Annotated in this window: 54 protein-coding genes and 1 tRNA gene (2 of these 55 cut by a window edge); 7 read left to right on the top strand and 48 right to left on the bottom strand. The window is 30.5% G+C overall.

Going from position 1 to position 57,671, the window contains the following annotated elements; all coding sequences use genetic code 4:
- From SCHRY_RS00500 to SCHRY_RS00395, 22 genes are all read right to left on the bottom strand, one after another.
- Positions 1–77, bottom strand: the start of a protein-coding gene (locus tag SCHRY_RS00500; RefSeq protein ID WP_016338512.1) for a hypothetical protein. 679 nt of this gene lie to the left of the window's left edge; only the first 77 of its 756 coding nucleotides appear in the window; the start codon lies at positions 75–77; the stop codon falls past the left edge of the window.
- An 84-nt stretch (positions 78–161) separates the two neighbouring features.
- Positions 162–611 (bottom strand): SsrA-binding protein SmpB, encoded by a 450-nt coding sequence (smpB, locus tag SCHRY_RS00495; RefSeq protein ID WP_016338511.1) that lies wholly within the window; start codon positions 609–611, stop codon positions 162–164.
- Positions 612–626: 15 nt separating this feature from the next.
- Positions 627–2,744, bottom strand: a complete 2,118-nt coding sequence (gene rnr, locus SCHRY_RS00490) for a ribonuclease R (protein WP_016338510.1) — start codon at positions 2,742–2,744, stop codon at positions 627–629.
- 68 nt (positions 2,745–2,812) lie between these two features.
- Positions 2,813–3,115 (bottom strand): preprotein translocase subunit SecG, encoded by a 303-nt coding sequence (secG, locus tag SCHRY_RS00485; protein WP_016338509.1) that lies wholly within the window; start codon positions 3,113–3,115, stop codon positions 2,813–2,815.
- 101 nt (positions 3,116–3,216) lie between these two features.
- Positions 3,217–4,284, bottom strand: coding sequence for an alanine racemase (locus SCHRY_RS00480; RefSeq protein WP_016338508.1), 1,068 nt, complete (start codon positions 4,282–4,284; stop codon positions 3,217–3,219).
- Between the two features lie 79 nt (positions 4,285–4,363).
- Entirely contained in the window at positions 4,364–5,212 is an 849-nt protein-coding gene (locus SCHRY_RS00475) for a Cof-type HAD-IIB family hydrolase (RefSeq protein WP_016338507.1), read from the bottom strand.
- A complete protein-coding gene (locus SCHRY_RS00470) occupies positions 5,212–6,051 on the bottom strand; it encodes a Cof-type HAD-IIB family hydrolase (RefSeq protein ID WP_016338506.1) in 840 nt (279 codons plus the stop codon). The genes SCHRY_RS00475 and SCHRY_RS00470 overlap by 1 nt, the downstream gene beginning before the upstream one ends.
- 97 nt (positions 6,052–6,148) lie before the next feature.
- Positions 6,149–6,412, bottom strand: coding sequence for a F0F1 ATP synthase subunit epsilon (locus tag SCHRY_RS00465; RefSeq protein ID WP_016338505.1), 264 nt, complete (start codon positions 6,410–6,412; stop codon positions 6,149–6,151).
- A gap of 6 nt (positions 6,413–6,418) precedes the next feature.
- Positions 6,419–7,816: a F0F1 ATP synthase subunit beta gene (gene atpD / locus SCHRY_RS00460; RefSeq protein WP_016338504.1), complete on the bottom strand. Its 1,398-nt coding sequence runs from the start codon at positions 7,814–7,816 to the stop codon at positions 6,419–6,421.
- 15 nt (positions 7,817–7,831) lie between these two features.
- Positions 7,832–8,686, bottom strand: a complete 855-nt coding sequence (gene atpG, locus SCHRY_RS00455) for an ATP synthase F1 subunit gamma (RefSeq protein ID WP_016338503.1) — start codon at positions 8,684–8,686, stop codon at positions 7,832–7,834.
- Positions 8,687–8,709: 23 nt separating this feature from the next.
- Positions 8,710–10,284, bottom strand: a complete 1,575-nt coding sequence (gene atpA / locus SCHRY_RS00450; RefSeq protein ID WP_016338502.1) for a F0F1 ATP synthase subunit alpha — start codon at positions 10,282–10,284, stop codon at positions 8,710–8,712.
- A gap of 16 nt (positions 10,285–10,300) precedes the next feature.
- Positions 10,301–10,846: a F0F1 ATP synthase subunit delta gene (locus tag SCHRY_RS00445; RefSeq protein WP_016338501.1), complete on the bottom strand. Its 546-nt coding sequence runs from the start codon at positions 10,844–10,846 to the stop codon at positions 10,301–10,303.
- Positions 10,847–10,850: 4 nt separating this feature from the next.
- Entirely contained in the window at positions 10,851–11,372 is a 522-nt protein-coding gene (atpF, locus tag SCHRY_RS00440; RefSeq protein ID WP_236607992.1) for a F0F1 ATP synthase subunit B, read from the bottom strand.
- 64 nt (positions 11,373–11,436) lie between these two features.
- Positions 11,437–11,724 (bottom strand): ATP synthase F0 subunit C, encoded by a 288-nt coding sequence (gene atpE / locus SCHRY_RS00435; RefSeq protein ID WP_016338499.1) that lies wholly within the window; start codon positions 11,722–11,724, stop codon positions 11,437–11,439.
- 49 nt (positions 11,725–11,773) lie between these two features.
- Entirely contained in the window at positions 11,774–12,592 is an 819-nt protein-coding gene (locus tag SCHRY_RS00430) for a F0F1 ATP synthase subunit A (RefSeq protein WP_016338498.1), read from the bottom strand.
- Positions 12,585–12,944 (bottom strand): MG406 family protein, encoded by a 360-nt coding sequence (locus SCHRY_RS00425; RefSeq protein WP_144060278.1) that lies wholly within the window; start codon positions 12,942–12,944, stop codon positions 12,585–12,587. The genes SCHRY_RS00430 and SCHRY_RS00425 overlap by 8 nt, the downstream gene beginning before the upstream one ends.
- A gap of 64 nt (positions 12,945–13,008) precedes the next feature.
- Positions 13,009–13,632 (bottom strand): uracil phosphoribosyltransferase, encoded by a 624-nt coding sequence (upp, locus tag SCHRY_RS00420; protein ID WP_016338497.1) that lies wholly within the window; start codon positions 13,630–13,632, stop codon positions 13,009–13,011.
- Positions 13,633–13,708: 76 nt separating this feature from the next.
- Positions 13,709–14,827 carry a DUF871 domain-containing protein gene (locus SCHRY_RS00415; protein WP_016338496.1) on the bottom strand — a complete coding sequence of 373 codons (1,119 nt, stop codon included), beginning with the start codon at positions 14,825–14,827 and terminating at the stop codon, positions 13,709–13,711.
- A 12-nt stretch (positions 14,828–14,839) separates the two neighbouring features.
- Positions 14,840–15,172, bottom strand: coding sequence for a PTS lactose/cellobiose transporter subunit IIA (locus SCHRY_RS00410; RefSeq protein ID WP_016338495.1), 333 nt, complete (start codon positions 15,170–15,172; stop codon positions 14,840–14,842).
- A gap of 22 nt (positions 15,173–15,194) precedes the next feature.
- A complete protein-coding gene (locus SCHRY_RS00405; RefSeq protein WP_016338494.1) occupies positions 15,195–16,148 on the bottom strand; it encodes an ROK family protein in 954 nt (317 codons plus the stop codon).
- The gene (locus SCHRY_RS00400) at positions 16,141–17,193 is read right to left on the bottom strand and encodes a Gfo/Idh/MocA family protein (RefSeq protein ID WP_016338493.1); all 1,053 of its coding nucleotides are present in this window, start codon (positions 17,191–17,193) and stop codon (positions 16,141–16,143) included. Before SCHRY_RS00400 ends, SCHRY_RS00405 begins: the two co-directional genes overlap by 8 nt.
- A gap of 13 nt (positions 17,194–17,206) precedes the next feature.
- Positions 17,207–18,697 (bottom strand): glycoside hydrolase family 1 protein, encoded by a 1,491-nt coding sequence (locus SCHRY_RS00395; protein ID WP_016338492.1) that lies wholly within the window; start codon positions 18,695–18,697, stop codon positions 17,207–17,209.
- Positions 18,698–18,755: 58 nt separating this feature from the next.
- Between SCHRY_RS00395 and SCHRY_RS00390 the strand changes: the two genes are divergently transcribed.
- Positions 18,756–18,953 (top strand): hypothetical protein, encoded by a 198-nt coding sequence (locus tag SCHRY_RS00390; protein WP_016338491.1) that lies wholly within the window; start codon positions 18,756–18,758, stop codon positions 18,951–18,953.
- Positions 18,954–19,027: 74 nt separating this feature from the next.
- Here the strand turns inward: SCHRY_RS00390 and SCHRY_RS00385 are convergent, their stop codons facing one another.
- Positions 19,028–21,079 carry a PTS sugar transporter subunit IIC gene (locus SCHRY_RS00385; protein ID WP_016338490.1) on the bottom strand — a complete coding sequence of 684 codons (2,052 nt, stop codon included), beginning with the start codon at positions 21,077–21,079 and terminating at the stop codon, positions 19,028–19,030.
- Positions 21,080–21,105: 26 nt separating this feature from the next.
- Positions 21,106–21,405: a PTS sugar transporter subunit IIB gene (locus tag SCHRY_RS00380; RefSeq protein WP_016338489.1), complete on the bottom strand. Its 300-nt coding sequence runs from the start codon at positions 21,403–21,405 to the stop codon at positions 21,106–21,108.
- 209 nt (positions 21,406–21,614) lie between these two features.
- On the opposite strand from SCHRY_RS00380, the gene SCHRY_RS00375 reads away from it, so the two are divergent.
- Positions 21,615–21,812: a hypothetical protein gene (locus tag SCHRY_RS00375; protein ID WP_016338488.1), complete on the top strand. Its 198-nt coding sequence runs from the start codon at positions 21,615–21,617 to the stop codon at positions 21,810–21,812.
- Positions 21,813–21,822: 10 nt separating this feature from the next.
- On the opposite strand, the gene SCHRY_RS00370 is transcribed toward SCHRY_RS00375, so the two are convergent.
- The 3 genes from SCHRY_RS00370 to SCHRY_RS00360 all read right to left on the bottom strand — a co-directional run bounded on the left by SCHRY_RS00370 (position 21,823) and on the right by SCHRY_RS00360 (position 24,460).
- Complete coding sequence (locus SCHRY_RS00370) at positions 21,823–22,437, bottom strand: hypothetical protein (protein WP_016338487.1); 615 nt, start codon at positions 22,435–22,437, stop codon at positions 21,823–21,825.
- Between the two features lie 7 nt (positions 22,438–22,444).
- The gene (locus SCHRY_RS00365) at positions 22,445–23,851 is read right to left on the bottom strand and encodes a glycoside hydrolase family 1 protein (protein ID WP_016338486.1); all 1,407 of its coding nucleotides are present in this window, start codon (positions 23,849–23,851) and stop codon (positions 22,445–22,447) included.
- A gap of 63 nt (positions 23,852–23,914) precedes the next feature.
- Positions 23,915–24,460: a DUF402 domain-containing protein gene (locus tag SCHRY_RS00360; protein ID WP_236607991.1), complete on the bottom strand. Its 546-nt coding sequence runs from the start codon at positions 24,458–24,460 to the stop codon at positions 23,915–23,917.
- A gap of 252 nt (positions 24,461–24,712) precedes the next feature.
- On the opposite strand from SCHRY_RS00360, the gene SCHRY_RS00355 reads away from it, so the two are divergent.
- On the top strand, positions 24,713–25,780 hold the full coding sequence (locus SCHRY_RS00355) for an IS481 family transposase (RefSeq protein ID WP_016338484.1): 1,068 nt from the start codon (positions 24,713–24,715) through the stop codon (positions 25,778–25,780).
- A 94-nt stretch (positions 25,781–25,874) separates the two neighbouring features.
- Here the strand turns inward: SCHRY_RS00355 and SCHRY_RS00350 are convergent.
- A tRNA-His gene (locus SCHRY_RS00350) sits at positions 25,875–25,950 on the bottom strand.
- A 189-nt stretch (positions 25,951–26,139) separates the two neighbouring features.
- On the opposite strand from SCHRY_RS00350, the gene SCHRY_RS00345 reads away from it, so the two are divergent.
- Positions 26,140–26,739 carry an IMPACT family protein gene (locus SCHRY_RS00345; RefSeq protein WP_016338483.1) on the top strand — a complete coding sequence of 200 codons (600 nt, stop codon included), beginning with the start codon at positions 26,140–26,142 and terminating at the stop codon, positions 26,737–26,739.
- Positions 26,740–26,761: 22 nt separating this feature from the next.
- On the opposite strand, the gene SCHRY_RS00340 is transcribed toward SCHRY_RS00345, so the two are convergent.
- Positions 26,762–29,500 carry a 2-oxo acid dehydrogenase subunit E2 gene (locus SCHRY_RS00340; RefSeq protein WP_016338482.1) on the bottom strand — a complete coding sequence of 913 codons (2,739 nt, stop codon included), beginning with the start codon at positions 29,498–29,500 and terminating at the stop codon, positions 26,762–26,764.
- A 265-nt stretch (positions 29,501–29,765) separates the two neighbouring features.
- On the opposite strand from SCHRY_RS00340, the gene SCHRY_RS00335 reads away from it, so the two are divergent.
- The gene (locus tag SCHRY_RS00335; RefSeq protein WP_016338481.1) at positions 29,766–30,419 is read left to right on the top strand and encodes a nitroreductase family protein; all 654 of its coding nucleotides are present in this window, start codon (positions 29,766–29,768) and stop codon (positions 30,417–30,419) included.
- Positions 30,420–30,491: 72 nt separating this feature from the next.
- Here the strand turns inward: SCHRY_RS00335 and SCHRY_RS00330 are convergent, their stop codons facing one another.
- The 4 genes from SCHRY_RS00330 to SCHRY_RS00315 form a co-directional block, all read right to left on the bottom strand.
- Positions 30,492–31,316, bottom strand: a complete 825-nt coding sequence (locus tag SCHRY_RS00330; protein ID WP_016338480.1) for a hypothetical protein — start codon at positions 31,314–31,316, stop codon at positions 30,492–30,494.
- A gap of 126 nt (positions 31,317–31,442) precedes the next feature.
- Positions 31,443–33,116 (bottom strand): MATE family efflux transporter, encoded by a 1,674-nt coding sequence (locus SCHRY_RS00325; RefSeq protein WP_016338479.1) that lies wholly within the window; start codon positions 33,114–33,116, stop codon positions 31,443–31,445.
- A 216-nt stretch (positions 33,117–33,332) separates the two neighbouring features.
- On the bottom strand, positions 33,333–34,970 hold the full coding sequence (locus SCHRY_RS00320) for a PTS fructose transporter subunit IIC (RefSeq protein WP_016338478.1): 1,638 nt from the start codon (positions 34,968–34,970) through the stop codon (positions 33,333–33,335).
- A gap of 99 nt (positions 34,971–35,069) precedes the next feature.
- Positions 35,070–35,978 (bottom strand): type I phosphomannose isomerase catalytic subunit, encoded by a 909-nt coding sequence (locus tag SCHRY_RS00315; RefSeq protein WP_016338477.1) that lies wholly within the window; start codon positions 35,976–35,978, stop codon positions 35,070–35,072.
- A gap of 112 nt (positions 35,979–36,090) precedes the next feature.
- Here SCHRY_RS00315 and SCHRY_RS00310 point away from each other — a divergent pair, with 112 nt between their 5' ends.
- Positions 36,091–36,573 (top strand): hypothetical protein, encoded by a 483-nt coding sequence (locus SCHRY_RS00310; protein ID WP_016338476.1) that lies wholly within the window; start codon positions 36,091–36,093, stop codon positions 36,571–36,573.
- Between the two features lies 1 nt (position 36,574).
- Here SCHRY_RS00310 and SCHRY_RS00305 read toward each other — a convergent pair whose 3' ends face one another.
- The 11 genes from SCHRY_RS00305 to SCHRY_RS00250 all read right to left on the bottom strand — a co-directional run bounded on the left by SCHRY_RS00305 (position 36,575) and on the right by SCHRY_RS00250 (position 48,096).
- Entirely contained in the window at positions 36,575–37,579 is a 1,005-nt protein-coding gene (locus tag SCHRY_RS00305; RefSeq protein WP_016338475.1) for a DUF3137 domain-containing protein, read from the bottom strand.
- A 26-nt stretch (positions 37,580–37,605) separates the two neighbouring features.
- Entirely contained in the window at positions 37,606–38,628 is a 1,023-nt protein-coding gene (locus SCHRY_RS00300) for a DUF3137 domain-containing protein (RefSeq protein WP_016338474.1), read from the bottom strand.
- Positions 38,629–38,679: 51 nt separating this feature from the next.
- Positions 38,680–39,288, bottom strand: coding sequence for a LemA family protein (locus tag SCHRY_RS00295; RefSeq protein WP_016338473.1), 609 nt, complete (start codon positions 39,286–39,288; stop codon positions 38,680–38,682).
- Between the two features lie 124 nt (positions 39,289–39,412).
- Complete coding sequence (gene tuf / locus SCHRY_RS00290; RefSeq protein ID WP_016338472.1) at positions 39,413–40,600, bottom strand: elongation factor Tu; 1,188 nt, start codon at positions 40,598–40,600, stop codon at positions 39,413–39,415.
- 121 nt (positions 40,601–40,721) lie between these two features.
- Positions 40,722–42,797, bottom strand: coding sequence for an elongation factor G (gene fusA, locus SCHRY_RS00285; RefSeq protein WP_016338471.1), 2,076 nt, complete (start codon positions 42,795–42,797; stop codon positions 40,722–40,724).
- 27 nt (positions 42,798–42,824) lie between these two features.
- Positions 42,825–43,292, bottom strand: a complete 468-nt coding sequence (rpsG, locus tag SCHRY_RS00280) for a 30S ribosomal protein S7 (RefSeq protein WP_016338470.1) — start codon at positions 43,290–43,292, stop codon at positions 42,825–42,827.
- Between the two features lie 50 nt (positions 43,293–43,342).
- On the bottom strand, positions 43,343–43,765 hold the full coding sequence (gene rpsL, locus SCHRY_RS00275) for a 30S ribosomal protein S12 (RefSeq protein WP_016338469.1): 423 nt from the start codon (positions 43,763–43,765) through the stop codon (positions 43,343–43,345).
- Between the two features lie 576 nt (positions 43,766–44,341).
- A complete protein-coding gene (locus tag SCHRY_RS00270) occupies positions 44,342–45,130 on the bottom strand; it encodes an Eco47II family restriction endonuclease (RefSeq protein WP_016338468.1) in 789 nt (262 codons plus the stop codon).
- Positions 45,130–46,146 (bottom strand): DNA cytosine methyltransferase, encoded by a 1,017-nt coding sequence (locus SCHRY_RS00265; protein WP_016338467.1) that lies wholly within the window; start codon positions 46,144–46,146, stop codon positions 45,130–45,132. Before SCHRY_RS00265 ends, SCHRY_RS00270 begins: the two co-directional genes overlap by 1 nt.
- 185 nt (positions 46,147–46,331) lie before the next feature.
- Positions 46,332–46,751, bottom strand: a complete 420-nt coding sequence (locus SCHRY_RS00260; protein WP_016338466.1) for a hypothetical protein — start codon at positions 46,749–46,751, stop codon at positions 46,332–46,334.
- A gap of 1,027 nt (positions 46,752–47,778) precedes the next feature.
- Positions 47,779–48,096 (bottom strand): hypothetical protein, encoded by a 318-nt coding sequence (locus SCHRY_RS00250; protein WP_016338464.1) that lies wholly within the window; start codon positions 48,094–48,096, stop codon positions 47,779–47,781.
- A 239-nt stretch (positions 48,097–48,335) separates the two neighbouring features.
- Here SCHRY_RS00250 and SCHRY_RS00245 point away from each other — a divergent pair, with 239 nt between their 5' ends.
- Entirely contained in the window at positions 48,336–49,106 is a 771-nt protein-coding gene (locus tag SCHRY_RS00245; protein ID WP_016338463.1) for a hypothetical protein, read from the top strand.
- A gap of 60 nt (positions 49,107–49,166) precedes the next feature.
- On the opposite strand, the gene rpoC is transcribed toward SCHRY_RS00245, so the two are convergent.
- The 4 genes from rpoC to SCHRY_RS00230 all read right to left on the bottom strand — a co-directional run.
- Positions 49,167–52,919 (bottom strand): DNA-directed RNA polymerase subunit beta', encoded by a 3,753-nt coding sequence (gene rpoC, locus SCHRY_RS00240; protein ID WP_016338462.1) that lies wholly within the window; start codon positions 52,917–52,919, stop codon positions 49,167–49,169.
- A 13-nt stretch (positions 52,920–52,932) separates the two neighbouring features.
- Positions 52,933–56,811 (bottom strand): DNA-directed RNA polymerase subunit beta, encoded by a 3,879-nt coding sequence (rpoB, locus tag SCHRY_RS00235; RefSeq protein WP_016338461.1) that lies wholly within the window; start codon positions 56,809–56,811, stop codon positions 52,933–52,935.
- Between the two features lie 138 nt (positions 56,812–56,949).
- The gene (locus SCHRY_RS05405) at positions 56,950–57,105 is read right to left on the bottom strand and encodes a hypothetical protein (RefSeq protein ID WP_016338460.1); all 156 of its coding nucleotides are present in this window, start codon (positions 57,103–57,105) and stop codon (positions 56,950–56,952) included.
- 78 nt (positions 57,106–57,183) lie between these two features.
- Positions 57,184–57,671, bottom strand: the 3' portion of a protein-coding gene (locus SCHRY_RS00230; RefSeq protein WP_016338459.1) for an ABC transporter permease. The gene runs 427 nt beyond the window's last position; the window shows 488 of its 915 coding nt (coding positions 428–915); its start codon lies off the right edge, out of view — the gene reads right to left on this strand; it ends in the stop codon at positions 57,184–57,186.

The following is a 57,671-nucleotide window of genomic DNA, read 5'->3' as shown; positions in this document are numbered from 1 at the left end:
CGATACTCATCTAATTTATCTTTACTATAAACATATTCTTTTAAAATTTCTATTGTTTGATCTGGATTCCAATGCATTAAGACTATCTCCTAAAACTTCTCTTATATATTATACTATATTACGAAGGTTAAATAAATCCTTTATTTATAATTATTAAAGAATTATCGTGCCCGCGTTTTATTTTGTTGTAAACGATAGCGTTCATTATCACGTTCTTTAATTGCTTCGCGTTTATCATATAATTTTTTCCCACGAGCTAAACCAATTTCAACTTTGACATAATTATGTTTAAAATATAATTTCAATGGGATAATAGTTAGTTTTTCTAATTTTACTTTTTGCATAATCTTTTTAATTTCACGACGATGCAATAATAATTTACGGGTGCGATCAGTATCAGGGACATAAGCAGTAGTGAATTTATATTTTGCAATAATCATATTAATGATATATGCTTCATTTTTTTTAAGAATAACAAAGGCTTCATTAATTGATACTTCATTATTACGAATTGATTTAATTTCACTACCTGTTAAAACAATACCAGCTTCAAATGTTTCAAAGATTTCATAATTAAAACGAGCTTTTTTATTGATAGTAATAATATGCATCTTAATTCCCTCCTTTTATTTTCCACGTACTAGTTCAAAATCAATTTGGCGTAATTTTTTATTAGCATTTTTAACTTTAATCTTTAATTTTTGCCCCAAAAAATATTCTTTCCGAGTATGTTCACCAATTAACTTTAAAGTTCTTTCATCAAAATGATAATAATCTCCTTTTAAATCACGAATATGAACTAACCCTTCAATTGTATTTTCCAATTCAACAAAGATTCCAAACCCGGTAACCCCCGAAATAATCCCCCAATAATGATTACCAATTTTATCCTCCATATATTCAGCTTCTTTCATCTTATTCACTTCGCGTTCACAATCCATCGCTTTTTGCTCACAAATTGTTGATTGTTCACTTGCAAAACTAACAGTTTTACGTGTATCTTCAAGAATCTTTACCCCAACTTGATTGTGTAATAAATATTGTTTTAATAAGCGGTGAACTAGTAAATCGGGATAACGGCGAATTGGAGAGGTAAAATGAGTATAACAAGTTGAGGCTAGTCCAAAGTGGCCATCGTTAACTGGACTATAACGTGCCTTCTCCATACTTCTTAAAAATAGGGCAGATAAAACTTTAAAATTATCATAGTTCTTTAATTTTTCGAGAATTGTCTGAATATCCTTTGCATGAATATTTTCCAATTTTCCTTTAATATTTAAACCTAATAATGATAATTGTTCATATAAGTCCCGTAGTTTTTTTTCTTTTGGCTGTTGATGGACACGATAAATAAATGGTAAATCCATTCAAAAAATTGTTTCCGCTACTGTTTCATTTGCCCGAATCATAAAACTTTCAATTAACTTTTCAGCCTCACCACGTTCACGGGGAACAATCGCCTCAATTTTACCACTTTGATTTGTAATAAATTTTGGTTCATCTAAATCAAAATCAAGCGCTCCATCGCTATGTTTTCGACGGGCTAAAACTTGGTATAATTCGCGTGCCATTTTTAGCATCTCTTGCACTTCCGAACTAATTTCTCCTGGTTGATCATTAAAAAACTTATTAACATTATTATAAGTTAAACGAGCTTTTGTTTTAATATACCCTTCATAAATTTCCGAATTTAAAACTTTCCCTTCTCGTGAAATTTCCATTTCGCAACACATTACTAATCTAATTTCATTAGGATTTAATGAACAAACCCCGTTACTTAATTTTTCTGGCAGCATTGGGACAACTCGATCAATTAAATAAACTGAGCAACCACGGCTTAAAGCCTCTTGGTCCAGCATTTTATTTTCTTTAACATAATGGGCAACATCAGCAATTGCTACTTTTAAGACATAAGTATTATTTGCGGTTTTAATAACGCTAATAGCATCATCTAGGTCTTTCGCATCATCACCATCAATTGTAACAATAATATCTTTGGTTAAATCACGACGACGAGTTAATTCTTCTGGAGCAGCTAGAAAACTTGCAACATGATTAGCTTCTTCTAATACTTGTGGTTCAAAATGCGTTTTAATATTAAATTCATAAAGAACAGCTAAAATATCAACTCCTGGCTGATTTAAATTTCCAATAATTTCTGTTACTTTAACCTCAATAATATTTTTTTTTGGATTAAAATTAGTAATAAACCCTTTGACAATTTCATTTTCCGAATATTGTTCAGGATTAGTAATTAGACCACAATATTGTTGTAATTTAACATTTAAAATTTCTAAGGTCTGATGGTTTTCTTTATTTTTACGAATCACCCCAACAACATATTCTGTTTTTCGCTTAATTACTTTAACAATTTCTGCCTCAATTTTTTTACTTTTATCAAGGTTATTATTCTTTTTTAAACGAAAAATAACTTCATCATTATCTAAAGCATCTTTTAAATCTTTTTGGCCAACATAATATTCTTCTTGTTGATTATTAATCCGTACAAAACCAAAACCTTTTTTATTAATTAAAACAACACCTGTCAAATATATTTGCGGGTCTAAATAAGAAAAACTGTTATTATTATTAACTAAAATAAGATGTTCATTCTCCATCTCAACTAATGTTTTTAATAACATTTTTGTATCATCAATATTATTTAATTGTAAAATCTGTGCAATCTCAATTGAACTTAAAGCTTTCTTTTGTTCTTTTAAAACGGTAATAATTTTTTCTTTCATTTTTAGCCAGCGCCCTCCCGCAAAGTAAAAAAGAGACTAGGTAATCTCTTTGCAAATATTCTTTCAACTTATTTTAATAAAATATGCGTTAGTAGCGCAATAATTAAGGTAACTACAAATAAAGAAATTCCAAAGCTTAACATAAAAATTGACAGTGTTCGATCTAGCCCTCTTTCTTTTGTGTTAGCAAATAATTCATCATTACCCCCATTTAAGGCGCTAAGACCTGTTTGGGCTTTTTTATTTTGCAATAATCCAATTACAATCATTATAATTGAAATAATTAAAGCAATAATTTCAAAGACATAGATTGTAATATTGGCAACTTCACGATCAGCAACGGCTAGGAACATTTGAGTACTAAAATTCATTGTAATTATCCTTTCTTTATCAAATACTATAATAATATTACTATAAATTTTAAATAAAAAATACTAAATCACGAAACTTTTCCGAAACTATTAAGAATCCTTTAATCTTGATTAATAATTTCTTTTGTGACATAATCACTTGTAAAGCAACTCAAAATTGCTAAATAATCTAAATCAAATTCAACAATATCACCAACTTTTAAGTCACTATTACAATTTGTTAAATCAAGAATAGTATGATCACTTGATTGACCAATAACTTGAATGCTTTTATCAATCGGCACTAAGTGTTCAAAACCAACATCCTGACGCCCTAAAGCAATAATAGCCTTTTTACGAATCCCTATATCTTCAAACTGAATTTCTTCCCCAAAAGCATTCAAACCTTTTTTCCCTCAGCTAGCACTTGGTTTTTGTTGTAATTCAATAATTTCAGCTTGTAATTTAAAATTATTTTGTTGTAAAAATGGCAATGGTTCATCATTTAATCCTATACCACATAATAATGCTGAGCCAATACGAATTTGGTTAATCCCTTTTGGCATTTTTAAATCATCTCAAATTGAAATATGCGAAGAATTCCCACAACTAATAATTGGCAATTTAATTTTAAATTGTTCTTCTAATGTTTTTCGTAGTTCATCTAATTTTTGCAGTTTACTTAATTCTGGGACTGTTGCTCCAAAGCAAGCAAAATTAGTTCCTAATCCAACTAATTTAACTTTTTCAAATTGGCTTACTCTTGCTACTGTTTGATTAATAACCGCTAAATCTCAAATTCCTTCGCGAATATCACCCAATTCAATCATTAAAATTACCTCATAATTTTTATTCTGCTGTTTTGCTGCTTGTTCTAATAATTCTAATGTTGATAATTCAGAAATTAAACAAATATTTGAATATTGAATAACATCATCAACTTCACTATGCATTGGAATCCTTAGCAACATTTTTTTGGCATTAATATTTACCATTTTCTTTAAATTAACAATTCGCGAATCGCCTAAATAATTCAAATCATTATTAACTAAAAAATTAATAACATCTAAATTACCTGCCACTAACTTTACAACCCCAACTAAATCAAGATTACGACTTTGACACTCATACTGTAATTTTTTTAAATTACTAACAATATTTTTTTGATTAACAGTTATTTTTGGATACATTCTTTTTTCCCTCTCTCAACATTACTATTTTAATCTAAAGTGATATTTTTCTAATTATACAATAAATTAAATTTAAAAATTATTTTATCATTTTCGTTAAATAGTCACTAATGCCCCCATCATTATTACTACTTGTTACAGCATATGCTAATTTTATGACTTCTGGAGGAGAATTTTCCATCGCAATCGCATAAGGGAAGGTTTTAAAAACTGATAAATCATTATAATTATCACCAAAATAAAGAACATTATTTTTTGTTAATTTTAAACGATATTTTTTATTTAAAACTGTTAATAAATTAACAATTCCTTCACTTTTACTAACATGACAACTTACAATATCACAACTAGTTGCTGATAATTTTTCAACTTTAATTGCCTCAATTTGACCAAGTAATACTAGCACTTTATCAAAAACCTTTTGACTTGGTGCATACATTACAATCTTATAACCAACACGATAGCGCCGCGGTTTAAATAATACCGCACGTTTGGCGCCATCTAAAAAAGCCCCCGGAGTTAATTTACTATTAAAGTAATCTTTGTCACTAAAATAAATTGCTTTTGATCGATGATAAAGCAAATTGAAATTACAATTATTAGCTAATAAAATATTGGTAACAACTTTGATGGCTTTTTTTGGGATTAAAATACTTTTAATAGTTTTGTCTTTTTTTAAATTATAAATAATTGCCCCATTAGCACCAATCACATAGCCCCCATATTTTTTAATTTCAATTAATTCACTATATTCATTAAATCCCATTGGCATTCTTCCTGAGGCAATTGAGACAAAATAACCTTTGGCTTGAAGGTCTTTCAGGATTGTGCTTGTTGCTGGTAGAACTGTTCGCTGATCTGTTAACAGCGTTCCATCAATATCTGTCACAATAACCTTAATTGAATGTTCGTTAATCTTTAATTGCATTATTCCCCTAAGTGTGGAAAAATTTCTTTTTCTAAGAAATCCGCAATTCCAGCATTATTATTATCTAAAGCTGTCACTTTTCAAGCCACTTCTTTTAATTCAGGAGTCGCATTGCTTAATGCCACACCATATTTTGCATTTTTAATCATTTCATAATCATTCATTTGATCGCCAAAACAAAGAATTTCATCTGTTTCAATATCAATCCCTTCTTCTTCCCGCAAAATTTCTAGTAGGCGCACAATCCCTTCTCACTTATTAACATTTTTTGGAATTATTTCAATATAACCATATCCTGTTTTTTCAGTTCGTAATGTTTCACTAACTCCCACTTGCTGGCGTAATCAATTTTGCTTTGCTTGATCACTTGTTGCCACAACAACTTTGCGCATTTGGGGAATATTATTTCAATCAAGAATTTTTGCTGTTAAAAATTTATAATCAAAATAAAATAAATTATTGTCTAAAACATATTGGCTAGAAACAAAGGCTAAATTTTCAGCAATTGGAGCTAAGTAAAAATCAGTTCCTAATTTTTTCACCAGTTCCATTGCTCATTTGGTATCTTCCATGCTTGCTTTTTCATCATAGGCAAAAGTATTATTAGCAATATTATAAACTGCACCCCCGTTAGCACCAATCACATAATTAATATTTTTTGTAATACTTAATTCTTGTGCATATTTTCGTAATGCTCCTGGAACTCTTCCGGTTGCTAAAGTTACTAAAATTCCTTTTTCTTGTAGTTTTTTTAACGCCGTAATATTAGCCCCCGGAATTTCTTTATCTGTGTTGCGAATTAAGGTTCCATCAATATCACAAATTACCATTTTTATCATTTTATAATCCTCATTTCTATTTCTTTTCTTTTATTTTAACTTGTTTTAACCAAACTTAACATCTTTTTTCCAATAAAAAAAGTCTTTTTGCAAGACTCTATTTAATCAAACTAACTTCATCGGCAAGGATTTTTACTTGTTCTTTTTCAACTTGTAAAATTCCTCCCGAAATATTTAAGCGAAATTCTTTATTATCAATTTTATAATGCATTTCTGATGGGACAATTGTTGAAACCAAAGGAATATGACCATATAAAATCCCAATATAACCTGTTAAGATACGAACTGTAACAATATCAACTGGTTCATCGACAATAATTCCTTGTGGGGTTGTAATTTTCAAAGTTATTTTTTTATTCATTACAAATTATTTTTTCATACTTTCTGCTTGTTTAATAACTTCTTCAATTGTTCCAACATATAAAAAGGCTTGCTCAGGAAGATCATCGTATTTTCCCTCTAAAATTTCTTTAAACCCACGAATTGTTTCAGCAACAGGAACATACTTCCCTGGTTTCCCTGAAAACTTCTCAGCAACATGGAAAGGTTGTGATAAGAAGTTCCGAATTTTCCGTGCGCGAGCAACTGCTAATTTATCTTCATCACTTAATTCATCCATCCCTAGAATGGCAATAATTGATTGTAATTCTTTGAATTTTTGTAAAATTGTTTGTACACCACGGGCAATATCATAATGTTCATCCCCAATTACTAATGGATCAAGTAATCGTGACGAACTTCCTAATGGATCAACAGCAGGATAAATTCCTAACGCTGCAATTTCCCGGTCTAGAACAACCTTAGCATCTAAGTGCGTAAACGTTGTTGCTGGCGCTGGATCTGTTAAGTCATCAGCAGGAACATAAACGGCTTGAACTGAAGTAATACTTCCTTTTTTTGTTGACGTAATTCGTTCTTGTAATGCTCCCATTTCCGTTGCTAATGTTGGTTGATACCCAACCGCTGAAGGCATTCGCCCTAATAAGGCTGATACTTCTGATCCCGCTTGGGTAAAACGGAAAATGTTGTCAATAAATAATAGAACATCTTGATTTTTATCATCACGGAAATACTCCGCAATTGTTAAACCAGTCAAGGCAACTCGCATACGAGCCCCTGGAGTTTCATTCATTTGCCCAAAGACTAAAGCTGTTTTATCAATAACACCTGCTTCAATCATTTCGTAGTATAAATCATTTCCTTCTCTTGTTCGTTCTCCAACTCCCGCAAAAACAGAAATTCCTCCGTGCGCTTTTGCCACGTTATTAATTAACTCTTGAACTAAAACTGTCTTTCCAACTCCAGCTCCTCCAAATAATCCGATTTTACCCCCTTTTGCAAATGGAACTAATAAGTCAACAACTTTAATTCCAGTTTCTAGAATACCTGCTAGAGGTTCTTGTTCTTCATATGTTGGGGCCAAACGGTGAATTGGGCGAGTTAATTTCGTTTTTGGTGCTGGTTTTTCATCAATTGGATCACCAAGAACATTAAACATTCTTCCCAATACTTCTTCTCCAACTGGGACAGTAATTGGCGCTTTTGTATCTTTTACTTCTAACCCCCGTACTAATCCTTCTGTTGGTCCTAACGCAATTGTACGGACAATATCATCACCAATATGTTGAACAACTTCTAAGACTAATTTTTCGCCATGATTATCTAATTCAATGGCATTATATAATTTTGGTAAATATTCTTCACTAAAGTGAACATCGACAACTGGTCCTAAGACTTGTACTACTTTCCCGTTTTTATTATCCATTTTTCTTCCCTCTTCTTAACTTTCTTGTGCATTAGCTCCGGCAATAATTTCCGAAATTTCTTGAGTAATTGCTGCTTGGCGTTTTCGATTATATTCTAATGATAAATTATCTAACATATCATGAGCATTATTGGTTGCATTTTCCATTGCCATGCGCCGTGAGGCTTGTTCTGAAACTTGTGATTCAACAATTGTTGAAAAAAAGATTGCATTTAAATACATCGGCACAGCATTATCTAAAATTGTTTCGGGATCTGGTTCAAATTCGGTTAATACCCGTTCTTTTGTATTTTCCCCAAGCGGTTTTTTGACAATTGGTAATAATTGCAGAATTGTTGGTTCAAAAGTAACATTATTAATAAATTTTGTATAAGCTATTTTAATACAATTAAAGGTTCCTTGATTAAATTGTGATAAGATTTCCATTGCAAAATTACGCGCTTCATCATAGGTGAAATTAATATCAATATCATCATAAATTTTTTCAACTTTGAAATTATGATTCTCATAAAACGAAACCGCTTTCGTTCCAATTGCAATAATATAATCTCCTTGCTTAAGTTCCTTTAACACCAATTTATTAATATTAACATTATAACCCCCACATAATCCTAAGTTTGAATTAACAATAACTCAACAAATTCGTTGGCCTTTTAATTCCCCACTCTTTTCTTGGTAAATTGAACTATCTGTTTGACTAATAATGTCATGAAAAATTGTATACAATTCAGCAAAATAGGGTTTTGATGTCGAAATTCTTTTTCCGGCTTTTTTTAATTTTGCTGTTGCCACTAATTTCATTGCTTTAGTAATCTTGGCAATTTGCTTAATTGAAACAATTTCTTTTTTTAAACTACTTCCGACAGCCATCCTGTTGCCTCCTTGCTAACGATTTATTTACTAATTAATTTTTTTCATTCACCCAAACTACCATAATGTTCTGGATTATAATCTGGGATTTTACTTGTAATTTTTTTAACAACTTTAATAATTTCATGGTCAACTTCATCCATTAATTTATCATCAAAAGTTTTTACTGTTGCTAATTGCTCATAATATTTTTTTGCTGGTCCTTGAAAATGTTCAATTAAGCTATCCTTAAACTCGGCAATACTATTAACTGGGATTCAGTCAATTCGCTTTTTATTAACAGCTAATAAAATAATAATTTGATCAATTTGTGATAATGGACTATATTGTTTTTGTTTTAAAATCTCAATTACCCGTTTTCCATGTTCCAAAATTGCTTTTGTTCCTTCATCTAAATCAGAAGAAAATTGCGCAAAAGCTTGTAGCTCACGATATTGTGCTAATTCCAATTTTAATGACCCCGAAACTTGCTTCATTGCTTTAATTTGTGCTGATGAACCAACCCGTGACACTGATAACCCCGCATCAACAGCTGGACGATTCCCCATATTAAATTGATCAGAATTTAAGAAGATTTGACCATCGGTAATTGAAATAACATTTGTCGGAATATATGCTGAAATATCACCCGCTTGTGTTTCAACAATTGGTAAGGCTGTAATACTTCCCCCACCATGGTCTTTATTTAACCGCGCTGCACGTTCCAATAAACGACTATGTAAATAGAAAACATCCCCAGGATAAGCTTCACGTCCTGGTGGACGGTGCAATAATAAGGCCATTGTTCGGTAAGCTACGGCATGTTTTGATAAATCATCATAAATAATCAAAACATCTTCCCCAGCTTCCATTCATTCTTCTCCAATTGTAACTCCCGTATAAGGAGCTAAATATTGTAATGGTGATAGTTCACTTGCTGTCGCGGAAACAATTGTTGTATAATCCATTGCGCCGGCAGCTCGTAATTTTTCAACTAACTGAACAATTGTTGAAGCTTTTTGTCCAATTGCAACATAAATACATTTAACATTTTTCCCTTTTTGGTTCAAAATTGTATCAATTGCAATGGCTGTTTTTCCGGTTTGGCGGTCTCCAATAATTAATTCCCGTTGTCCTTTTCCAATTGGAATCATCGCATCAATCACAATAATTCCTGTTTCCATTGGTTCTGTAACTGATTGACGAGTCATAACCCCTGGGGCAATTCGTTCAACTGGACGAGTTTTTGTTGCTTTTAATGGTCCTTTCCCATCAATTGGTTGTCCTAAGGCATTAACAACTCGCCCTAATAAAGCATCCCCAACTGGTGTTTCAACAACTTTTTGTGAACGACGAACACGATCCCCTTCTTTTACTTTTCAATCATCTCCCATTAAAACAGCACCAACAGCGCCGTCTTCTAAATTTAAGACCATTCCATAGACATTATGCGGAAAAATTAGTAATTCTCCCATCATTGCGTTATCTAAACCTTCTAGTAAGGCAATTCCGTCCCCAATTGAAACAACAGATCCTTCTTCATGAATTTCAATTTTTTTACCATATTCCTCAATTTGTTTTTTAATAATTTCGGAAATTTCATTTATTTTTAAACTCATCATGTTCCCCCAATTTCTATTTATTATTCAAAGTTTTAGCGCGCATTGCTTCTAATTGCCCAGCAATTGAACCATCAATAATTTCATCTTTAACCTTAATTTTAATTCCCGCAATAATTTTTTTATCAATCTTATTAACTAATTCAATATGATAACCAAACTTTTGACTAATTTTTGCCTCAATTATTTCAATTTGTTCATCCGATAATGGTAATGCTGAGAAAACCTTTCCATAGCGAACATCATTTTTTAAATTAATTAATTTTCTTAATTGTTTAAAAATTGGTCGAACCACGCTAAAAGCTTCGCGATCAATTAGTAAATAAAGGGCATGCAAAATCTTAACGTCAATTACTTTCCCAAATGCTTCTTTCAAAACATCTTTGCGTTCTTGCTTTGGAATATCAACGTTACTGATAATTTTGATATAAATTGGATATTTTTTTAATATTTCAACTATTAAATTTGATACTGCTAAATAGTGTTTTACTTTATCATCTTCACTAGCAATATTCATCAAGGCGGCGGCATAATTATAAATAAATCGTTCACTAATTTTCATAATCTTAGTTTAAATTATCAATAAAATCTTCAATAATTTTTTGATGTTTTTCCTTGTTAATTTCTTTTTCTAACAGATGCTGCGCCGCATCAAACGCTGTATTAATAATTGCTTTACGAATATCATCTTGATATTGCTCTTTTTCTTTTGCTAATTCTTTTCGTGCTTGTTCATTCAAATGCACAATTTCTTTTTTTGTTTCATCTAAGAGATTATGTTTTTTGGCTTCCGCTTCAGCACGAGCTTCTGAAATAATTGAAGAAGCGTCAACTTTTGCTGTTGTTAACATTTCAAGGGCTGTTTTTTCTTTAATTGTTGCCTTTGTTTGTTTATCAGCAGCATCCGTAATCATTTCTTGAATTTTTTGACGACGAGCACGCATTGCTTTACGAAATGGGTTGTAAACTCATTTTGACAATAAAATTAATAAAATTATTGTCGCAATAATATGGGCAATAAAAACCCATAAATTAGGAAATAACTGATTAATAATTTCCGCTGGATTAACTGTACTTGACAATAACATTAACATATCCCCTCAACCTCTTTCTTCTAAATTAATAAATAATCTCTTTTGTTACAAGGTGTGCTTAAGCAACAACGAAAGCTAAAATAATTGAAATAACTAACGCATAAATTGCTCCTGATTCTGAAATCGCCGCAGCAACAATAAATAAGGTACGAACTTTCCCTTCAACTTCTGGGTTACGTGAAACAGCTTCAACTGCTTTTCCCCCAGTATATCCTTGCCCAATTCCGGCCCCTAAACAACCAATCGCTGCAATTCCTGATCCTAAGTATGCTAGTCCTTTGGTAATATCTCCTGTCATTTCAGCAAACATTAACATTCCTACAAAATTTGACATTAATTCAAACATTTTTCTTTCTCCTTTTTCTTTTAATCTATAAAAATATTTTAATACTTTTTTATGCTTTTTGAGCAATTTTTAATTCTTTTTTACTAAGTGGCTTGCGCTTGACGGCAACCACCCGCTCCTCACTACTTTTATTGCCTTCTTCTTTGATCTCTAACGCTCAGTAGGAAATTGTTAAGATGGCAAAAATATAGGCTTGAATAATTCCATCAAAAATATCAAAATACAAACTTAAAAATGGTAAGGTAACTCCTGATAATAAATCAACTGGACCAATATAAGGAATTTGTCCTCAAATAAAGCCCATTAACGAAGAAAATAAGGCCATAATGATTGATCCTCCTAAAAGATTCCCAAATAAACGGAATGAAATTGAGATCAATGGCACAAACTGCGTTAATAATTCAAGGGGATTAACAATATATTTTTTAAAGAAAACAATTTTATGGTATTTAATCCCAAAGTAATAAATCCCAATAAAAGTAACTAACCCCATTGATAATGGTACGGTATAGGCTGTTGCAATTGACTCAAAGCCTACAACTGACATTAAGTTTCCAATTCCAATATATAACAATAAGTACATTACATAAATTGTTAATGATTTATATTTTGGCCCCATTAATTCAACAACTTGTTGTTCAACTCATTTGATTGATATTTCGGCAAACAAAACTAGACCCCCAGGTACATCGGTTGGACCTAGTCTTTTTAAGCGCTTATAGTAACCAATTGAAAGCATCATGATAATAAAAGTTGTAATAACAATTGTAATTAATTGTGGTAATAAAATAGTATAACTTCATGCCCCCATCCCGCTTTGCGTTTCATCGGGAATTAAGTTGGCAAGTATAAAACTCTTATTATTCACAATTTGCCACTTCCTTTCTTACTTTACGACGTTTTAGAGGCAATTTAATATTTACCAATAACGCTGATAGTGGATAAATTACTAAACCAATTGCTAAGGTAATAATGCTAAAAGAATTTGGCGCTTTTACAAAAATAACAATTGGAATTAAATAGATAAAGATTCGAAAAAAATATAGCAAGACAAAGAGGAACTTATTTAAACTTATACTTAACAATCATCATGATCATAAAATGATTAAGAAACCTATAAGAGAAAACAAATATCCTAACCCTAAGCCAGTATAAATATTTCAACTGATATCAACGCTAAAATATAAAATTGTCAAAACAATTAATGCCCCGAAGAGCATTATGATACTTATCAATGACATTTTACATTCTACACCTTTAAAGCGATTTTTTCAATTAGAAATTTTATTTTGTTCCAAAAATACGATCTCCAGCATCACCCAACCCAGGAATAATATAACCTTTACTGTCTAATTTTTCATCTAACGCTGCAACATAAATATCAATATCGGGATGATGTTTTTCAACATTTTCTTTTCCTTCTGGAGCAGCTACTAAACAAACTAGTTTAATATTTGTTGCCCCTCATTCTTTGACTTTATCAATTGCCATATTTGCACTACCCCCAGTTGCTAACATTGGGTCAAGAACTAATACAGTAGCTTCTTTAATATTCTGTGGTTTTTTCGCAAAATACTCATGAGGTTCTAATGTAGTTTCATCACGGTATAAGCCAATATGACCGATTTTAGCATTTGGAACTAATTTAACAATTCCATCAACCATTCCTAAACCAGCACGTAAAATCGGAAATAAGACAATATCTTTCGCAATTTTATAACCTTTTGTCACAGCAACTGGTGTTTCAATTTCAAATTCTTTTAACTCAATTGTTTGAAAAATCTCATAGGCCATTAATTGGGCAATTTCATCTAAGTTTTCTTTAAAAACTTTTGAATTACTATCTTTTTTTCTCATTCTTGTCAACTTATCCAAAATTAATGGATGCTTAATTACTGTAAATGCCATTATCTTCTAACTCCTTCAAATTTATTAGATTTTAACACATTTGCCCTAGCAATATCAAATCTTTTTTAAAATTAACTTAATTATCTAAAAGGTTAAACGCAAACTCTTGATTTGGTTCTAGTGTTTCAATTAGATATCCTTCCACTGGTGATAGTTTCCCAACTAAATTACGGATTCCATCATTCTTAATTTGTTTTAAAACAATTTGTAATTCCCCCGTATAATTTTGGGCTTTATCGTTTAAAATTAAAACATCTCCTGGTTCAAAATACTGCGGTTGTTCGTTCTGAGCAATAATATTAACCCCTTGGTATTTTAATCGTGAAAAAGTACTACGAATCACAAATTCGGCTAAATCGGGGCGAACAAAGTGGACTGTATGGTCATTTAAAATTTCTAACTCTGCTAAAGTCAAATTCTGATTAGGCAGTAAATTAAAGTATACTTTTGTTAAATTGAGATTTTTAAGTTCTTTAAATTCTTCGTCATTTAAAAATTGGGTTGAAACAATAATATCGTCAACACCAAGCGCATTTAAATGACGAATTTGGAAGTTTAAACTTTCATCGCGATGAAGTTCCAACGTTGGCAATTTATCATTGTGAATTCATGGCCCTTGGGCATCATCGCGTTGTAAAGCAACAAACGCTTGGACTTTAACCCCATTATTTTTAATATAATCAAGGTTGTCTAAAAAGTAATCCACCCCAGCCCCTGTATAGCGTTGCGGGTAAAAGTTTCAACAAGAAAGCAGATTATCTTTATTTGCTCCTAATGAAATTAAATACTCTAATTCAAGTGAAGGGGACGCAGCATTTAAAATAATTTTAAACTGATCGGGATTATTTGATAGTTTAGCAATTCCAACCCCATCAATTCCATCATCAAAACGCAAACCAGTTAAACCTAGTTCATCTTTGAAAAAACGCATTAATTGCTCACGATTATTTTTATCCAATCCAAATTCTTGATAAACTTCGCCATTAATATCGCCATAAACCATTATCCCTAATTTTTTGGCCCTGTTGGTCATTTTTTTAAACAACGTAATTAACTCTAAATTATCTTTTTTAAAGTTAATCATTGTTGTAAAAATAATTTGGATCCCTCCGTTGGCACATTTTACTAAATATTGTTCTAATTCTTTTTCTTTCCCTATTAATAAATGGGGATAGATACTAACTCCAATTGCCATTTTGCTTCCTCCTTAATCAAGTAAATTTTTTGTTTTTAAAATTTGGTATAAACTAATAAATTCTTTTGCCAATTCAATTACCATTTGGGCACTCATCATTTGATCTTCTGCGTGCATAAATAAGACCGGGATTTGATGTTTGACTCCTTGGGCCTCTTGTTGAATAACATTCATATGTGTTTTTTCGGCTTCAATAATATGCTGTTCTGCTTCAGTAATTAGTTTTTCAGCTTCAATAATACCTCCTGTTTTTGCTTTTGTAATGGCAATTAAGGCATTTGATTTTGCCATTCCTGCATATGTAATAATCCCAAATGAGATTTCTTCAAAATTTAATTTTTCCATTTTCTTACTCCTTAATATCATTTTACAATAAATTTAAATTTTTAAAGGCAAAATATGCTGCCCCATACATTCCCGCTTTATCTTGTAAAGCTGAGATTTTAAGATCAAAGGTTTTTCATAAAAATTTTCCTGTTACACGATGGACCAAATTAGTAATAATTGTTAACAATTCTGGCCCTAAATTTGTCACCCCACCTGCTAGAATAATTAAAGCGGGGTTAATAACATAAATCAAAGTAGCAATATGCTGGGCCAATGGTTCCAGACCTTTTTCCAGGACAGCAATAGTTTCTTGGTCATGGTTTTCTAACAAGGATTTAATATTCCCTAATCCTAATGAATGACGGAGACGGTGGGCTAATTTTCCCAACGAACTATTTGGTTCAGTCCTTGCTTTACGATTAATTAACTTTGTTAATCCTGTTGCCGAAGAAAGTGGTTCAATGCAATGTTCTAAGCCACAACTACACGGAAATTCATTTTGGAAATTGCCCCCATGACCAAATTCTCCTGCATAACCAGTTGCTCCTGTTCAGAGTTGGTCATTTAGAATCAAGCCCCCACCAATTCCTGTCCCTAACGTATATAATGCTAAAGAATGAATTGTTTGATCTGTTTTATTTCAAAATTCTCCTAACGCTGCGGCATTAGCATCGTTAATAATAAAAATTTGTTTTTGGAAAAGAGCCTCCGCTTCTTGGCGAATCGGAAAGTCTTTTCACCCCAAATTGCTAGCTAATGTTACAACACCAGTTTTATCATCTAAAAAACCTGGTAAGGCAAAACCAATCGCGCTAATTTCAGTTCAAAGCATCCCATTCCCAGTTAATTGTTCACTAATTACTGCTTTTAAATTAGGTAAAATATTTGTAATTTCGGTCTTAACTTTAAATTCTAACAACATTGCTTTATTATCAGCAAAAACAGCACATTTCGCAGATGTTCCTCCTAAATCAATTACTAAAATTTTATTCACTTTTTCCTCCTTTAATAGCAACTACTTCATAATCATTTGTATTATTTGTTTTTGCTAAAATCTCTATTATCGCTAGCGAAATTGTTGGGGGTACAATTGGGGATGCTAATTGCTTGTTTATTCATAATTCATATAGATGATCAATTTCTAAAAAAAGCCCTTCCCCTTTTGTTGTTAAAGGTAGATCTACATTTTTTAGAATGTTGCCATTAGTATCATATACTTGGTAAGTATAAGCCATATGGCAAGAATCTTTCCGATAATCTTGATTATATTTTGCTAAATTACCACCCAATTTAATGTAACCCTTTGTTCCGAGAATTTCTGCTGATAAATCACTTGTTAAACTATCACTCGCAATAATTGTTGAAATACCATTATTTTGATGTCGGTTTGTTAAAACAGAAGTTGAAATTGCTGGGTGATTTGGATAAGAATTATTTAGGTGCATCGTTGTTTTAATTGGGCCTAAAATATCAAGGCCAATAAATAAAGCATAAACTCCCCCAGCAAGATGTAAGCCAGCAAAGTTTTGATCATTGCTTTGAGGATTAGGGATCTGTCCACTTGTTGAAATTTTGGCATGACTAGCCCGCAAATATTGTACTTTGCCAATTAACCCCGCCTGAATATCAGCTTTCATTGCTTGATAAGCTGGGGAAAACCCAGTTTTTATTCCATCAAATAACAGTACTTGCTGGTCTTGGGCAATTTGATATAACTCTTGGGCTTCATGATAACTTAAGGCTAAGGGTTTTTCACAAAAAACTGGAATTTGAGCGGACAGTAATAATTTCGCGATTTGATAATGCGTCTCATCACTAGTTCCAACATATACTAAATCATAATTATTTTTATCAGCAATTACTGCTGTTAAATCTTCATAAACAATTTCAAACTGATAATTTTCTTGATAAATTTCTGCTTTCTGCTTCGTTCGATTGTAAATTCCATACAATTTAATTTTATCACGATATTTACTAAAGGCTAAATCTTCACAAAATCATTTGACAATTCGCCCAGCGCCAATACATACTATTCGCATTTTCTTTGACTCCTTACTGATACCAAAAGTCTCATGTTGATAACTCATCTTTTAATAATTGTTGTAATGTATCATGATCATCGTGGGCGAGATTTTCACCTCCACTATTAATTAACCTTTGATATCACACATAAGATAACTTTGGCATTCTGGTTTTATTCGGGCTATTAAAATCAACTGCTACTAAACCATAATCTTTGCGATAACCTCCACTTGGGGAAAAAATATCACAGTAGGTTCATAATGAATAGCCAATGAATTTAACTCCTTGGGCAATTGCTTTTTTTACTTCCGCAAAATGTAAACTTAGATATTCGGCCCGGTTATAATCTAAGATTAATTCCCCACTTTTATCATCAAAGGCTCCTAAACCATTTTCCACAATCATCAACGGCTTTTGATATTCCGCTCATAACGCTTGTGCTCCTGGTCCTAACATTGTCGGATCAATAATTCAATTTCAACTTGTATAGCGGACATTTTCTTTTGGAAAGACTTGTTTAAAACCTTTAACAAAAAATGTTTTACTGGTAATTTGCATTTCCCCTTGTTTTTCTTGATAATCATCACGAGAAATATAAGCTGGACGATAATAATTTCAACCGATTAAATCTACACAATTATTTTTTAATAGCTCCATGTCCCCTGATTGAATAATATCGCTTAATCCTTGCATTGCTAATCACTGCTGAAATACTGGAGGATAAGTTCCCTTTAAATTTGGATCAAGAAAAAAATTCTTAAACCAAAGGTTATATTCTTGGCAGGCCTTTTCATCTTCGATACGATATGGAATTCCTGGTGATCAATCATGGTCAATTCCTAATAAGGCTTGAGCGCTAACATTTCCCGCTACTTTTGCTTTTTCAAATTCGATTTTTGTCAAAGCTGTGCAAAGATTCAAATGGTGAATTGCGCGGGCAAAACCTTCTTTACTATTTTTACCTGGCGGTAAATAATCGCTCAAATAGCCATCAAGGGTAAAAGTTGAATTTTCATCATTAACAAATCAAACATCTGTATATTTTCCTAAGTATTTAAAGACAGTTGCAACATAGCCTTGAAATCATTCCAAAATTGCGCGGTTTTCAAATCCCCCTTGTAGTTCAGCTCACATTGGCGTATCCCAGTGAAATAAAATTGGGATTGGCTTAATATTATTTGCTCGTAATGTTGCAAAAACATTATCATAAAACTTAATTCCTTCTCAATTAACTTCTTGACTATTTTTTGAAAAGATTCTTGTTCAGTCAATATTATAAACTAATCCATTTAATCCCAACCGTTTCATAATCCGAATATCAGTTTGATATTTGTGATAAAAATCAGCACTAATAGCAATTGAGTTAATTTCGCGGTCATTTTTCCCAGCTGGGGGAATATGAAAACATCGTTTTGTAAATTCATCTCAAATTGAATCTGTTCGCCCCCCTAGATTTCGAGCTCCTTCAATTTGAAAGGCATTTGTTGAAGCACCAAAAATAAAATCTTTATCTAATTTCATCGAAATTCCTCCCTTTGTTATCTATTTTGCTATAATTATAAAAATGGTAGGTGAAGAAATGACAACACAAACAATAATTATAACAATTGCCGTTATTTTTTTCTTAATTCCTTTTGTTGTATGAACAATTGTCCGTTTCCGTGACAAGGTTTTACAACGTTTTGCACCCTGGCATCGTTTAGCATTAATCGTTAGTTCAGCAGTTGGTTTTACCACTTTTACAGTTCTAATCATTGTTGCTTTAACCGTTTTTTAGCCCCACTTAATATATTATTAAAAATTACCTTACGTTAACATTAACTTAACATAAGGTAATTTTTTTATTGATCCTTATTTTTGTTTTTTTGCCTCATGAAGAGTTTTTAATTCAGCTTTCGCAGCGGCCTTTTCAGCTTTTGCTTTTTCTTTAACAGAATTACGATATGCTTTATCTTTTAAATAACGCATTTCTTCTTCATATTCGGCAGGATTTGTTTTTTGTAATTTACGGAAGTAAAGCGAATTATCCAAAAGAATAAATGGAATTCAAACTGCTGTGGCAACCACAAAACAAATTAAGGCGACGAGAATGGCCATTGGATCAACGGTTGCTAAAACCGCTCCAATAATTCAAGGTGTTGTCCATGGAACAGTGACATAAACAACATTAACAATATGCATTGGTCCTGTTGCTAATCACCCAATTAACATTGCTAATAATGGTGATAAAATAAATGGTGCAAAATAAGTTGGGTTTAAAACGATTGGGAAACCAAAGATAACTGGTTCATTAATATTAAAACATCCCGCGGGAAGGGCATATTTTGAAACTTCTTTTAATTCACGGCGTTTTGATAATACTAACACCATAATTAATAATCCTAATGTTGCTCCTGAACCACCAATATTCATATAAATATCAAAGAATGGTTTCCCAAAGATTCCTAATTGATCATTTAAATTAGTTCTTGCTGGTAATCCTGATGAAATCAAGGCTGTATTAACTCCCATAATCATTCATCAAATTGGTTCAAAAATGGCTCCCATAATATTTGAACCATGGATTCCAAAGAATCAGAAGAATGAGATAAAGAAGGCATAAGCAACAGCTAATCCTAATCCCCCATTCCCAGTTGCAAAACCAATAAATCATGAAGTAAAGAATCGATAAATTGCGGCTCCAATTCCAAAGGATGAACTACCAATTGGAACTGTAGCATATCGTTCAGCAACAGTTAGGAAGGCTTCCCCATTTGCATTTGTTGAGAAGAAGAAATTAGCAACAATTGAATCAATTCCTTTATTACCAGCAATTGTTTGGCCATTTAATGATAATAAAAATTGCCCAAAAGCATTAGTTCCTTTCCCACTCATTGCTGTTGTTAAGTTATTAAATCATTCTTTCATTACTGCTTCATTACCTAATCCAAAACCAGTATTCATCAAACTTTCAATTTGACTAATTGTTGCTGTTCCAAAAATTCCAGCTCAATCTGCTCCGGTTTGACTAAAGTCTCAAGCACCAGTTATATCACGAGCAAATAACTCTAGATGATATGTTTGGTATAAAAAGTCGGCAAATGTTTTTAATTTAACATTATCACCAATTGCTGATGATCATAAGTTTTTATTTGAAACTAAGGTGTTTCAAGATTCGATCTCTCATCCTCAATCAGGGCGAGCGATTGCTGGGGCTAAAACAATAATGTTTAACACAGCCACAATCCCTAATGTAAATGTCATTGGTAAAAAGACGGCAAATGATTTCCCAACTGCGGGGGGGACACCATCTGGTAATTTAATTTCTAGTTTTTTCATATTACCAAATCAAACAAATAACTCCGTTGTAACGATTCCAATCACTAAAGCAGCAAATAAACCTTTTGCATCCATAAAGAATGAAACTTGGCCCATACTTGCAATAATAAAACCAGCAAATGATGCTAATCCAGCAATTGTTGGATTTTTATAATTACGTGATAAAGCTAGAAAATACCCTAGTAAAAAGGCAAAATACAATGACATCGCCCCAATTGTGGCAATTTGGATTTGGCCAAAAGCTAATGCCCCAATTTGCGACGCTTTCCCTCAACTAGTTTCTAAATTATTAAATAAAGGTCCAATATCATCTCATGCATATCCAGCAGCACGAGCAAATAAACCTAACAATGAGATTTTTCCTGATCCAGCCCCACCAAAAATAATGGCATCTATTAATAATCCTAATCCCCCAGCGATAATTAACGGAATCATTGTTCCAAATGAATCACGAATTGCTGATAAATGGCGTTGATTACCAAGTTTTGACATTACTGGTAGTGCTTTATTATCTCACCATGTTTTAAAGCCTTTTGACAGTTTATGTTCTTTTTGGGCTTTAAACTTTCCTTTTTCATTATCCATGTCTATAACTTATTCCTTCCTGTAATTTATTTAATTAAACTCAAGGCTAACTCTAAGGCTTCTTTTCCTTTCCCTAGAGCATAAATATTAGCAGCAATGACTGCAACTGGTTTGTCAGTCATTGTTTTTAGATTTGCTTCAAGAAACTTCACTTGTGGTCCTAATAAAATAACATCTCAGTCTTTTAAAACTTGTTGAGCTTCAGCCATTGCTTTGGCTTCAATTTCAACATTAATATTCATCAACTGCGCAGCATCAGTCATCTTTTTAACTAAAATTGATGTACTCATACCTGCTGAACAAACTAATAATATTTTCTTTTTCATAATATTCCTCACTTTAAAATTTATATAAAATTGCCAAAAAAATGCTATTTTATAGAAATATTCTACAAGATAATTAAGCTAATTTCAATTAATATTCTAATATTTACCAAAAAATGGAAAAATATCTTTTTTTGGTAAGAATTTTCCTAGTCTTTTGGGAATAATGATATACTTAAAATAACTATTATTACTCTGCAGAAAGGATTAATATGATGCCATCATTTTTTATCTATTTTGCCTTAATTCCGGTTGTAATTTTTTGTTTAATTTGAATTACAATTCGAACAATTGAAAAAAACTTTCACCGTTATTTAAATTCAAAAAAACTAATTCTTTTAATTAGCGCGATTATTTGTACGGTCATTGTGATAATTATTATTATTTTATCGTTTTATCTTTTTCAATAAAAAAGAACTTTTATTTACTAAAAGTTCTAACCTTTGATAACCGTAATTGCATTTTGCTTAACTGATAATGATATTTTTCTTCAGTAATACAATCTAATAGCCCTAGTTTACGCATTAATTCTCACATTTGAATATCAAAGCGGATATTTTCGGCTTTGATATAATTATTACGCATAATTTGTTCTAAATAACCGGCTTTTGCTTTTAGGCTTTTTATAATAACAAAATAAACTAGTTTTGTTTTTCGACTCTTACTTTTCCCCTGAAATTTAAATGTTTTAGTAATTCAGGCCTCTGATGTAAATCATTCTAACATAACTTCATTATTTTCGCGAAAATGCCCTAAATGCATAATTCTTTTTTGGTCTTTTCCCCCCGCGCGATAAAAAGAATCATCTGACAAATCTTGATACTTTAAATTAGCGTGCATATCTGTTGCTAACATCGTTAATAAAGTTTCGAATGTTTGTTCTAAAGGTGTTTTAAATTTTTTAACCCGAATAATCTTTAAAATCCGCGATGATTCACTTAACTTGGAATTATATTTTGGGGCATTAAACTGCTGATATTTTTCCTGATATTCTTGTTGTAAGTTAGCAATTTGTGTAGGATCAGTTATTTTCATATGCTTACTAAATTAATTCTTCATCATAATCAATTGCTTGATTAACAATTGTTGTCTGGATAAACTCAGCTGATTTTTTTAATACCCGTTGGCCATTATTATTTAAATCTAATTGGACAAATCCATAACGATTTTTATAGGCATTCATTCATGATCAATTATCAATATAAGCTCAGGTATGATAGCCAAAACAATTTGCCCCTTCACTAATTGCTTTTTGCATTCAAGCTAAGTGTTCTTTAACAAAATTAATTCGGTATTGATCATCAATAACACCATCTTTAATAAAGCGTTCTTCATTTTCAACTCCCATCCCATTTTCGGAAATGTAAACAGGAATATTATTGTAATTATTTTTTAAATTCATTAGGGCTAAATAAATTCCTTTTGGAAAAATTTCTCATCCCCGGTAAGGATTAATTTTTCGCCCTGGCATATCATATGGTTGATAAAAGTAATGTGGGGTAATTGCCCCATTTGCAAAATTAGGAAGATAGTCTAAACATTTAACTCGGGCAGGTTGATAATAATTTAATCCTAGAAAATCAACCCGTAAAGTTTCATTAGCAATTAAATCTTCATCACCCGAATTGATTGTTCACATAAAATTATGTTTTTTTGCTAACTTAATTAAATCTTCAGGATAAGTATTCTTAACCATAGGGTCTAAAAAACAATTTAACGTAAATAAATCATGATAATAAGCTGCTTCTTGGTCAGCTGGATTTTTACTACGAGGAATTGATGGAGAAATATTTAACAAACACCCAATTTGTCCCCCTAATTTTAGTTCACGATAAGCTTTTACTGCTCGTAAGTGGGCAATTAAAAGATTTCATTGCGCTTGCATCCCATCTTGCATACTAATTTCATTTGGAATATGTCAGTCATATCAATAACTTCCTTCCACAACAACAATTGGTTCATTAAAAGTTGTAAACATTTCAACGCGATCACCAAATAATTCAAAACATGTTTTGGCAAAAAATGTAAAAGCATCAACAACCGCTAATGATAACCAACCTCCAACTTCTTGTGCTCATGTTGGCATATCAAAATGAAATAAATTAATAATTGGTTTAATGTTGTTTGCAAGCATTGTATTAATAACATTATTGTAAAATTCTATCCCTTTGGGGTTAATTGTTTTCCCATCAGGAATTAAGCGACTTCATTGAATTGATGTGCGTAGCGAATTAAAGTTTAGTTTTTTCGCAATCAAAATATCTTCTTCATAGCGATGATAAAAATCATTACGACATGGCTGCTCATTAAAGAAGCGGTATTTTTCTTTTTTAAATCAATAATCTCAGTTTGATGATGATTTACCGTCTTCAAAAAAAGCACCTTCTGTTTGGGGTCCTGAAAAAGCACTACCCCATAAAAAATTTTTTTTAAAATCAAATTTAAGCATAATATTTTTCCTCTTTTCATACAATTAATAATATTATACCGATAAAATGCCAATTAATAAAACCTATTTTTGATTATTTTCTTTTCATTGTAAATATTGGTCTCAAAAAGCTTGGGCACGGGCATGCGAAAAAATAAAGGTTTGATTTTTAATTTGATTTTTCAAATTATCAACCTCTGATCAAATCATGTTTATAATATCTTGACCATATTTCCACATAATACGATTGCGGTTGAATTCTTTTAAATCAAGGATTTTATAGGCCCCATCCGAAAACACCTTAATATCTAAGTCATAATCAATGTATTTAATTGTTTTGCCTTCCATAATAAATGGGGAAGCAATATTGCAATAATAATTTAGTCCTGTTTCTTTAAACATGCAAATAATGTTACTTCAATTTTTTCGATTAAAAATTCAAATTGCTGGTTCGTTTGTTTTTCATTTTCGACCATTTAATTCCGTTACTGTTACATCTTCATTAACCAAAACTAAATAATCTGAATTTAATTCTAAGACAATAGCTGCATCTCAGCTACGATAAATTGCCCCATTATGTTTATATGCATGTACTAATACTACATCACCGATTTTTAATGTCTCCATCATAAAAATCCTCCTTTATTATTTAATATTTTATTCTCTTTTCCAATATAAAATCCACGAAACAAAATTAGTTTAAAACAAATAGTAATTCTTAATTCTAAATATAGTTTTAATTAAAATGATATTTTTATTACACTATCATTATAATTATATCAAGCAAATTCTGTAAGTAAATAGTCAAACCCCTAATTTATGTAAAAACCACACACATTTAAGACCACTAAATTCTTTAGAATAAATTTAGGAGGATTAAAAATGATAACAAGTATTATTACTGAAAATGAATTATATAAATTACATCGTGGTTTTAAAAAGTGGTATGGGCGTGTTGAACCAACTAAAGAAACAAATTATATCTATCATCATTTGTCAAATTATTTTAATTTATGCCATAAATACTATTTAAAAAGTCACTCATTAAACCAGTTAATTAAATTATTTTATAAAGGCAAACAAACATTTTATACATGATCAAATAAAATTAAAGAATTTTTATTAAATTCTTATGATTTTGAATGATTTAAAAAGACTTCAACACGACCAAAAACTATTCATTATCATTATAGTAAAATATATAAAAGAAAAATTGCTAAGATGATTAAAACATACCGAGAAAAATATGGCACAGGGATATATGAGTTTTATAATTTAACATTAGCAAATTATTTTACCTACCAAAATATGCCAATTAAACATAACATTAAAACATTAATAAAATGAGATAAAACATTTAATAATTATTCTAAGCGTAAAAATATAAAGAAAATATATCAACGTTATGAAATGCCCGAATTAGGACATGTTCAACATGATGTTAAAATATTAACTAAAAATATGACAGGTTACAAAAAAGATTTGTATATTTTTGATTACATTGATGAAAAATCACGTTATGCAGTGGCTTATGTTTCTGCGCATAAAACACAAGATATTGCTGCTAAACTATTTGAAAAAGCTTATTTTGAATTTAAAAATATTGGCATTAACATTAAGAGAATTCGAACAGACAATGGAACTGAATATGTATATAATCATCGTTCAAATTATGCTCATCGAAAAAGTGAATTTACAAAAGCAGTAAATAAAAAAGGAGTTGCTCATCAGACAACTCCAGTGCGTTCCCCACAGTCAAATGGGAAAATTGAAAGATTTCATCGTAACTGAAATAAGTTTTTTGAATATTTACCAAGATATCTTAAGGAAATTGATGATATTGAAAAACAAATTAAAATCTTTCTAAATTATTATAACAATATTCGACGACATAAGAGCATAAATCTTTTAACACCTGCTGAAGCTGTGTTAAAATTTTTAAAAGACTAACTGGTCTTAAATGTCTATGGTACCTTACACAAACCCCTAATTTAAAAATAAAAAAAGTACTTTTTCCAAAAAGTACAACTTAATTTTCAATAAATGGGGCGGCTGATGGGGCTTGAACCCACGAGTGCCGGAGCCACAATCCGGTGCGTTAACCACTTCGCCACAACCGCCATATCTAATTTAATTAGGTAAATATTTTTACCTATTTTATTATATCTAAATTTTAGAAATTGTAAAGATATCGTTCTTGGTAATAAAAAAATATTTTAAATTGAAAAATTACTATTTTTTTTGTATTATAATTAAGTTGTAATAATAGTTATGTATTAAATATTATCAACCCAAAAGAGAAGAAAGCAATGTATATTATTAAAAAAAATCAAATATTAAAAAAAGAAATTATTATTCAGTATAATAAATTTTTGTGTTTCGCAAAATATGTTGAATCTGAAAATGATGTTATTGAATTTTTAAAAACATTTAAAGATCGCAAAGCTAGTTTTAATGCCTATGCGTATGTTATTGGTTTACGCCGTGAAAATATTTTTAAAACTGATAATGGCGAAATCCGTCATGAAGCAGGTCGCCCAATTTTGGATGCCATCATTGAACGTGACTTAACAAACATTATTGTTCTTGTTATTCGTTACTGTAATAGTAATACAATTCTGGAGAATCCTAAATCAGCTTATGGAACAATTACACGCTTAACCCTTGAAACAGCTAACATGAAAAAAATTGCCGTTCAGTTAAAAATCGGAATTTTATTACGACCACTTTATGAAAATTTTTTACGAAACCTATTACAACAACATAACATTAATATTTTTAAACGAACATTCTATCGTCGGGAATTAATTATTACTATTATAGTTGAAAATAATCATCCTATCATAGGGGCATTAGATCAATTCATTATTGATAGAATAATTTATAGTTATAAAATTATTAAAACATAAAAAAACCTCGGATGAGGTTTTTTTATGATAAAGTAATTAATTCTGGTGACTCTAAAATTTCTTTTAATCGTGTTAAGAATATTCCTGCTTCGGCAGCATCAATAATTCTTTGATCAATTGTTAACGAAATATTCATCATTGAGCGAATTACTAATTTATCACCTTTAATAACAACTGGTTTACGAACAACTCGCCCGATTCCGACCACAGCTGAATTAGGATAAAAAATCGTTGGCGTAGCAGTAACTGCCCCAACTGTTCCATAGTTGGCGACAGTAATTGTACTTCCTTGTAATTCATAATCGTATAATTCACCTTCGCGCAAGCGGTCAATAATTTCTTGTGATGTTACAGCAATTTGTTTTAAACTTAATTTTTCAGCAAATTTAATGACAGGAATAACTAATCCCTCACTTGTTTCAGTTGCAATTCCAATATGATGGGAATTTTTAATAACAATTTGATTTGTTCTAGCATCATAATAGGAATTTAATTTTGGATATTCTGTTAGTGCTAATGATACTGATTTAACAATAAAACTCATTGTTGAAAAGCGAACACCAGAGTTAGCATTAGCATTTTTTAATTTTCGTTGTTGTTCAATTACCGCTGACATATCAATTTCCGTATTAATTGTTAATGGTGGAACACTAGCCTGGGTCATAATCATTGATTTAATTGCTGGATATTTTGCGGCTTTAATTTCCTCGCGGCTTTCTGGTCCTTGCGGTTCAATAATATTGTTACTTGTATTAACAATATTTAAACTATTATTTATTGGGTGTAATAAGTTTCCTTGTGGGGCCATATTATCGAATTTTTTAATTTGTAAATCTTGACTATTGTTTGTTTTATTTCCTAAGAAACTTTCTTTTAATAAATCAGTTAAAATAGGGTCGGCACTACTATTAGGGGTTGTTTTAAACATTTGTTGTAACATCATATATTGCATTAATTTATCAAAAGTATTGTTACTGTTATTTTGATTATTTTCTTTTAAATGACGAATTTCATTTAATAATTCATTTTGACGATTATTTTGTTCTTGTTGCGCTAATTTTTCTTTTAAGACAGCTAGCTCGGCTAAAATACTACTATCGCCCCCAGTTGCTTGGGAAGGCAAGAATTGTTGAAAAACTGGTTGTGGTTCTTTTTGGGCTGTTACTGGCGCTGTTTTTGGATTATTTTGTGGTTTTTCTAATTGTTTAATTGGTTCATTATGAGTAATCTGTTCTCCTCACCCATAATTATCACTTTCTGCTTGGTCAACACCACGATGTTCAGCATTATATTTATCATCTAACACCTTATACTGTTTTTCCATTTCTTCATATGATGGGCGTTTAAAATTATGGGTTGCTCCTAAAACATTATCAACTTCAACATCCCCAGCTGCAATTGCTTCCATTCTTTGTTTAATTAATTCGCGTTGGTTTCTTGTTTTTAAAATTTTTTGTCGTTCAGCATCATTATGTAATTTTTCAAATAAGCGATCACGGTATGTTTTATATTGCTTATGTGGAGTATGTTGTGGCTCATCCCCATCAACAAGAATTCCATCAGCATTAATATATGAATATTTTTCAGCATTATCATTTGCTTTTTTGCTTGGAGCCATGCCATATTCAGAACGTGTTCCTCGATAACTATCGCTTGTGTCACTAAAACTAGTTCCACTAACTTCACTTGCTGCCCGTAATCCTGAAGTATTTTCACTAATTAAATTATTCATACGATTTTGAACAATATTACGTAAAATAATTGGTTTACCTTCATCATCTAAAAAGTCCATCGCATTTTTATTATTATCCGCCTCAAGATTTAATTTCTGAAAATTATTATTACTATGTAATTGCTCACGACGTTTATTAACTAATTCCCGGAAATTATTTGTTGGGGCATTTTCCGTTTGACCACTTGCTAAAATTACACTAGTTGGTTTTTCATCATGAGTTTTTGTTGTTTGAACTAAATATTTGGCATATTCTTTCTCTGCTAATTCTTGTTGTAAAGTATTTTTACTTTCTGCTAAAGCTTGACTAATTTTTGCTTTTAAATCTTCCACCTGGGTAGACTCCTCACTATTATTTTTCTCATTTAAAAAAGACCCACTAAGTTTTGCTTCTTTAAATGACAAGGGTTTTTCGCTTGGTTTATTAAATGATAATGGTTTTTCATCTCAACGACCTTTTTCAACTATGCTTGTTTTTAATGGCGCAAAAGACGCATTAAAAATTGATTTGGTTTCTTCACTCTTTTGTTCTAATTGAGCTTCGGGGCGTGATTCTTGCACTTTGCCTAATAATGACTGGTAGTTTGGAGATTGGTGTTGGCTAAGGTTAGGTGTTTGTAATAAGCTTGTTAATGGTAAAGTTTGGGCTGGGGCTACTGTTGTTGAAACAAAACTTGTCCCTGAATAATTATCTTCTTCAACATCAGCTCATTTTGTTCCAAATTCGCCTTTATCAGAAGGCGAAAAGTCAACTTCAAGATCAGTTTTTTTATTAAGTTTATTATGATATTTTGTAATTTCTTTTTCATTTGTTAAGAGGTGGGCAATAACACTGTTATTTTTAACTTTGCTACCAATTTTAATTGGTTTAATAACAAGACCATCATCTGGTGCATTGACAATAATTTCTTCCTTGTTATTAACTAAAATTAAGGCAATCGGTTCTCCCGCTTGTACAACATCGTTAATATATAAAAATCGTTCTAAAACCCCTTTTTGACGGAGATTTTCTATTCTTATTTTTTTCATTTTCCTTACCCCACAACAAAATAATCAATAAGTTTATATAATTAGTTTAGCCTCTATTTACACATTTAAATTATACCATAAAAATTGACTTTTTTTTCAAAAAAGGTTATTATATTATTCCAACAAATCTAGGGAAAAAGTAGATTTTTGGAATTATTAAGTAAAGATTTTAAAACTTTTTTAATTTTTTTACTATCCAATTATTAATAGACCTTTTTATTAGATATAAAACTTTATAAAAATGAAAGAGACGAGGAAACAATGAATGAATTTTAAAGAATTAAGCGAAAAACGCCATACAATTAAATCATATTTGCCAAATAACGGAATAACTGATGAAGAATTACAAAAAATTCTTGAGGCAGTTTATTTAGCCCCAAGCTCTAATAACTTACAAGATACAAATATCTTGGTAATTAGAGATCAAAAATTAAAAGAAGAAATTGCCAACGATTTTGAAAGTTTTAACACCCAAAATGTTAAAGATGCTAGTGCCCTATTCCTATTTGTTGGAACCCCTTTTAAAATGCAAATGTTAAATAATGGCCAAAGCATTTATAATGCAACAATGAAATTTTTGGATATTCCGGAAGCAGACCGTCAAAAAATGAAAGAAGGAGTTTTACAATACTATGGTACTATATCTGAATCAACTGATTTAGTTCATATCATTAATACCACAATTAAATTTAGTTTTACAATGTTAGCGGCAACAGAACTTGGTTATGGTTCAACACCAATGTTAGGAATGCAAAAATGCAAATTGAAAAAGACATTAATTAATAAAGGAATGATGAAGCAAGGTCAAGAAGTAATTTTAGCCTTAACAATTGGTGTTCCAACCCCAAATGATGCTCGCAACAAAGCGCAAGCAAATCGCATTCGCTTGCCATTTGAAGAAACTTACAAAATATATTAAAAATTTTAATCATGATGACAAATAAAAAAAGGAATTTGGTATTCAGCCATTTTCCTTTTTTTGTTTTAGCTATTATTTTGTTCTTTTTGTTGTTTTTGCTACTTTTTCAGGCTGTTTTTTATTCATTAGCTTTAACATCAAAACTGACGTATATGAAATTAACACCATGATGCCATAAATTCCAATGGCAGCAAAAAATAAAATAATTGGCGCAGTAACAGGATTCTTATATGGATTCAAGATATTATAAGCATTTCACCAAACAATCGTTTGATTGTTCGGATCAAAACCATGATAACCAACATAAATAAATAAACGCACATAAGCAAATAAAACATAACAAACTGGGATAATTAACCCAAAATAACTAATTCGTTTTAAAAAGTAAATAAAATCATGTTCTTCATATTTCAAAAAAATAAAATATAATGCTAAAGCAATTGCTGGAGTTAGAAAATGAATATTAATAGTAATAACATTTCTCATTGCCAAATTTGTATAAATAAATCCTGATCCCACAAAAATTTGCTTAATAACATCTGGTCAAAATACTAAAATAATAACAATTGAATATAATAATAAAAAAATATTGTTAAAGAAAAATTTCTTAAATTCTGATTTTTCATTTCGATATCCTAAACGGGCTAAAAATACTGTTCCATACAAAATCGCAAATAAAGCATATCAATTTGTAAAAGCAACAAATAATCAAGATAATAACTGATCAATTGTAAATTTACTTGGCTCACCATTTGGCCCAGATTTAAAATAGTTATAATGTAACATTCGGTCACACAAATCAACAATAATTCCTGTTAACGGAATCGCAATAAGTAAACTCATTAAAACAATAATTGTAATTTTAAGAGGTTTACGATATTTACTTAATTTATACATTGTTTTTCTCCTTAATAAATACTTGATCGGTTGTCTTTTGTAAAAATGACTTTCAAATTATATCATAACGCTTTTTTGACCCAAAATTTCAGAAAAATAAAAAATAATGCATAATTGCATTATTTTTTACGCTTCAACTTGTTGTTTAATTTCTTTAACTTTATTATCTAATTCTGTTGTATGTTTTGTTTCAGTAATATTTTTGACTCATTTTTTACGATGTAATAAGATAACCGCCCAAATTGTTTTTAAACTGTCAGAAACTTGTAAAATAATAATAATATAAACAATATCTAAACTTGATGTTAATACTAAAATTGCTAATAATGGGACTGGAATAATTCATGTGTATAAAGCATCCAAGACGAAGGCGTTGAAAACGGCTCCCCCTGTTCTGATAATTGCATATGAGGTAGCACTGACCATCACAAATGGATACATCAACCCATAAACAAACAACATCCAGTGTGCAATTCGGAATGTTTCTTTTGTATTATTAACAAATAATACTTCTGGGAAAAATCATCCCCCAACAACTAACAACAATCCGGCAACTGTTCCGATCATAAACGATAAGATTACCAAATGTTTTCCATTGTATTCTGCTTCGGCCAAATTGTTGGCTCCCAATCGACTGCCGACCAGAATTGATGTTCCTGCTGAAAAACCATGATATAGCGGTGTATATAAGGCAGTAATAATCGTTGAGAAAATTGCGTTTGCTGTTAAAGCATCAATACTATAAATTGCTCGTAGTTTTACTTGGACAACCATTCCGACCGCTCAAAAGATTTCGTTAAAAACAATTGGGGTTGCTTTTTGAAATGCCCGCCGTGTAACAAAACCATCAAATGAATATAAATTCCGGGGAATAAATTCATACCGTTTAAAAGAGAATAAGGTGACAATAAAGGCCAATTGTAACACCCGTGAAACAGTTGTTGCAATAGCTGCCCCTTGTACCCCTAACCCATTAAATTCTCCTAAAAAAATTGGTTCAACTAAGAAGGGGTTCATTAAACAGTTTGTACTTAAGGCAATTAATGAAACTCATACGGCTAATCCTGCTCTTCCAGTTTCACGTAATGTTGTAATAAATGCAATATTAATTGCTAAAATTGGATATGATAAGGCAATTGTTTGAAAATAATGCATTCCTAAATCTGTTGAAATTGATGCTGCTTGATATTCAAAATACTTAAATCACTGAATCGCTAAATCTTTTTGATCAGCTGTCACTGGTAAAAAATCATTTGGTTTTTCTGCATATTTTGGTGAGGTGGTAAATTCAATTAATGGTCGTCCCGCTACTTGGGAAAGAAGTAAAACAACAGCACAAACTAAAATACAAACATAAACTTTTAACAATGTTACTTGTTGTAATTCTTTATATTTTTTAGCTCCAAAGTATTGGGCATTAAAAACCCCAAAACCATAACAAATTCCACTTAAAATTGCGAACATAATAAAATAAAGTTGATTTGATGCAGCAACCCCATTCATTGCTAATTGCCCAGCCGTGTAATGATAGCCAACATAGTGTCCTAATCCTCAACTATTTCAGACTTCTTGATTATGATAAATTTCATCTGATCCAAAAACGGTTTTAATTTGGTCCATTAAATCCTGAAATCCAGGAACATTAAATTTAATTGCATTAACAAAAAAGTTATCAACTAAGTCAGTTGATTCCATAATAATTTCTTGCATTGTTGCTAACAAAATTAAAACTAATGCTGTCGCATATCATTTTCGACTGGCAAATAGTTTATTTTTTTTGTCGCTCTGTAATTGTGACATTTGGCCCTCCTTAATTTTATCTTTACTGATTTCTTGCCACTATATTATTGATAATTGGTGCAACAACTCGTAAAAATACTTTTGATCCGTTTTAAGTAACAGTTTTTAAAATTACTATCTCATTCTTTTAAGGCTATTTAAAATTATGACTTAATAATTATATATTAAAATAAAAAAGTTTTAATAACTTTTTTGTTATTAAAACTTTTCTAAATTTTATTTTTCTTTTTTATTAAGTTTAACTTTTTTCGCGTCTTTGTTAACTTTGTCTGCTTTGGCTGCTTTATCAGCTTTAACTTTTTCATCACGAGTTTTGATAATAAACTGTTTCATTGAGATTGTTTCTCCCTTACGTTTTTTATCAATTACTTGTCAGAATCCATACATAAAGGCTGTAATTAAAGCTCCCACGGCCATGAATAAGAATGCTAACAATGTTCATTGTCATCCTTGTCCTCATCCATATTGACCAGCATCACCGTTTCCACGACCTAATGCTCCCAATAATCCAACAATTGGTCCTCCATGACCAGCTAAGTCAGCGATTCCTGTTACTCCAGCTAATCCTCCCGCAATTGCTGAACCAACAACGTTTGATGCTACAACACGTTTTGGGTCATTAACCGCAAACGGAATAGCACCTTCTGAAATTCCAATACATCCCATAAAGAATGCTGTTGTTCCCATTGTTTTTTGTTCTTCATTATAGAATGGTCTAAAGACTCAAGTTGCAATTCCCATTCCTAAAGGGGCAACTGGAATTGCTGTTGCCATTGCTCCCATCGGTGTATAAATTTTTGAACCAATTAAACCTGTACATGCTAAAAAGGCAATTTTGTTGATAGGCCCCCCCATGTCAAATCCAGCCATCGCACCAATTAAGATTCCAAATCCCAATCCAATTGCAATATTTCCGGCATTATCAGTGTTTCCTCATGTTGATTCAATTCATCCTTGGAATTTTCCCATTACTCAACCAATTGTTGAACCAATTACAAACATCATAATCATTGAATAAACAAATCCAACAACTAGTGGAATAAAGAAGATTGGCATTACTGGTCGTAATGATTTTGGCACATTTCATGTATTAATTCATTTAACCGTGTATCCAATTGCTAACCCTGCGGCAATCGCTCCAACAAATCCTGTTGGAGTAGTTACTTCATTAATCCCTGGTAGTGGGAAAAATGCTTGCGGTGAGTTTCCTAAATATGAAACAACCAATGCTGGTGCAATTGCAGCTCTCCCGGCAATTGAATTAGCAATGAATGCTCCTAAAATTGGAATCATTAAAGTAAATGATGCTTCACCAATTTTTAATAGATAATAAAAGAAATTTTTATTATCTGATCCAGGATCATAACTTGGTCCATAAATTGCTTTTGAAAGCCCTAAAGCAACCGCTAGGAAAATTCCTCCTAAAATAATGATAGGGACCATATATGAAACCCCAGCCATTAAGTGCTTCATTACTCCCATTTTTTGTCCTGAATTTTTGTCTGTTTTAGTATTAAATTCACCAGCTTGTTGCTTTCCTTCTTTTAAGGCAGCTTCTATTACCCCTTCTGGGTCTTTGATTGCTTTGGCAACACGGCATTGGTAAACTTTCTTACCATTAAAACGACTAGTATCAACTGTAACATCGACTGCTAAAATAATTACTTCGGCACGAGCAATTTCTTCGGCAGTAAAATCATTACGAATTCCTTCTGAACCATGAGTTTCAACTTTAATGTCATAACCTAATTTTGGCCCAGTTTGTGTTAGTTTTTCGGCTGCTAGAAAAGTATGAGCCACACCAGTGGGACATGCTGTAATAGCTAAAACTAATTTTTTATCTGTACTACTCATATGTTATATTTCCTCCATGATTACTATTATATATTTCAACGAAAATATTACAAGAAATATTTAAAGAAAATAAAAAATAAGATAGAATAATTTTCTATCTTATTTTTTATAACTAAATAGAGCTTCACCATCAACAATAAAATCAAGGTTTTCTGGTAAGTCAACTAATAAAGCTGATTGTCCCGCAGTTAGTTTTTGATTATCAATTACTACACTACCCTTAATAAGCGTAATTTGTGCTCATTTAATCCCTGTTAACTTAATTGTTTGATTTGATTTAAGTAAATATAAGGTAAAATATTCATTATCAATTAATTTCCCTTCATTTATCCTAATTACTTGTTCATTACTATCAGGAACAGTTGTTACATCAATACATTCTTGAATATGTAAGGGACGAAGATTTCCGTCTTTATCAGCACGATCAAAATCATAAAAACGATAAGTAATATCAGATGAACGCTGCAATTCAAAAACAGTTACCCCAGGGGTAATGGCATGAACTTTGCCAGGGGGGACATAAACAAAATCCCCTTTTTTAATTGGTACTTCACAAAATAATTCTTTTCATTTTTTGTTGGCAATCATTTCAACTAGTTCATCCTTGGTTTTAGCATTATGACCATAAATAATTTTGGCATTATCGGGACAATCCATAATATATCAACATTCTGGTTTTCCTAACATCTGATTATGCTTTAAACTGTAGGCATCATCAGGGTGAACTTGCACTGATAAATAATCATTTGCAGTAATTATCTTTGATAATAACGGGAATTCTTCGGCATTATCAAAAATAGTTGTTCTGTTATCTAAAAAATACTGTTTTAAAGATATTGATGATCCCTGATTATTATCTAAATAGGTCATCCCATTATCTAAACTACTAATAACTCAAGCTTCCCCATATTTTTCTGAAGTTGGCAGTTCAAAACCAAATTTTTCTAACTTACGTCCTCCCCATAGGCGTTCTGAAAAAAATGGCTTTAAGGTAAGAATTTTTGTCATATTACATTTCCTCTTTCTTTATTTGATTTATAAAATAATAATTTTAATTATTTCTATTAATATTATATACTTTAAGTAAAGAAAAAATCGAATTTTATCACAGGGGGCAGTTATGACAGTTGAAGATATTAAACAAATAATTAAAAAAAATAAGCGAAACCTTTTATGACTATTCATTTTTTTAGCTATTAGTAGTTTAATTGTTATTCTTAGTTTGCTTTTTGTTCAAGCAATTTCAACAAAAGATAAATTAATTTACTGCTTGCTATTTATTACAACTAATCTAATTTTAATTTTTATTAATTACTTAATTTTTAAAAATCCCTTTGTCTTAACAAAAGTTTTTATTTTTCCAAAAGAAAACCAAAAGGTTACTCTTGGTTATTATTTTTATTTTCTTAATCTAATTTTTGCTCTTGTGTTTTTCTTTGTAACAATTTGAGCTGTCCAACTAATTACAAATGTTGATTATAATCTTGTTTTAAAAAAACAATGATACTTAGGTTTTAGTATTATGACTTGAATATTAGTTGTTAATAGTGGTTTTACTTTGTTAACATTATTTGCAATTAATAAAAAATATTGACAAAAATAACTTAAATTAAATCATAGACTTTTAATCAATCTAAGCGTGGAAAAAACTCATTTAAATTTGTTGTAATTTCTTTGCAAATATCTTCAGTAATTGTATTTGGGGCATTAAAAATATCCCCTCAAATCATTCCTTTTGGATCTGATCAACCGCTAACCGAAAAAGAACTAAAACTCAAAGTTAGTAAATTATTGTTAATTGCTACTTTTGGAACACCTCGATCAGCATTATCAATTAAATTAACCATTACTTTTGGGGTTAATAATTTCCGAATTGTAATTTGATTATTAGCATTTACAGCATAAAGTTTTTCAAATTGATCTGATTCTAATGTTGTATTATCCCCTTGAAAGATTTTTAAAATCCCTTTTGAGCGTTGAATTACTGCATTAACTTCTAAATCACGATTTAATTGCGCTGTTAAAAAAGGGAAACGATAATAATAGTAATGTGTCGTTGTTCGCCCTTTTGAATCACGAGTTGTTTGTTTAATTTGTTGAGTAATTGTCCCATAGCAATAATAATTTTGTTGCTGTTCAGAAAAAATGATTAAAACATTATCAACTTTTGTTTTACCACTAGGTAAAAATTTAAAAGGTGATGTTTTAAAACTTTGGGTTAAATCAATTAATTGCAAATCTTGATTACTATTTTCTTGTAACGCAGCATGATAATATTCTTTATAGTTAACTTGTCCCATTACTTCGCTAATTCATCTAACAACTTTTCGATACTGCCCAAAAATTGTTAGCGCTCATATTAAAAAACCTGCACAAATTAAAAAGCAAATAATCATGACTATTAATACTATTGAGCTTTCCAATGTCATATAAATTCCAATCCCAAACCCAATTGTTGCCAACAAGGAAAAAATAAACATTAAGGTTCCCATTTTTTTCTTTTTCGCAATTTTTTGGATATTCGCAAGTTTCGCTGGATCATACTGGTTGATGATTTTTTTAATATCAGTTTGGACTTGTTCTTGTCAGTTATTATTATTTAAACTCATGTTTCCTCCTATATTTTATTTTTTTCTTATTTTAACCCTAATACATCAACTCAATAAAGGGCTTCAAGGAATGAATTAATATCTTTAGTAATTTTTTGACATAATGATTTATAAAAATTGTCTTTCTCAATTTCACTGTCATCTAAAATTTTATTTTGGTTATATTCCGAATCCTTTTGGTCAAAAGCAAACGTAATAACATCATCTTTTACCCCAATTACTGGTAAGTTTTTGCGATTAATTTGTTTAACTAAATTACTAATTACTTTTGGCGTTAATAGTTTTCGAACCCCAATTTGATTACTTGAATTAACTATAAATAATTCTTCAAATTTATTTGATTCTAACACTGTGTTATCATTTATTAAATTTTTATATTCTGTATTTTTTAAAATAATTGAACCATAATAATCATAAGATTTTTTTACCTTAACATTAAAATAAGTTACCGGGGAATATTCAACAATGTTTTTAACGGTCTGACCAAGACTAATAGTACCTAAAGAATAAATAAAATCTGTGTCTTTTTCATATATGTTTAAAACATTATGATTACTTGCATAACTATTTTTTGGTAAATCAATAGTTGATTGAATATGAAACTTTTGGGAAAGACCAATTAAATGATATTTATTATTAGTCATTTCTTCCAATGCTTTACGATATAATTTTTCATAATCTATTTCTTTTGTTTGTTTCATGGCTGGTCCTAAAATAAAATCCAGTTTACGAATTTGTTTGTTTATTATAAAATTTTGTACTATCAAATATATAAATGGTACGGTAACTAATACAAAATATCCAATAATAGGTCAGACTCACCATTCATTTTTTAAAATATTAGGTACCAAAAAGTACAATACAAAACCAGTAATTACAACTTGCATTCCTAATGCGACAATGACAAGAGAAAATGTTCTATTTTTAATTCTCAACTTATTAACTTTACTATTTAGTTCCTTTAAATCTTGGTTGGCATTATCCCCCATTGTGTTTGATAAGTCTTCATAAACCGTTTGTTCTCAGTTTCAAGTAATATTTTCTACCATGTTACTAAAACCTTTCTCTCAAGAAAAAATAGGAGCTTGTCTTCCTATTTTTTAAAATAAATTAACTTTAACATCTTGGCGTTCTTCAATAGTTGCTTCAAAATATAAAAATGAATGTAACTTTAAAGCACTTGCCGCAACATTTGATGGTCATGTTTTAATTTTTCCATTAAATTCACGAGCAGCTGAATTATAAAAACGACGAGCAGCGGCAATGTTGTCTTCACAATCACGAATCCCTTTTTGCAATTCAATCACATTGTTACTTGCTTTTAAATCTGGGTAGTTTTCTAAAGTCACATTAATTTTCCCTAATTGTTCATTTACTTTACTGTTAACTTTTTCAAAGTCTTGCACTTTTAGATTGTTTGCTTGTGTTCGTAAGGCAATTACCCCTTCTAAAGTATCTTTTTCATATTTCATATATTGTTTTGTTGAATCAATTAATTTTGTTAACATATCAACACGACGTTTTAATTGCACATCAATCCCTGATGCTGTTTCTTCAATTCGTTCTTTTTGACGAATTAAATTATTTCTTGTCCCAATATAAAAGAAAATTGGAAAAATTAAAATAAACCAAATATAAACAAAAAACTTTCCTAAGCCTGATGCTTTTGCCACAACTTCTTCATTTTTTGGGGTTGGATTATATGCCATTGTTGTTCCTCCTCATTGTGATTTTTCACTACATAAATAATTATATAAATAATTTCCAAATAAGCAAGAGAAAAACAAAAGAAAAACAACCATGAAGGTTGTTTTATTGTTTGTTTGATAATAATTATTTAATAATTGATGTAACTGTTCCGGCTCCGATTGTACGTCCACCTTCACGAATTGAGAATTTTGTTCCTTCTTCAATCGCAACTGGGGCAATTAAGTTAACAGTCATTTCAACATTATCAGCTGGCATAACCATTTCTACTCCAGTAGGTAATGTAATTGATCCAGTAACGTCAGTTGTACGGAAGTAGAATTGTGGACGATAGTTTCCAAAGAATGGTGTATGACGTCCTCCTTCTTCTTTACTTAAAACATAAACTTGTGTTTTAAATTCTGTATGTGGTTTAACAGTTCCTGGCTTTGCCAATACTTGTCCACGTTGAATTTGCTCACGGTCAACTCCACGTAATAAGACTCCAACGTTATCTCCAGCTTTAGCTTCGTCTAATAATTTTCTAAACATTTCTAAACCTGTTGCAACAACTTTTCTAGTTTCTTCTGTGAATCCAATAATTTCAACTTCTTCGTTAATTTTTACAATTCCACGTTCAACACGCCCTGTTGCAACTGTTCCACGTCCTGTAATTGTGAAAACGTCTTCAACTGGCATCATGAATGGTTTTTCTGTATCTCTTACTGGTTCTGGAATTCATGAGTCAACTGCTGCCATTAATTCAATGATTTTTTCTTCTCATTTTGGATCCCCTTCAAGAGCTTTTAAAGCTGATCCTCTAATAACTGGTGTGTTTTCTCCATCAAAGCCATATTCACTTAATAAGTCTCTAACTTCCATTTCAACTAAGTCAATCATTTCTTCATCATCAACCATGTCACATTTGTTTAAGAAAACTACCATTTTTGGTACTCCGACTTGTCTTGATAATAAAATGTGTTCTCTTGTTTGTGGCATTGGTCCATCTGTTGCAGCAACAACTAAAATTGCTCCATCCATTTGGGCTGCTCCTGTAATCATGTTTTTAACATAATCGGCGTGACCTGGACAGTCAACATGTGCATAGTGACGGTTTTCTGTACGGTATTCAACGTGTGATGTATTAATTGTAATTCCACGTTCTCTTTCTTCAGGTGCTTTATCAATATTGTCATATCCTGTTGCTTCAGCGAAACCTTTTTTAGCTAATACTGTTGTAATAGCAGCAGTTAAAGTTGTTTTACCGTGGTCAACGTGACCAATTGTTCCGATGTTTACGTGTGGTAAACTTCTATCAAATTTTTGCTTTGCCATTTAATTTTTCCTCCTATAGTTATAGACAAATGTCATAGTTATTTTAAATTAATTTGTTTTACTTTGCAATCTTTTTTGTAAAAATGGTAGATTAAACCATTATCAGCAACAGAAAATCAAATTATTCTGATTTTCCGGCTTTTTTAATAATTTCTTCAGTAATTGATTTTGGCGCATCTTGGTAATGTGAGAAAATCATTGTATATGTTCCACGACCTTGAGTAAAGCTTCGTAAGTCAGTTGCGTATCCAAACATTTCTGATAATGGTACTTTGGCTTTAACAACTTGAGCATTTCCCCGTTGGTCATTTCCTTCGATTTGACCACGACGTGATGATAAGTTCCCCATTACATCCCCATAATATTCTTCCGGAACAATTACTTCAACAGCCATAATTGGCTCTAAAATAACTGCTTTTGCTTTTTTAGCCGCTTCTTTTAACGCTAAACTAGCCGCAAATTCATAGGCCATTTGTGATGAATCGACATCATGGTATGACCCATCATATAATGTTGCTTTAATATCAATCATTGGATACCCGGCTAATTTACCAGTCAGCATTGAATCTTCGATTCCTTTTTTAACTGATCCAATAAATTCACGAGGGATTTTCCCTCCAACAATTCCGTCAACAAACTCAAACCCTTTATCATGGTTTGGTTCAAATTTAATTCAAACGTGTCCGTATTGTCCACGTCCCCCTGATTGTTTAATGTATTTACCTTCAACATCAGCACTATCTTTGAATGTTTCACGGTATGAAACTTGTGGTGCTCCAACATTAGTTTCAACTTTAAATTCACGTTTCATCCGATCAACTAGAATATCTAAGTGTAACTCACCCATTCCGGCAATGATTGTTTGTCCCGTTTCTTCGTCTGTTCATGTTCTAAAAGTTGGGTCTTCTTCCGCTAATTTTGATAACGCTAAACTCATTTTTTCTTGGTCAGCTTTTGTTTTTGGTTCTAACGCTAAACTAATAACTGGTTCTGGGAAGACCATTGATTCTAAGATAACTTCATTTTTTTCATCACATAAAGTATCTCCTGTTGTTGTTAATTTTAACCCAACAGCAGCAGCAATATCTCCCGCGTAAACTTCTTCAATTTCCTCACGGTTATTAGCATGCATTTTTAATAAACGACCAATTCTTTCAGTTTTTCCTTTTGTTGAGTTTAAAACAGCACTTCCTTTTTTCAAGATTCCTGAATAAACACGGAAGAATGTTAATTTTCCAACAAATGGATCGGTCATAATTTTAAATGCTAATGCTGAGAATGGTTCTGAATCGTCTGAATGACGTTCTACTTCGGTTCCGTCTTCTAAAGTTCCTTTAATCGCTGGAATATCAACGGGTGAAGGTAAGTAATCAATCACGCCATCTAACATTAATTTAACCCCTTTGTTTTTAAAAGCGCTTCCACAAAAGACTGGGAAGAATTGCCCGGAAATTGTTGCTGTTCTAATTGCCGCTTTAATTTCGGGAACACTAATTTCTTGTCCGTCTAAGTATTTAATCATTAATTCTTCGTCAAAGTTCATTGCCGCTTCAATTAATTTAACACGGTATTCTTCAACTAAATCTTTTAAGTCTGCTGGAATTTCGATTTCTTGGGCTTCTTCGTTGGCTGATCCATCATAGTGGTAAGCTTTACGTTCAATAATATCAATAATTCCTGAAAATTGATCTTCTGCTCCAATTGGAATTTGTACTGGGTGGGCGTTTCCTTGTAAACGTTCATGAATTGTTTTTACTGAGTATAAGAAGTCAGCACCAATTTTGTCCATTTTGTTAACAAAAACAATTCTTGGAACATGGTAAGTTGATGCTTGACGTCAAACTGTTTCAGTTTGTGGTTCAACCCCTGATTGACCATCTAATACAGCCACCGCCCCATCTAAAACACGTAATGAACGTTCTACTTCAACTGTAAAATCAACGTGACCTGGAGTATCAATAATATTTAAACGAACATTATGCCAGAAGGCAGTTGTTGCCGCAGAGGTAATTGTAATCCCTCTTTCTTGTTCTTGGGCCATTCAGTCCATTTGGCTCGCCCCATCATGAGTTTCACCAAGTTTATGAATTTTCCCTGTATGGAATAAAATACGCTCAGTTGTTGTTGTTTTACCAGCATCAATATGGGCCATAATTCCAAAGTTTCTTGTATTCTCTAGAGAATATTCTCTTGCCATTTTTCTGTTTTTCCTTTCTATTAATTCTTATCAACGGTAATGAGCAAAAGCTTTATTAGCTTCCGCCATTTTATGGGTATCATCTTTTTTCTTCACTGATCCACCAATTCCATTTGATGCATCAATAATTTCATGGGCTAATTTATCAACCATGCTTTTTTCATTTCTTAAACGAGCATAGTTAATTAATCAACGTAAACTTAATGCTACTTTACGTTCTTCATTAACTTCAATTGGAACTTGGTAATTAGCTCCCCCAATTCTTCTAACTTTTAATTCTAAGTGTGGAGTAATGTTTGCAATTGCTTTGTTAAAGATTTCTAATGGTTCAGTATTAGTTTTTTCTTTAATAATTTCAAACGCTCCATATAAAATTGTTTGAGCAACTCCTCTTTTCCCATCAATCATTAATTTATTAACGACACGTGTTACTAATTTTGAATTATACACTGGATCTGGAAGTACATCTCTTTTTTCAGCTTGACGTTTACGCATTTATTTTGCCTCCTTTCGTAATAATCTTCTATTGTTTTTATTTATTTTAATTAAGCTTTAGCAGCTTTTGGTTTTTTAGTTCCATATAATGAACGGCTTTGTTTACGGTTATTAACTCCAGCCGTATCTAATGTCCCACGAATAATGTGGTAACGTACCCCTGGTAAGTCTTTAACCCTTCCTCCACGAATTAAAACCACACTATGTTCTTGTAAGTTATGTCCTTCACCAGGAATATACGCAGTAACTTCCATTCCGTTTGTTAAACGAACACGGGCATATTTACGTAACGCTGAGTTAGGTTTTTTCGGTGTCATTGTGGCAACACGAGTACATACCCCACGTTTTTGTGGTGATGTTACATTTGTTACTTTTTTCTGTAAAGAGTTTAAACCACGATTTAAAGCTGGTGCTTTTGTTTTTCAAACTTTATCTTTACGAGGTTTTCTAACTAATTGGTTAATTGTTGGCATCTTCTTGTCTCCTTTCACATATCCGAGTGTATCAAACAATACAATCCGTATATAATAATACAGAAAAATAGAGATTTAGTCAATTAATTTTATGATTTAAATTATTTAATATAATCTGATATTTCTTTCAATTCTATGTTATGTTTTTTTATCTTTTCAATGCTGATTCAAATTTTAAAATATAAAAATAATTCATTAAAATCTTCAAAATTATGTCTTCCTCCGTTCTAATTATTTTAAAAGTTATTAAATTTTTACTAATTTTTTCAAAATTAATTTCAATATATTTAATAATTTCAAAATTATTAAATGTTCACTAAAACTAATATTTAATAAATTGTTTATCATTTAACATATATGCTTCTAATAGTTCAATTTCTTTAATTTCATTTTTCCTCATAAAATTCCAATCAAAAAAGTTGCCCTAAATTATTTGGAGTAAATTTAATAGGATTAAAAAAATAGATTTGTACTCTTACATAATATTAAGGAAGTAACTTTGATTTACTTTTTCATTATTTTTTAATTAGTTTTAAAATAATACTATATATTTCTTGAAAAAAATTTATATAATTTTTAACTTATCTTATAATTATCTGTTAAATAGTCTTCCTCTTTTCATCCATAATAAGTATTAAATGCAAGAAAAAATAAAGAGTTCATTAAATTATTTTGTGCCATATTTTTTAATTCAATAATAACTGTATCTTCTTTTGTTTTATTAAATTCAGGCATTTCATCAATAACCTTTTTTATTAACCATTTTAGTGTATTACATAATTTATAAAATGCTAATTTATCACCTGTAACTATTTCATAAAATTTATCTATTGAAATTCTTTTTATTCTTTCATTACAATTTTTCTTTCCATCTAAACTTAATTCTCATATAATGTTTTGACTTTTTTTGGCAATAATTTCAACTAAAAAACACTTTGCTTCCGAGTCATTGGCAATTTTGTTTAACATATTAATATATGTTTTTTGAGATGACGACGCATTCATCGTATTATGTTTATTTTTCATTTCAACAAAAATTTTATTATTAATATTTTCAATATCAAATCCTGTTTTTGGAACTATTCAATCAGAATTATTTATATATTTAAATAGATTTTGATGAAAATAACCTATAATATTATTATTACTTTTATCTTTTTGACGAATTATTTCACTTTCAATAATATCCTCAATATCTTTTTTAAAAACTAAAGAATCAAATAACATTTTAATTGGATCAACAATATTAGAATTAAATTGTTTCAAATTTATACCATTAATAGATTCACTATATTTTAAAATAGTATTCCTTATATGTTTTTCTAAATTACTTTGTGAAATAAAATTTAATTCGTATCTTTCCATTATTTTTTCTCCTTATTAACATTGTTGATATAATTAATTATAGAAATTCCTATATTTTTTGCAAGTTCAACAGGCACAGCATTGCCAATTTGCTTATATATATTATTAATACTTCCTGCAAATATTCAATTATCTGGAAATGACTGAATTCTTGCATATTCTCTTGTTGTAAATGGCCTAGTTTCATCAGGATGGCATCTTTCTGTTTGCTTTTGTGCAGGAGAACAAGTTAATGTCAAAGACGGTTCATTTCAGGAGATTCTTCTTGCCATTCCTGTTCTGCCACCACCCAAAAAATAACTTTTTCCCATATATTCTTGAGCTAAATCATCTGGAAGATCACGTCAACAACCACCAGGTGGAACTAAACTTAAAATTTCTTTTTTTCTTTTTGGGTATTCAGCACCAACTGAATTAGGAACTTTTTTTAGAACATCCTTAAGAACTAATTTTGGAGCTATTGGATTCGGAAAAAGAAATTCTTTATTCGAAAAGTCTTTTCGAATTCCTATCAAAACCAAACGTTCTCTTTTTTGTGCTACATTATAATCTCATGCATTTAATACTTTTCAATATAATTTGTAATTTAAATCTTCAAAAACATTTAAAATTGTTTTAAATGTTTTTCCAAAATCATGATTAACTAATCCTTTTACATTTTCTACTAAAAAAATCTTAGGTTGTAATTCTTTAACAATTTCTGCATAATAATAAAACATAGTACCTCTAGTGTCTTCTAAACCTAGCCTTTTCCCAGCATAACTAAAAGATTGACAAGGAAAACCTCCTGATACAACATCTACATTAGTATTTACAAAATTTTTAATACCTTGATTAACTATATTTATAATATCATCATGAATAATATTTCACTCTGGTCTATTATTTTTAAGAGTTTCAACTGCTCACTTATCAACTTCTATTAAACCCAATGTATTAAAACCAGCTTTTTCTAAACCAAGTGCTAATCCACCAGCTCCAGCAAATAATTCCAAAACTGTATATTTATTACTCATACCTTCTCCTTACCATTATTTTACAATTTATTTTTAGTATTTTTATTAAGTATATATTATTTTTTATATCTTTGCCATAATTCCAAAAAATATATTCTATTTTTTAAGTTGATATTTTTCCTTGTATTATTTGTCTAAATAATTAATATTATTTATAATAGAGACATCTAAAAATAAACTATAAATTAAATTAGTTTTATTAAAAAAATTAAATCTATTTTAACATTTATATTTAGATTATCAGTAAAAGAAAAAGTTAAAGATAAAAATTCTTTAAAGAAATTTATTAAATTTTTTTTACATGTTTCTACTCCTAAGTATTTATAGTATTCAACTCTTACTTTAATTTTATAATCATTATATAATCAATATTTTTTATTATTTAACATATTATTTGAATATAGATTTGTTAAATAATTAGATAAATTTTCTTTAATATTTTCTAAATTATCCAAAATATAGTCTTGCTTATTTTCCTGCGTTAAATCATCTTCTAATATTTCTCTAAAATAATTAAATTTATTATTTTTACTTAAATTAAAATTAATTTGATAATCAATAAAATAATTAATCCAATCATTTTTATTAAATAAATAAGTTTCCATAAAATTTAGTATTAGATTTTTGTTTTTATATACTAAATTATTATTTTGTTTTTTAAAAATAGAAAAACTAAATTTTATTCTATAATATTTATTAAAAATGGGACTCCCAACTCCCCCAAACAAATTGTGAGACTTTATTTTAATAAAATAATCATCTAAATTAAAATAAAAATTGCTTTGTATTTTTTTTATAATTAATTTATAAATTAATATATCAATTAAATAATGAGAATTATATAAAAAATTATTTTTTATTTCTAAATTATTTAAATCCTCATTATCTAATAAATTTTTAAAAAAAAGCCATTTTTGTAATTAAATATATTATTTTTAAAAAACAAATTTAAATTTTTTGAATTTAAACTTATTTTTTTATCTTCTGTATTATTATATCTATTATTTAAATTTATAAAATTTAATAAAAGTAAAATTAATACTAAAAATAAGTAGAAAATAATTCTAATTTTAATTTTTTTTCTCATAAATCTCCTTTACAAATTTCAAATATTATTTTATTAGTTAGCAAAAATTAAATTTGCTAACTAATAAAATAATAAATCTTCTAAAAATTATAATAGCGAAAAATGCATATTAAACATTAACTAAAATAATTAATTTTAAAATTTTACTATATTTTAATTATGTTCCTTAATTTGGATATTTATCTCTATTTAATTTTACAAATTCTATTTTTTGGAATTAATTTATTTATATATTAAAACTTAAATTTAAAATCATATTTTACATTATCTAAAAAAATTATTAATTTTAATAAGCCAATTATATTACTAAAATTATTCAAAACTATAATTTCAATAAACTTAAGACTTTTAATCAAATGCTTCTTTTCCACCTTCAAGAATATCTTCTGATATTTCTTCTCATGTATAGGGTTATCCATATTCTCAAAATTTTTTAAAATGCACTGCCTAAATATGTATTATTTTCTGCCCCATTTTTTGCCAATTCTCTATAAATTACTAAATATGACCAAGTTCTAACTCCAAGATTTGCATTGTAGTAAAAATTATAACCATTTTTCCAGTTTTTGATATTTCATTAATTCTAGAATATTCATATTATGAATATTATTTTCATTATCTTTAATATTAATTTCAATACCTGGTAATAATAAAATATTTTTTTCATTCAATTGATCTTCAAAAAAATTAAATTGATTTAAATCAAACAAATTATGATTAGTTATAAATACTATTCCAACATCTCAATTTTCTAGATTAGATATAAATAAATCAACTTTTGTTTTATCCATAATGTCTAAATTACGAGTTATATGTTCTCCATTTTTTATAGCACGAGTATGCTGATACAAATTAATTCTCATAATTATTTCCAATCTATGAATTTTCTTACTTTTTCCTATTGCAAAATTTTAAATTTATTTTATATAAGTTTATATTTTTAAAAATTATTAGAAAAACTTAAAAGTTTACTTAAAATTTATTTTTATTTTAAATTTAGCATATTATATTACAAATATATTTTGCACAAAATTTTAAGAAATAATTTGTTTTTTTTACATTTTGATAAGTATAATAAATTGTGTAGGAAGGTGCATTAGTCATGAAATTTTATATAAAAAATACAAATAAAATAGACTGAGAAATGTTAACAGCCATTGGGACATTATCAGCAGTTATAATTACACTTTTAATATGTTTAATCCCATTATTGATTAAATACATTAAATTATGAAATATATGATACATAAATAAAAAAGATAAAGAAATTAAAATTATAATTAATCATATTTATTGGCTTTATAAAGAAATTGAGAAATATTCATATTTTTTTACCGAAAAATATAGTCAAAATAAAAATCCTAAACCATATAAAAATTTTTTTGACTATGAAAATCATAAAAATGATTCTAATTTAAAATGATTTAATGAAATAATTAATTTTGATATACCAACTAATAATATAATTATGCAAATTAATGATAATGAATTTTTAAATAAATGAAACTTTAATAATCAAATAATTTTATTACTAAAAAATAATAAAAAATATATCATTAAAAAAAGTAAAAACCTTGGTAAAAAAGCTGGAATAAAAAGTAATTTTAATTTATTCTTAAAAGCCTACGAAGCTTTTTCTAAGACATGATTTGATAAAAATACAATAGAAATTAATTTTTTAGAAATAGATACAGTTAGTGAAAATGCTTTCCTTTATGCCTTATTAGCTACTATTAAAATTATAGAAAAAAAATGTTTAAATAACTTAATGGAAAAAACTTATAAAAATGGATATTATTTATATGAAATAATACAATCATTTTCAGCACTTTTTAAAATGGTTTCAAATAAAAATAATATTAAGTCTAATTAATACTAATCAATATATTATATAAATAAAAAAAGAATATCCAGTGGATAATCTTTTTTATTTCTAATATTCTTCGGCTTTTGCTTGAATTCCGGCAAGGATAATATCTTTTGGATCTTTTAATCCTGTACCTGCTGGAATTAAGTGTCCTAACATAATATTTTCTTTTAATCCTTCTAGACGGTCAACTTTTCCTTTGATAATCGCTTTTACTAAAACTCTTGTTGTATCTTGGAATGAAGCTGATGCTAAGAATGATTCTGACTCTAATGGGGCTTTTTTAATCCCAAAGATGACATGTTTTGCTGTTGGTGGTTTTTTCATCGCGCGAACAGCATTAATTGTTTCTTTACGGTAGCGTTTGATTGTCACAATTTCTCCTGGTAATAACTCAGTATCCCCAGCATCGATAATTTTAACTTTGTTCAACATTTGTTTAATGATAATTTCAATATATTTATCCGAAATTTCAATCCCTTGTAAACGGTAAACTTTTTGAACTTCTTTTAAAATGTAATTGTGAACATCTTCAATTTTCGCAACTTCTAATAATTCTTTAATATTAATTGATCCTTCGGTTAATTTTTGACCACGCACAACCGGTTCGCCAACTTTAACTCTTAAGACCGCATTAAATTGGGTTTTATATTTACGTTCATCATTTTCTGATTTAACATAAATGATGTGAATTCCACCCTCATCTTTAATTTCACTAATTGTTCCATCAATTTCCGAAATAACAGAAATTGACCCTTTTGGTGTTGTAACGTCAAGTAATTCTTTAATCCGTGGTAACCCTTGGGTAATATCAGCTCCCCCAGCAACCCCTCCGGTATGGAAGGTACGCATTGTTAGCTGTGTTCCTGGTTCACCAATTGATTGGGCTGCAATTGTTCCAACTGCTTCGCCAATCGCCACTTTTTCACCTGTTGCTAAGTTTTTACCATAACATCGTTGACAAATTCCTTTATCGGCTTCACAAGATAATACTGAACGAATGACAACTTCTTTAATCCCACTTTTAACAATGGCACTAGCATCTTCCTCGGTTAATAGTGTATTAGCTGGAATAACAACATCCCCTTTTAGTTTGATATCTTTTAAATTATATCTCCCCACTAAACGGTCATGTAATGGCACAATAATATTTGCGTGTTTTTGTTCAATAATATCGGAAACAACAAATCCACGTTTTGTATGACAATCTTTCACGGTAATAATAATTTCTTGTGAAACGTCAACTAACCGACGAGTTAAGTACCCTGAATCGGCAGTTTTTAGGGCCACATCGGCCATCCCTTTTCTTGCCCCATGGGTTGAAATAAAGAACTCTGATACGGTTAATCCCTCACGGAATGATGATTTAATTGGCAATTCAATAATATCCCCTTTTGGGTTATTCATTAATCCCCGCATCCCAACTAACTGCGTAAAGTTTGAAACGTTCCCCCGTGCTCCAGAATCAGCCATCATAAAGATTGGATTTTTTGGATCTTCACGTAAGATATGTTCTAACTCTGACTGAATTTGGTCTTTTACTTTTGATCAAACAGTAATAATCCGGTGTTGTTTTTCACGCGCCGTTAACATTCCTAATTTAAAGTAATCATTAATTTCTTTTACTTTTAAATCGGCTTTTTTAAATTCTTCTTGTTTTTTATCATACACTTTAACGTCAGCCGCTGAAACAGTAACCCCTGATTTACCAGAGTATTTAAACCCAAGGTTTTTCATGTTATCTAGCATTTCCGCTGTTTTATTAGCCCCATACAACTTAAAGTAACGATCAATAATATTTGACAAGTCTTTTTTCTTGAATGGTAAATTAACTTCTCATGTTGTTAAGTATTCATTTAAATCAACATCATCCTTAATTAAACAACGTTTTGGTAAAGCTGTTAAGTTCTCAACATTTGGTTCATTTAAGTATGGGAATTCTTCTTTAAAGATTTGGTTAAAGATAATTTTCCCTGGTGTTGTAACAATGTACTTGCTCATGTCACTATCTTTGAACCCTTTATTAACGAAAGCATTAACCGGGATTGCAACTAAGGCATGTAACCCGACAGCGCTTGTTTCATAAGCAATAATTGCTTCGTTAACATCTTTAAAGATTGTTCCTTGTCCAACTTGGTCTTTTTCTTCATAAGTTAAGTAGTAGTTCCCTAATACCATATCTTGGGTTGGAGTTACAATTGGCTTACCATCTTTTGGCCCCAAAATATTACGGCTTCCTAACATTAAACTACGTGCTTCGGCCACAGCTTCATCAGTAATTGGCACGTGAACCGCCATTTGGTCCCCATCAAAGTCAGCATTAAACGCCGTTGTAACTAAGGGGTGTAAACGAATTGCTTTTCCTTTAACTAGTATCGGTTCAAACGCTTGAATTCCTAATCGGTGTAATGTTGGTGCCCGGTTTAATAAGACTGGGCGTGTTTTGATTACTTCTTCTAGTACTTCTCAAACTTTATCATCTTGGTTTAAGATTAGTTTTTCCGCCACTTTAATGTTTGCGGCATAACCTTCTTTTACTAACCGTGAGATAACAAATGGTTTAAATAAAGTAATCGCCATATCTCGTGGTAAACCACATTGGTACATTTTTAAGTCTGGTCCAATCGCAATAACTGAACGCCCTGAGTAGTCAACCCTTTTTCCTAATAAGTTTTGACGGAAACGACCTTGTTTTCCCTTTAAAATACTTGTTAATGATTTTAATGGTCGTTTATCTTTCCCCGTTACTGGACGTGCTTTACGTTCATTATCTAATAAGGCATCAACAGCTTCTTGTAACATCCTTTTTTCATTGTTAACAATCACACTTGGTGCTCCCATTGATTTAACTTTTTTTAGCCGTTCATTACGAATAATGATTCGACGATACAAGTCATTAATTTCGGAAGTTGTAAAACGACCCCCATCCAATTGAATAATTGGACGAATATCGGGGGGGATTACTGGCACAGCGCGTAAAATCATTCATTCGGGACGTGACCCTGATTTTTTTAATGAATCCAATACTTCTAAGCGTTTCATTAATTTGTTTTGATCTAATTGCGTTTTCTTTCCTTTTAAATCAGTTTTAATTTTTTCAATTTCACTATCAATATCTAATTTTTTTAACAGTGTTTCAATTGCTTCCGCCCCAATCCCAAAACGAGCATCAGTATGGCGGCTAATGTATTGCGTACATTCATCCATTGAGAATGGTAATGAGGTATTTTTTAAATCCTCAATCATTGTTTCTCCAATTTCATAAGTCATTGTCCCTGGTTTTAGGGTTTCTAAAATTTCACGTAATGTTTTTGTTAATCGTTGACGTGTTGCCGCTGATGTTTTAGCATTCCCTAAGTCTAAAACCATTTTTTGTTTTAAAGCTTTAGCATTTCCTGAATCTAAAACAATGTATGACACAAAATAAACTACTTCTTCTAGTTCTTTTGTTTTCATATCTAAAATCAACGAAATTCGACTTGGTGCTGCTTTTAACATTCAAATATGTGACACTGGTTCTTCTAGCTCAATGTGTCCCATGCGTTCACGACGAACAATTGCTTCAGTAATTTCAACCCCACAACGTTCACAAATTTTTCCTTTGTTTTTTGATTTTTTATATTTTCCACAAGAACATTCAAAGTTCTTTGTTGGTCCAAAGATTTTTTCATCAAACAAACCATCTTTTTCTGGTTTTAAAGTTTTATAGTTAATTGTTTCTGGTTTTTTAACTTCCCCATATGATCAGCTACGAATGTCATCAGGATTAGCTAAACCAATTTTAATCATGCGACTATTTTTATCATTAGAATTTGTCATAATTTATTTCCCCCTAATTACTTTCGTTTTCTAGCTCATCATCACTTGCGTCATTATCGCCAAGCAAGTCTGCTTCGTCAATATCACCATTACTATAATCATCTTCATTAAAATTATTTTTATTTGGATTTAAGATAAAACTATCAATATCAAATTCATCTTCTAATTCATCAACAGTATTTGTTAATAAATCTTCATCAACATAATCAGTTTCATCATAACTATTAATGTTTTTAGCATTTCCTTCTTCATCAATCATATGGATATTAAATCCTAATCCTTGAATTTCACGTGTTAAAACATTAAATGATTCTGGAATTCCAGGTTCTGGAATTTTTTTATCTTTCACAATTGCTTCATAAGCTCTTGTTCGTCCTTTAATATCATCGGATTTAATTGTTAAGATTTCCCGTAAGGTATGGGCGGCTCCATAAGCTTCTAACGCTCATACTTCCATTTCCCCAAATCTTTGTCCCCCATTTTGAGCTTTTCCTCCTAATGGTTGTTGGGTAATTAATGAGTATGGACCAACGTTCCGTGCATGTAATTTATCATCAACCATGTGTGATAATTTCAGCATGTACATCACTCCAACTGAAACAGGATTATCAAATTTTTCCCCTGTTCGCCCATCAACTAACACTTCTTTCCCGAAGTTTTTCATATTTGCTTTGTTCATAATTTCAATTAGTTCATCATTTGTCATCCCATCAAAAACTGGTGTTGCAACTTTTTGTCCTAATTTTTTAGCGGCCATTCCTAAGTGGATTTCTAGCACCTGTCCAATATTCATCCGTGAAGGAACCCCTAATGGGTTTAACATAATATCAACTGGTGTTCCGTCTTCTAAGTGTGGCATATCTTCTAATGGTAAGATTTTTGAGATAACCCCTTTATTACCATGACGCCCCGCCATTTTATCTCCTTCTTGGATTTTACGTTTTTGAACAATATAAACTTTAATTACTTCTAATACATCAGCTGCTAGTTCATATTTTTCCCGTGGGAAACGTTTAATTGCTTGAATAATTCCTTCCCCACCATTCGGAACACGTAACGAATTATCTTTAACATTTTTTGATTTTTCCCCAAAAATTGCTTGTAATAATTTATCTTCTGGTGATAATTGGGTTTGTCCTTTTGGTGTTACTTTCCCAACTAAAATATCACCCGGTTTAACTTCTGTTCCGATAATTACTAACCCATCATCATCTAAGAATTTACGAGCATTTTCTGAAATATTTGGAATTTCACGAGTAATTTCTTCTGGTCCTTGTTTTGTTTGACGACGTTCAATTGTATATTCTTCAATATGAATTGAAGTAAAGACATCTTCTGACACTAATCGTTCTGAAACAATAATCGCATCCTCATAGTTATAACCATTTCAAGTTGTAAAGGCAACAACAACATTTTGTCCTAATGCCAATTCCCCTTTTTCAATTGATGGTCCATCAGCTAAAATTTGATTTTTTTCAACTTTTTGCCCAAGTTTTACTAATGGAACATGTGTCAATGATGTTCCTTGGTTACTACGCACAAAAGTATCTAAGAAATATGTTTTTAGACCCTCTTTTGTTTTTAAAATAATTTTTGTCGCATCAACAAAGTCAACAGTTCCATCATATTGTGAAACAATTGCTAACCCTGAGTCACGAGCAGCAGCATATTCAACCCCTGTTCCAACATATGGTGAACTTGGTGAAATTAATGGGATGGCCTGACGTTGCATGTTCGCCCCCATTAAGGCACGGTTAGCATCGTCATTTTCTAAAAATGGAATACAACTTGTTGCGATTGAAACAATTTGCTTTGGTGAAACGTCAACATAGTCAACTTCATCACGCGGAGCAATAATATTTTCCCCTTGGAAGCGAGCAATTACTTGATCATCTAAGATTTCGCCTCTATCGCTTAAACGGATGTTAGCTTGCGCCACAACATAGTTTTTTTCTTCATCAGCTGTTAAATAATCATTTTGGGCTGTAACTTTATTATTAACTACTCTTCGGTATGGTGTTTCAATAAACCCAAATGAATTAATTTTCGCATAAGTAGCTAAGTTGTTAATTAACCCAATATTTGGCCCTTCTGGCGTTTCAATTGGACAAATTCGTCCGTAGTGTGAGTAGTGGACATCCCGCACTTCTAATCCCGCACGTTCTCTTGATAATCCCCCTGGTCCTAAAGCTGTTAAACGACGTTTGTTTGTTAACTCAGCTAATGGGTTTGTCTGATCCATAAATTGTGATAACTGTGACAAGTTGAAAAACTCACCAATAATCGCTGATAATGGTTTATTATTAATAATGTTTGATGGTTTCATCTTAAATAAGTTTGAAGATGTTGACATTTTTTCTTTAACATTTTTTTCAATTCGTAATAACCCAATTCGGAATTGGTTTTGTAATAATTCCCCAATTGTTCGAACACGACGGTTTCCTAAATGGTCAATATCATCAACTTCTCCGATTCCTTCTGTTAGATTTAATAAATATGAAAATGTTGCCACAATATCAGGAACAGTAATATATTCATCAGTTGCGTTTGGATCAATTCCAATAATATTTGTGATTTTATTACGAGCTTCATTATCAGTGTAAATTTGGATTTTTTGGATTTTATCACTACAAATAATTTCATCATTAAAAGTAATTGTTTCTAAACATGCTCCTGTTCGTAACAATCCTTTTAATTTAATCACGTTTTCTTTATCCATTAAGGTTCCTTCACTAAAAACAACTTTTCCGTTAGTATCCTTAATATCAGCGGCTAATACTTTATTATAAATTCGATTTTCCACTGATAGTTTTTGAATTAATTTAAAACGCCCAGCTTTTGTTAAGTCATATTTACGTTTATCAAATAATAACCCAAAAAGATATTTTGTTGCTCCATCTGGTGTTGCTGTTTCTCCTGAACGAATTTTTTTGTATAATTCTTGTACCGCAATACTTTGATCATAGGCAATATCACCAGTATAGTTTTCTAATTCATAAGTATTTTGAACTAATTTACTATCCCCAAAAATATCAAAAACAGCTTCTTTTGTTAAACCTAAGGCTGTAAATAAGTTAGCAACTGAAACTTTTCTTGATTTATCAATTTTGACATAGAAAACATTTTTAAAGCGTTCTTCTTTTTCTGTTTTAATTTTTTTGTTATCTGATTCAAATTCTAATCATGTCCCACGTGATGGAATTAAATCAACATAGTAAACATTTTCCCCGTTTTTACGGTTTAAATCAATTTTATAATATGCTCCTGGTGAACGAACTAGTTGTGAAACAACAACTTTTTCTGAACCATTAATAATAAAAGTTCCTTTCCCTGTCATTAATGGAAAATCACCAAAAAAGACCTCTCCTGTCTTTTCAATCATAATGTCAACAATTAATTTTTCTGGTTGACGATCTTTAATTGTTACGGTGCAAGTTGCCTCTTCGTCACCGGTATGAATATCATAGTAAACAACATCAGCTGATTTTTTTAAAATTGTAATCATATGCCCAATGCGTTCTTCAATTCAAGCTTTAATTAACTCTGGTTCTCCCTTAACAATTCCAGTTTCAATTTCAATATCTTTTGAATTAATAGTTAATTTTAAATTTGAATAAATTGGAGCCTCAAATATTTTTGACTCTTCTTTTGCTTGTGGAATTGTTCTTCTTGGTTGCTTAAACTCCCAATCCAACATTTCTAAAATAATATTACCTTCATGGCCAACAATTGGAAATACTTCATTAAAAACTTCACTAATCCCTGTTTGTTTAAATCAATCATAAGTTTCTGTTTGAATTTCAATCAGGTTTGGTAATTCTAGGTTCCCACTTACTTTTGTATAATCAATTCTTTTCGCATAATGTCCAAATTCTTTTTCTTTTAGCGCCATCTAATTATTACCCTCACTTTTCCAAATCTACGCAATATATGCTAATCAATTTTATATTGATTTGATATTAAAGTCAAGAAATTTTAAAATAATTAAAAATTTTACCAAAAAAAAGCGCGATTACTCGCGTTTTGTTTTTTAACGATGACGGGGGCAAACATAGATTTCACTATCAGTTGAATCAACTAATCCTTGTTGCATTTTACCAAATAAAACACTATTTGCCCCTCCCATTGTTCCTTTTTTTGTTTGTTCGTTAATACATTTAAAACATTTTGCATCAAAATCTGCCATTTGTTTTTCCTCCTTTTTGTTACCTTATTAATATATTTTACCTTGTTTTAAAAGAAAAAAACAGGTTATCCTGTTTTTTTACCGTGCACCTTTGTCAAATGGAATTCCGGATGCTTTTGGCACTTTCGAATACTTTGAAAAAGCAACCATTGTCACTAAGGCAAAGACAAATGGTAAGATTTTTAGTAATTGATTTGAAGGATCCGCAATATTTCATCCCGCAAAACGTCATAAACTACTTGCTAAGGCAATTAAGAAACTAAATAGCACTGCTCCTAAGGTAATATATTGAATTCGTCATTGACCAAAAATCATAATTGCTAAGGCAATATAGCCTTGCCCTTGGACATCTCCTCGAAATTGGTTTGATAAGAAATGAGTAAACATTGCCCCCGCAACACTTGCTAGGACACCAGAAATAATTACGGCTGTATAACGAATTTTAACAACACTAATTCCGGCCGCATCAATTGCATGCGGATTCTCCCCACAAGCTGCAAAGCGTGTTCCAGCTTTTGTAAAATAAAAGAAAACAAAGGTGAAAATTGCTAGAATAACAGCAATAA

Source organism: Spiroplasma chrysopicola DF-1, from assembly GCF_000400935.1.
In the GTDB taxonomy this organism is placed as follows: Bacteria; Bacillota_I; Bacilli_A; order Mycoplasmatales; family Mycoplasmataceae; genus Spiroplasma; species Spiroplasma chrysopicola.
This window is presented reverse-complemented; position numbering and strand designations above follow the sequence as displayed.